Source organism: Pseudomonas sp. MWU16-30323, from assembly GCF_020515595.1.
In the GTDB taxonomy this organism is placed as follows: domain Bacteria; phylum Pseudomonadota; class Gammaproteobacteria; order Pseudomonadales; family Pseudomonadaceae; genus Aquipseudomonas; species Aquipseudomonas yamanorum.
In genome coordinates this window covers 167035-222618 of record NZ_JAIWYM010000006.1, presented here as the reverse complement: position 1 = coordinate 222618, position 55584 = coordinate 167035, and the positions used below count along the sequence as shown (strand labels likewise).

Annotated in this window: 55 protein-coding genes (2 of these 55 cut by a window edge); 21 read left to right on the top strand and 34 right to left on the bottom strand. The window is 61.0% G+C overall.

All coding sequences use genetic code 11. From position 1 onward, the window contains the following. The 3 genes from selD to LIY45_RS10430 form a co-directional block, all read right to left on the bottom strand. Nucleotides 1-588: the 5' portion of a selenide, water dikinase SelD gene (gene selD, locus LIY45_RS10440; protein ID WP_226476245.1), read on the bottom strand. The gene continues 447 nt to the left of window position 1, outside the view; 588 of the gene's 1035 nt are visible here — the first part of the coding sequence; the start codon lies at nt 586-588; its stop codon lies off the left edge, out of view. Between the two features lie 133 nt (nt 589-721). After that, nucleotides 722-1468, bottom strand: coding sequence for a TerC family protein (locus tag LIY45_RS10435; protein ID WP_017475495.1), 747 nt, complete (start codon nt 1466-1468; stop codon nt 722-724). Nucleotides 1469-1496: 28 nt separating this feature from the next. Next, nucleotides 1497-1760, bottom strand: a complete 264-nt coding sequence (locus LIY45_RS10430; protein WP_026077737.1) for a hypothetical protein — start codon at nt 1758-1760, stop codon at nt 1497-1499. 134 nt (nt 1761-1894) lie between these two features. On the opposite strand from LIY45_RS10430, the gene nhaR reads away from it, so the two are divergent. Continuing rightward, a complete protein-coding gene (gene nhaR / locus LIY45_RS10425) occupies nt 1895-2797 on the top strand; it encodes a transcriptional activator NhaR (protein ID WP_017475497.1) in 903 nt (300 codons plus the stop codon). Between the two features lie 4 nt (nt 2798-2801). Here nhaR and LIY45_RS10420 read toward each other — a convergent pair whose 3' ends face one another. Continuing rightward, the gene (locus tag LIY45_RS10420) at nt 2802-3956 is read right to left on the bottom strand and encodes an MFS transporter (protein WP_226476244.1); all 1155 of its coding nucleotides are present in this window, start codon (nt 3954-3956) and stop codon (nt 2802-2804) included. Nucleotides 3957-4170: 214 nt separating this feature from the next. Between LIY45_RS10420 and sstT the strand changes: the two genes are divergently transcribed. Beyond that, on the top strand, nt 4171-5391 hold the full coding sequence (gene sstT, locus LIY45_RS10415; RefSeq protein ID WP_226476243.1) for a serine/threonine transporter SstT: 1221 nt from the start codon (nt 4171-4173) through the stop codon (nt 5389-5391). Nucleotides 5392-5462: 71 nt separating this feature from the next. Here sstT and LIY45_RS10410 read toward each other — a convergent pair whose 3' ends face one another. Then, complete coding sequence (locus LIY45_RS10410) at nt 5463-5972, bottom strand: DUF1993 domain-containing protein (RefSeq protein WP_088423220.1); 510 nt, start codon at nt 5970-5972, stop codon at nt 5463-5465. Between the two features lie 126 nt (nt 5973-6098). Here LIY45_RS10410 and LIY45_RS10405 point away from each other — a divergent pair, with 126 nt between their 5' ends. After that, entirely contained in the window at nt 6099-6746 is a 648-nt protein-coding gene (locus LIY45_RS10405) for a DUF480 domain-containing protein (RefSeq protein ID WP_017475501.1), read from the top strand. A gap of 167 nt (nt 6747-6913) precedes the next feature. On the opposite strand, the gene LIY45_RS10400 is transcribed toward LIY45_RS10405, so the two are convergent. Continuing rightward, on the bottom strand, nt 6914-7732 hold the full coding sequence (locus tag LIY45_RS10400) for a shikimate 5-dehydrogenase (protein WP_226476242.1): 819 nt from the start codon (nt 7730-7732) through the stop codon (nt 6914-6916). Nucleotides 7733-7973: 241 nt separating this feature from the next. On the opposite strand from LIY45_RS10400, the gene LIY45_RS10395 reads away from it, so the two are divergent. From LIY45_RS10395 to LIY45_RS10385, 3 genes are all read left to right on the top strand, one after another. Next, nucleotides 7974-8327: a hypothetical protein gene (locus LIY45_RS10395; protein WP_017475503.1), complete on the top strand. Its 354-nt coding sequence runs from the start codon at nt 7974-7976 to the stop codon at nt 8325-8327. Nucleotides 8328-8560: 233 nt separating this feature from the next. Then, entirely contained in the window at nt 8561-8755 is a 195-nt protein-coding gene (locus LIY45_RS10390; RefSeq protein WP_003211226.1) for a hypothetical protein, read from the top strand. A gap of 100 nt (nt 8756-8855) precedes the next feature. After that, on the top strand, nt 8856-9035 hold the full coding sequence (locus tag LIY45_RS10385; protein WP_017475504.1) for a hypothetical protein: 180 nt from the start codon (nt 8856-8858) through the stop codon (nt 9033-9035). Here LIY45_RS10385 and LIY45_RS10380 read toward each other — a convergent pair. Next, nucleotides 9032-10093, bottom strand: a complete 1062-nt coding sequence (locus LIY45_RS10380) for an AI-2E family transporter (protein WP_017475505.1) — start codon at nt 10091-10093, stop codon at nt 9032-9034. The two genes, LIY45_RS10385 and LIY45_RS10380, sit on opposite strands and share 4 nt — an antisense overlap. A 149-nt stretch (nt 10094-10242) precedes the next feature. On the opposite strand from LIY45_RS10380, the gene yegQ reads away from it, so the two are divergent. From yegQ to LIY45_RS10360, 4 genes are all read left to right on the top strand, one after another. Next, complete coding sequence (gene yegQ / locus LIY45_RS10375) at nt 10243-11562, top strand: tRNA 5-hydroxyuridine modification protein YegQ (protein ID WP_226476241.1); 1320 nt, start codon at nt 10243-10245, stop codon at nt 11560-11562. A gap of 322 nt (nt 11563-11884) precedes the next feature. Continuing rightward, nucleotides 11885-13126, top strand: a complete 1242-nt coding sequence (locus LIY45_RS10370; RefSeq protein WP_226476240.1) for an exonuclease SbcCD subunit D C-terminal domain-containing protein — start codon at nt 11885-11887, stop codon at nt 13124-13126. Beyond that, nucleotides 13123-16761 (top strand): AAA family ATPase, encoded by a 3639-nt coding sequence (locus LIY45_RS10365; RefSeq protein WP_226476239.1) that lies wholly within the window; start codon nt 13123-13125, stop codon nt 16759-16761. Before LIY45_RS10370 ends, LIY45_RS10365 begins: the two co-directional genes overlap by 4 nt. Next, complete coding sequence (locus tag LIY45_RS10360) at nt 16758-17357, top strand: glutathione S-transferase (protein ID WP_226476238.1); 600 nt, start codon at nt 16758-16760, stop codon at nt 17355-17357. Before LIY45_RS10365 ends, LIY45_RS10360 begins: the two co-directional genes overlap by 4 nt. A 129-nt stretch (nt 17358-17486) precedes the next feature. Here LIY45_RS10360 and LIY45_RS10355 read toward each other — a convergent pair whose 3' ends face one another. The 3 genes from LIY45_RS10355 to LIY45_RS10345 form a co-directional block, all read right to left on the bottom strand. Continuing rightward, nucleotides 17487-17666 carry a hypothetical protein gene (locus tag LIY45_RS10355; protein ID WP_017475510.1) on the bottom strand — a complete coding sequence of 60 codons (180 nt, stop codon included), beginning with the start codon at nt 17664-17666 and terminating at the stop codon, nt 17487-17489. Nucleotides 17667-17822: 156 nt separating this feature from the next. Then, a complete protein-coding gene (locus tag LIY45_RS10350; RefSeq protein WP_226476237.1) occupies nt 17823-18998 on the bottom strand; it encodes a lactonase family protein in 1176 nt (391 codons plus the stop codon). Continuing rightward, the gene (locus tag LIY45_RS10345; RefSeq protein WP_226476236.1) at nt 18985-19272 is read right to left on the bottom strand and encodes a DUF5629 family protein; all 288 of its coding nucleotides are present in this window, start codon (nt 19270-19272) and stop codon (nt 18985-18987) included. The genes LIY45_RS10350 and LIY45_RS10345 overlap by 14 nt, the downstream gene beginning before the upstream one ends. A 150-nt stretch (nt 19273-19422) precedes the next feature. Between LIY45_RS10345 and LIY45_RS10340 the strand changes: the two genes are divergently transcribed. Next, complete coding sequence (locus LIY45_RS10340; RefSeq protein ID WP_226476235.1) at nt 19423-24084, top strand: hypothetical protein; 4662 nt, start codon at nt 19423-19425, stop codon at nt 24082-24084. A gap of 59 nt (nt 24085-24143) precedes the next feature. Here the strand turns inward: LIY45_RS10340 and LIY45_RS10335 are convergent, their stop codons facing one another. Continuing rightward, entirely contained in the window at nt 24144-26519 is a 2376-nt protein-coding gene (locus LIY45_RS10335) for an RND family transporter (RefSeq protein ID WP_226476234.1), read from the bottom strand. A gap of 15 nt (nt 26520-26534) precedes the next feature. Next, nucleotides 26535-27575, bottom strand: a complete 1041-nt coding sequence (locus tag LIY45_RS10330; RefSeq protein WP_260525294.1) for a YCF48-related protein — start codon at nt 27573-27575, stop codon at nt 26535-26537. 426 nt (nt 27576-28001) lie between these two features. Here LIY45_RS10330 and LIY45_RS10325 point away from each other — a divergent pair, with 426 nt between their 5' ends. Then, a complete protein-coding gene (locus LIY45_RS10325) occupies nt 28002-29117 on the top strand; it encodes a Gfo/Idh/MocA family oxidoreductase (RefSeq protein WP_226476232.1) in 1116 nt (371 codons plus the stop codon). Nucleotides 29118-29320: 203 nt separating this feature from the next. Here the strand turns inward: LIY45_RS10325 and LIY45_RS10320 are convergent, their stop codons facing one another. After that, the gene (locus tag LIY45_RS10320) at nt 29321-30226 is read right to left on the bottom strand and encodes a hypothetical protein (RefSeq protein WP_003219728.1); all 906 of its coding nucleotides are present in this window, start codon (nt 30224-30226) and stop codon (nt 29321-29323) included. 368 nt (nt 30227-30594) lie between these two features. Between LIY45_RS10320 and LIY45_RS10315 the strand changes: the two genes are divergently transcribed. Both LIY45_RS10315 and LIY45_RS10310 read left to right on the top strand, forming a co-directional pair. After that, nucleotides 30595-31278, top strand: a complete 684-nt coding sequence (locus LIY45_RS10315) for a response regulator transcription factor (RefSeq protein ID WP_003219726.1) — start codon at nt 30595-30597, stop codon at nt 31276-31278. Next, complete coding sequence (locus tag LIY45_RS10310) at nt 31256-32653, top strand: HAMP domain-containing sensor histidine kinase (RefSeq protein WP_226476231.1); 1398 nt, start codon at nt 31256-31258, stop codon at nt 32651-32653. Before LIY45_RS10315 ends, LIY45_RS10310 begins: the two co-directional genes overlap by 23 nt. A 133-nt stretch (nt 32654-32786) precedes the next feature. On the opposite strand, the gene LIY45_RS10305 is transcribed toward LIY45_RS10310, so the two are convergent. Genes LIY45_RS10305 through LIY45_RS10295 form a run of 3 tightly spaced genes read right to left on the bottom strand, consistent with a single transcriptional unit; the run spans nt 32787 to nt 35051 of the window. After that, complete coding sequence (locus LIY45_RS10305; protein ID WP_226476230.1) at nt 32787-33203, bottom strand: SRPBCC family protein; 417 nt, start codon at nt 33201-33203, stop codon at nt 32787-32789. 29 nt (nt 33204-33232) lie between these two features. Beyond that, nucleotides 33233-34030 carry an SDR family oxidoreductase gene (locus tag LIY45_RS10300; protein ID WP_226476229.1) on the bottom strand — a complete coding sequence of 266 codons (798 nt, stop codon included), beginning with the start codon at nt 34028-34030 and terminating at the stop codon, nt 33233-33235. A 16-nt stretch (nt 34031-34046) separates the two neighbouring features. Then, complete coding sequence (locus LIY45_RS10295; RefSeq protein ID WP_226476228.1) at nt 34047-35051, bottom strand: aldo/keto reductase; 1005 nt, start codon at nt 35049-35051, stop codon at nt 34047-34049. A gap of 118 nt (nt 35052-35169) precedes the next feature. On the opposite strand from LIY45_RS10295, the gene LIY45_RS10290 reads away from it, so the two are divergent. Then, nucleotides 35170-36057 (top strand): LysR substrate-binding domain-containing protein, encoded by an 888-nt coding sequence (locus LIY45_RS10290; protein WP_226476227.1) that lies wholly within the window; start codon nt 35170-35172, stop codon nt 36055-36057. On the opposite strand, the gene LIY45_RS10285 is transcribed toward LIY45_RS10290, so the two are convergent. The 7 genes from LIY45_RS10285 to LIY45_RS10255 form a co-directional block, all read right to left on the bottom strand. Beyond that, entirely contained in the window at nt 36032-36802 is a 771-nt protein-coding gene (locus LIY45_RS10285; RefSeq protein ID WP_226476226.1) for a hypothetical protein, read from the bottom strand. The two genes, LIY45_RS10290 and LIY45_RS10285, sit on opposite strands and share 26 nt — an antisense overlap. A 74-nt stretch (nt 36803-36876) precedes the next feature. Further along, nucleotides 36877-38064 (bottom strand): phospholipase D family protein, encoded by a 1188-nt coding sequence (locus LIY45_RS10280; protein WP_226476225.1) that lies wholly within the window; start codon nt 38062-38064, stop codon nt 36877-36879. A gap of 204 nt (nt 38065-38268) precedes the next feature. Then, a complete protein-coding gene (locus tag LIY45_RS10275) occupies nt 38269-38478 on the bottom strand; it encodes a YXWGXW repeat-containing protein (protein ID WP_076016843.1) in 210 nt (69 codons plus the stop codon). A gap of 237 nt (nt 38479-38715) precedes the next feature. After that, nucleotides 38716-39192, bottom strand: a complete 477-nt coding sequence (locus LIY45_RS10270; RefSeq protein WP_226476224.1) for a periplasmic heavy metal sensor — start codon at nt 39190-39192, stop codon at nt 38716-38718. Then, nucleotides 39189-39620, bottom strand: coding sequence for a hypothetical protein (locus LIY45_RS10265; RefSeq protein ID WP_017477134.1), 432 nt, complete (start codon nt 39618-39620; stop codon nt 39189-39191). The genes LIY45_RS10270 and LIY45_RS10265 overlap by 4 nt, the downstream gene beginning before the upstream one ends. Further along, complete coding sequence (locus LIY45_RS10260; RefSeq protein ID WP_017477133.1) at nt 39617-40198, bottom strand: RNA polymerase sigma factor; 582 nt, start codon at nt 40196-40198, stop codon at nt 39617-39619. Before LIY45_RS10260 ends, LIY45_RS10265 begins: the two co-directional genes overlap by 4 nt. Before the next feature lie 47 nt (nt 40199-40245). Next, complete coding sequence (locus LIY45_RS10255) at nt 40246-40566, bottom strand: YXWGXW repeat-containing protein (protein WP_226476223.1); 321 nt, start codon at nt 40564-40566, stop codon at nt 40246-40248. Nucleotides 40567-40835: 269 nt separating this feature from the next. On the opposite strand from LIY45_RS10255, the gene LIY45_RS10250 reads away from it, so the two are divergent. Next, a complete protein-coding gene (locus LIY45_RS10250; RefSeq protein WP_167410160.1) occupies nt 40836-40979 on the top strand; it encodes a hypothetical protein in 144 nt (47 codons plus the stop codon). 4 nt (nt 40980-40983) lie between these two features. On the opposite strand, the gene LIY45_RS10245 is transcribed toward LIY45_RS10250, so the two are convergent. Further along, a complete protein-coding gene (locus LIY45_RS10245; RefSeq protein ID WP_017477131.1) occupies nt 40984-41232 on the bottom strand; it encodes a DUF1652 domain-containing protein in 249 nt (82 codons plus the stop codon). A 244-nt stretch (nt 41233-41476) separates the two neighbouring features. Here LIY45_RS10245 and LIY45_RS10240 point away from each other — a divergent pair, with 244 nt between their 5' ends. Beyond that, a complete protein-coding gene (locus LIY45_RS10240) occupies nt 41477-42421 on the top strand; it encodes a diguanylate cyclase (protein ID WP_226476222.1) in 945 nt (314 codons plus the stop codon). 287 nt (nt 42422-42708) lie between these two features. On the opposite strand, the gene LIY45_RS10235 is transcribed toward LIY45_RS10240, so the two are convergent. The 4 genes from LIY45_RS10235 to LIY45_RS10220 all read right to left on the bottom strand — a co-directional run bounded on the left by LIY45_RS10235 (nt 42709) and on the right by LIY45_RS10220 (nt 45154). Beyond that, entirely contained in the window at nt 42709-42969 is a 261-nt protein-coding gene (locus LIY45_RS10235; protein WP_226476221.1) for a disks large-associated family protein, read from the bottom strand. A 128-nt stretch (nt 42970-43097) separates the two neighbouring features. Beyond that, nucleotides 43098-43997 carry an AraC family transcriptional regulator gene (locus tag LIY45_RS10230; RefSeq protein WP_226476220.1) on the bottom strand — a complete coding sequence of 300 codons (900 nt, stop codon included), beginning with the start codon at nt 43995-43997 and terminating at the stop codon, nt 43098-43100. Nucleotides 43998-44033: 36 nt separating this feature from the next. After that, entirely contained in the window at nt 44034-44729 is a 696-nt protein-coding gene (locus LIY45_RS10225) for a fumarylacetoacetate hydrolase family protein (protein WP_177055127.1), read from the bottom strand. Between the two features lie 95 nt (nt 44730-44824). Next, nucleotides 44825-45154 (bottom strand): hypothetical protein, encoded by a 330-nt coding sequence (locus tag LIY45_RS10220; RefSeq protein ID WP_017477125.1) that lies wholly within the window; start codon nt 45152-45154, stop codon nt 44825-44827. 213 nt (nt 45155-45367) lie between these two features. On the opposite strand from LIY45_RS10220, the gene LIY45_RS10215 reads away from it, so the two are divergent. Next, nucleotides 45368-45913: a hypothetical protein gene (locus tag LIY45_RS10215; RefSeq protein ID WP_226476219.1), complete on the top strand. Its 546-nt coding sequence runs from the start codon at nt 45368-45370 to the stop codon at nt 45911-45913. A 62-nt stretch (nt 45914-45975) separates the two neighbouring features. Here the strand turns inward: LIY45_RS10215 and LIY45_RS10210 are convergent, their stop codons facing one another. The 6 genes from LIY45_RS10210 to LIY45_RS10185 form a co-directional block, all read right to left on the bottom strand. Continuing rightward, nucleotides 45976-46614: a hypothetical protein gene (locus LIY45_RS10210; protein WP_226476218.1), complete on the bottom strand. Its 639-nt coding sequence runs from the start codon at nt 46612-46614 to the stop codon at nt 45976-45978. 110 nt (nt 46615-46724) lie between these two features. Then, nucleotides 46725-49214, bottom strand: coding sequence for a TonB-dependent siderophore receptor (locus LIY45_RS10205; protein WP_226476217.1), 2490 nt, complete (start codon nt 49212-49214; stop codon nt 46725-46727). Nucleotides 49215-49303: 89 nt separating this feature from the next. Continuing rightward, a complete protein-coding gene (locus tag LIY45_RS10200; protein ID WP_226476216.1) occupies nt 49304-50248 on the bottom strand; it encodes a FecR family protein in 945 nt (314 codons plus the stop codon). Beyond that, the gene (locus LIY45_RS10195; RefSeq protein ID WP_226476215.1) at nt 50245-50790 is read right to left on the bottom strand and encodes a sigma-70 family RNA polymerase sigma factor; all 546 of its coding nucleotides are present in this window, start codon (nt 50788-50790) and stop codon (nt 50245-50247) included. The genes LIY45_RS10200 and LIY45_RS10195 overlap by 4 nt, the downstream gene beginning before the upstream one ends. Nucleotides 50791-51047: 257 nt before the next feature. Continuing rightward, a complete protein-coding gene (locus LIY45_RS10190; RefSeq protein WP_226476214.1) occupies nt 51048-51893 on the bottom strand; it encodes a DNA/RNA non-specific endonuclease in 846 nt (281 codons plus the stop codon). A 423-nt stretch (nt 51894-52316) separates the two neighbouring features. Then, nucleotides 52317-54464 (bottom strand): TonB-dependent receptor, encoded by a 2148-nt coding sequence (locus LIY45_RS10185; RefSeq protein WP_226476213.1) that lies wholly within the window; start codon nt 54462-54464, stop codon nt 52317-52319. 202 nt (nt 54465-54666) lie between these two features. Here LIY45_RS10185 and LIY45_RS10180 point away from each other — a divergent pair, with 202 nt between their 5' ends. The 3 genes in view from LIY45_RS10180 to LIY45_RS30795 are tightly spaced (at most 60 nt apart) and all read left to right on the top strand, a layout consistent with a single transcriptional unit that may run on beyond the window. After that, on the top strand, nt 54667-54825 hold the full coding sequence (locus tag LIY45_RS10180) for a hypothetical protein (protein WP_167410161.1): 159 nt from the start codon (nt 54667-54669) through the stop codon (nt 54823-54825). A 4-nt stretch (nt 54826-54829) separates the two neighbouring features. After that, nucleotides 54830-55468 carry an XRE family transcriptional regulator gene (locus tag LIY45_RS10175; RefSeq protein WP_226476212.1) on the top strand — a complete coding sequence of 213 codons (639 nt, stop codon included), beginning with the start codon at nt 54830-54832 and terminating at the stop codon, nt 55466-55468. Between the two features lie 60 nt (nt 55469-55528). Next, a protein-coding gene (locus LIY45_RS30795) for a hypothetical protein (RefSeq protein ID WP_177026302.1) crosses the window boundary here: on the top strand, nt 55529-55584 show its 5' end (the start). The gene runs 466 nt beyond the window's last position; 56 of the gene's 522 nt are visible here — the first part of the coding sequence; the start codon lies at nt 55529-55531; its stop codon lies off the right edge, out of view.

Sequence of the window (55584 nt, the reverse complement as noted above, 5' to 3'; positions counted from 1 at the left end):
GGCTTCGCGCAGCTTGCCCTTCTTTTCGGCGGTGGTGAGGATGCCGATGCCCAAGGGTTTGGTCAGGTACAGCTGGCAACCGGCGGTGGCCGTGTCGTTGCGCTTCATGTGGCGTTTTTCTACCAGCCCGGTGACGGCCAGGCCGAAGATCGGCTCGGGGGCGTCGATGGAGTGGCCGCCCGCCAGGGGAATACCCGCAGCGTCACACACCGAACGACCGCCACGAATCACTTCCCGGGCAATCTCCGGGGCCAGCACGTTGACAGGCCAGCCGAGAATCGCGATGGCCATCAACGGATCGCCACCCATGGCGTAGATATCACTGATGGCGTTGGTGGCGGCAATGCGGCCGAAGTCGAAGGGATCATCGACAATCGGCATGAAAAAATCGGTGGTAGACACCACGCCGCGCTCGTCGTCGATGGCATATACAGCAGCGTCATCACGGGAGGCGTTGCCTACCCACAGCTTGGGGTCAAGGTTTTGCGCACCGCTGCCGGCAAGGATCACTTCCAGCACCTGAGGTGAAATCTTGCAACCGCAACCAGCACCGTGGCTGTATTGGGTCAGGCGAATTGGCTCGTTCATGAAGGCACCTCAAAACGTCAAGGCGAAGAATCTTAACAGACGACTCCTACATACATGGACGATTCAGCGGGAACCAGGCAGCAAAAAGGCCGGCTGGGCTCTGATGAGCGCAGCCGGCCTTTCTTGACAGCGTTTACTGTTTGGCAGCGAGGCGTTTATGCCGGTTGCGTCGCATCATGTTCAGGCACTCGATAGCCGCCGAGAACGCCATGGCCGCATACACATAGCCTTTTGGAACATGGGCGCCGAAACCTTCGGCGATCAGCGTCATGCCGATCATGATCAGGAAGCCCAAGGCCAGCATCACAATCGTCGGGTTGTCGTTGATGAACTTGGCCAACGGCTCAGCCGCCACCAGCATCACGATGACCGAGACCACGACAGCAATGATCATGATCGGCAAGTGCTCGGTCATGCCCACGGCGGTGATGATGCTGTCGATGGAAAACACCATGTCCAGCAGCAGGATCTGGCCAATGGCCGAAGCGAAGCCCAGGGTCACGCTCGGCGCACCGGTGTCCACGTGCTCCTTCTCGGGGTCCATGCTGTGATGGATCTCGGTGGTCGCCTTCCAGACCAGGAACAGGCCACCGGCGATCAGGATCATGTCTTTCCAGGAGAACGACTGCCCCAGGATGTCGATGACCGGCGCAGTCAACTGCACGATAAAGGCGATGGTGCTCAACAGGCCCAGACGCAGGATCAATGCCATGCTGATGCCGATGCGGCGGGCCTTGGCCCGGTGTTTCAACGGCAACTTGTTGGTGAGAATCGAGATAAAGATCAGGTTATCGATCCCCAGCACGATCTCCATGACGATCAAGGTGGCCAGTGCGATCCACGCGGTCGGGCTGGCGGCCAGTTGTAAAAGGTAGTCCATAGGTCAGTCCTGGTGTGGTGTGCGGGTATCAGGTTTCTTGGGAGGTGGATTCAGGCTTGCTGCCTTCCTGTTCCTGCTTGTCCTGCTTGCCTTGCGGCGGAGCGATCAAGCCCTTGGTCGCGTCACTCAACGCCTGTTCGGCGGCCTGGTGGGTATCGTCAATCACTTGCTTGGCCGACTCGGTGGCTTTACCCAGCAGTTGTTGCGCGCTTTTTTCCGCTTGGTCACAGCCACTGAGCATGACTAATGAAAGCCCAAGTAACGCCGTTGCGCCCAGGGAATTGAGTTTCATGATGCGTTCCTCGTTAGAACCGTCGGGTCCAAGTAGTGGCCCCTCGATAGCGACGCATTCTATGCAGGCGAACACTTCAGTAAAATTCGTATTTTTTTCGTTTATACTTCGGTTTTCACGAAGTTTTGGCTGCCATGCTCAATTATCGACAACTGCACTACTTCTGGGTCGTCGCCAAGACCGGCAGCATCGTACGCGCCTGTGAGCAACTGAACCTCACCCCGCAGACTATCAGCGGGCAGATCAGCCTGTTGGAGCAGACCTTCGGCGTGGCCTTGTTTCAGAAGGTCGGACGCCAGCTGGAGCTGACCGAAGCCGGGCGCCAGGCGCTGCCCTATGCCGAGCAGATGTTCCAGCTGGGCAATGAGCTTGAAGCCATGCTGCGCACCCAGCCCAATGAGCAGCAGATCCTGTTCCGGGTCGGCGTGGCGGATGTGGTGCCCAAGTCCATCGTCTATCGGCTGATTGCGCCGACCATGGAGTTGAGCGAGCCGATCCGCATCACCTGCCGTGAAGACAAACTCGAACGCTTGCTGGCGGACCTGGCGATCCAGCGCCTGGACCTGGTGATCTCCGACAGCCCGATGCCCCCGCACCTGGACATCAAGGGTTACAGCCAGAAGCTGGGGGAATGCGGGATCAGTTTTTTCGCCACCCAGGCATTGGCGGACCAGCATCGCGGCGATTTCCCACAGTGCCTGCAGGGCGCGCCGCTGTTGATTCCGGGGGCGGAGACGGTGGTACGCAGCCGTTTGCTGCGCTGGTTTGCCGAGCAGCAGATCCAGCCACGGATTGTCGGTGAGTTTGACGACAGTGCGTTGATGCAGGCCTTTGGCCAATCCGGCAGCGGGATTTTTATCGCACCCAGCGTGATTGCCGACGAGGTGGAACGCCAGTATGGCGTGGCGCTGATCGGCCAGACGGATGCGGTGACCGAGTCGTTTTATGCAATCTCGGTGGAGCGCAAGGTCAAGCACCCCGGCATCGTGGCGATTACCGAAGGTGCAAGACGGGAGCTGTTTACGGCCCTGCCCTGAGGACTCAGGTGCAGACGGCGCGGGTCTTGGCGGTCATCAGCCACAGCGCCAGCAGGATCGACAGCAGGATAAAACCGGCCGCAGTAAAGCCGAGACTGCCAAGGCCCAGGGTGTCGATCACGTGACCGCCCACCAACGCCCCCAGGCCAATCCCCAGGTTGGCCCCGGCGATGTTCAGCGAGGCGGCAAAGGCCGGCGCATGGGGTGCGGCCTTCATCAGCCGCACATGGCTGACCAGAAACAACGCCGCCTGGGTCACGCCCCATACGGCCATCGCCGCCGCCAGTCCGACGGTGGAGTGAATGGCGGGCACCAGCGCCACCATGCCCGCGATCATGAAGCCGCAGAACACCATCGACGCGATCAGCGGATGCCGGTCAACCATGCGCCCGCCCAGAGAGTTGCCGATCAGGCCGACCGCGCCAAAGCCCATCAGGCACCAGCCCACCAGGGTTCCGTCGAAACCCGCCAGGCGTTCGAGGATGTCCGCCAGGTAGGTGTAGGCGGTGAACATCCCGCTGAACACCAGGATCGACAGCAGGATATGGCCCTGCATCAGCGGGCTGCGCAAGATCTTGAACTGGGAGCGCAAGCTGACCTGGTCGTTCTTCGCCCGGGTCTTCGGCAGGTAGATAAACAGCAGCAACGCCTTGGCAAACGCCACCACCGCAAGAATGCCGAAGGCGGTGCGCCAGCCGAACATATCGGAAATCAGCGTGCCCACCGGGATGCCGAAGACCGTGGCGCAGACAATGCCGAAGCCGATCTTTTCAATCGCGCGGCCGGCGAAATCCGGCCCGACGATGTCCACCGCGGTCTCGCTGGCCAGGGCCCAGAACACCGGCAATCCCAGCGCCGGGATCAACCGGGCCAGGGACATGACCCAGATATTCGGGGCCACTGCCGCCAGGGTGTTGGCCAGGCCGAACATGATCAGGATCGTGATAAACAGCCGCTTGCGCTCGAACCGCGCGAAATACGCGGTCAGGAACGGGCCAAACGCCGCCACGGTGAAGGCGAACAAGGTCACCAGCAACCCGGCCTGGGACACGCTGACGTCGAGGTCCCGGGCGATGGAAGGCAACAGGCCGACAATGATGAACTCTGTGGTCAGCACGGTAAAACCGGCCGCCGACAACAGCAGGATCGGAAACAACATCAAAAACTCCAGAAAACAGCGACATCAACGACAGCCCGGAGGGCCCGCTGATAGAGAGGAAATAAGAGGATGGGCAATGTTAACAGAATGTGTACCCGCGAGGCGACGGAACGCCGCACCCGGATTAGACGTTTCCTACAGATGTTAGACTTCGTCCCTGCCAGATTCATGCTGCCTAGCTGCATCTATTAAAAAAACTAGAGACAACCCTTTTATGACTGCTGCCCCTTCCCTCTTTCAACGCCTGATGTCTATCAGCCTGGTCACCCAAATTGTCATCGGCCTGATCGCCGGTATCCTGCTGGCCCTTCTGTTACCCGACGTGGCACAAGCCACCGGTTTTATCGGCAAGGTATTCGTCTCGGCGCTCAAGGCCGTGGCGCCCATCCTGGTGTTTGTGCTGGTGATGGCTTCGATTGCCAACCACAAGCATGGCCAGGAAACCCATATCCGGCCGATCCTGTTCCTGTACCTGCTGGGCACCTTTTCTGCCGCCGTGGTCGCCGTGATCGCCAGCACGCTGTTCCCCTCCTCGCTGGTACTGGCCACTCACGACGTGGCCGTCAGCGCTCCCGGCGGCATCGGTGAAGTGTTGCAAAGCCTGGTGCTCAGCGTGGTGGACAACCCGGTCAGTGCGCTGATGAATGCCAATTTTATCGGCATCCTCGCCTGGGCCATCGGCATGGGCATTGCCATTCGCCATGCCAGCGACACCACCCGCACCGTGCTGGGAGACCTGTCCAACGGCGTCACGCTGATCGTGCGCATGGTGATCCGCTTCGCGCCCCTGGGGATCTTCGGCCTGGTGGCCTCGACCCTCGCCACCTCCGGCTTCGGCGCCCTGCTGGGCTACGCGCACCTGTTGCTGGTGTTGATCGGCTGCATGCTGTTCGTCGCGCTGGTGATCAACCCGGCCATCGTGTTCTGGAAACTGCGCCGCAACCCTTACCCGCTGGTGCTGATGTGCCTGCGGGAAAGTGGCATCACCGCGTTTTTCACCCGCAGCTCGGCGGCCAACATCCCGGTCAACCTGGCGCTGAGCAAGCGCCTGGGCCTGCATGAAGATACGTACTCGGTGTCGATCCCCCTCGGTGCCACCATCAATATGGCCGGCGCGGCGATCACCATCACCGTACTGACCCTGGCCGCCGTACACACCCTGGGCATCGCCGTGGATATCCCCACCGCCGTGTTGCTCAGTGTGGTCGCTGCGGTGTGTGCCTGCGGAGCATCGGGGGTTGCCGGGGGTTCGCTGCTGTTGATTCCGCTGGCATGCAGCCTGTTCGGTATTCCCAGCGAAATCGCCATGCAAGTGGTAGCCGTGGGCTTCATCATCGGCGTGTTGCAGGACTCGGCGGAAACCGCGCTGAACTCCTCCACCGACGTGCTGTTCACCGCTGCGGCGTGCCTGGGCAAAGAAGAGCAAACCGCGTAAACCTTGCGCCCACAAAAAAGCCCGGGGCGGTTCGTGAAGGAACCGCCCCGGGCTTTTTTACGCCTTAAGGCTTAGAACGCGCCCATGTAGTCGCGCTTGCCCACTTCCACACCGTTGTGACGCAGCAAGGCGTAAGCGGTGGTGACGTGGAAGAAGAACTGCGGCAGGCCGTAGCTCAGCAGGTACGACTGGCCGCTGAAGCGCTTCTCTTTTGGAGTGCCTGGACGGGTGACGATTTCGATGCCTTCTTTGCCGTCGACCTGGGCCGGGGTGATGGTGTCAATAAACGCCAGGACCTTGGCGATCAGCGCTTGCAGGTCGGCGAAGGTGACTTCTGTATCGTCGTATTTCGGAACTTCGATTTCAGCCAGGCGGGCAGAAACGCCTTTGGCGAAGTCGACAGCGATCTGCACCTGGCGCACCAGCGGGAACATGTCCGGGTACAGGCGTGCTTGCAGGAAGGCGTTCGGGTCGATGTTCTTGGCGGTAGCGTGGGCTTCGGCCTTGTTCAGCACATCGCTCAGGGCGTTGAGCATTTGCTTGAAGACCGGGAGGGAAGCGGCGTACAGGGAAATAGTCATGACAGTCTCGACAGTTGTGGCAGGGTTTGAAACAGCCGCGATTATAGACATGCCGGCCGCCGGCGCCGCTTGTCTTTTATTTTTTCAGGATTAGGCTAGTGGGCTCACTGCATTAGGGAAAGCGCGATGACCACCGAGCACGACACCACTTCCGAAGAGCCGCGCCTGAACAGCACGGAAATCCGCATCCTGGGCTGCCTGATCGAAAAGCAGGCCACCAGCCCCGAAACGTATCCGTTGACCCTTAACGCGCTGGTGATCGCCTGCAACCAGAAAACCAGTCGCGAACCTGTGATGAACCTCAGCCAGGGCCAGGTCGGCCAGAGCCTGCGGGCCCTGGAAGGTCGCGGGTTTACCCGGCTGGTGATGGGCAGCCGCGCCGACCGCTGGGAGCATCGGGTGGACAAGGCCCTGGAACTGGTGCCGGCCCAGGTGATTCTCAGTGGCTTGCTGTTCCTGCGGGGGCCGCAGACGGTCAACGAACTGCTGACCCGCAGCGGGCGCATGCACGAATTTGAAGACACCGAGCAAGTGGTTCATCAACTGGAGCGCCTGATCGCTCGCGGACTGGCGTTGTTGGTGCCGCGTCAGTCGGGGCAGCGGGAAGATCGGTATATGCATGCCCTGGGCGACCCGGCGGATATCGAGGCGATCCTGGCGGCGCGTGGCAATCCGGTGGAGCGTGGGGCGGGAAGTGGCGTTTCGCTGGAGCGTATCGAAGAGCTGGAAGCGCGGATTGCGGCGCTGGAAGAGCGCCTTTCCCGGCTCGAGTAATGTTTGTGGGGAGTGAGCTTTTGTGGGGAGCGAGCTTGCTGTGGCGAGGGAGCTTGCTCCCGCTGGGTTGCGCAGCAGCCCCAAGAAAATGGGAGCGCTACGCACTCCAGCGGGAGCAAGCTCCCTCGCCACAGCAAGCTCCCTCGTCACACAGTCAGCGGTGATGCTCAGCTTCGGGCAAACGCCACCGCCGCCTGAAACTGTTCATCCGTCGGCCGTACGCCGGTGTACAGCACAAATTGCTCCAAGGCCTGGATGGCGATCACTTCCAAACCGGTGATCACGCGTTTGCCCTGGGCGCGGCCACGCAGGATCAGCGGCGTTTCCGAGGGAATCGCCACCACATCGAATACGGTCTCGGCCGCATCAATGGCATCAGCCTCAAACGCCAACTGATCCGCTTCCGCCCCTCCGGTCATGCCAATCGGCGTCACGTTGACCAGCATCTGCGGGCGCAAGGCACCCAACTGCGCCTGCCACTCATAGCCCAGGCTCTGGGCCAGTGCCCGGCCCGCCGCTTCATTGCGCGCCACAATCACGCCCTTGGCGTAACCGCCATCGCGCAACGCGCTGGCCACTGCCTTGGCCATGCCGCCGCTGCCGCGCAGGGCGAAGGTCGAGTCCTGGGGCACTTCATGCTTCTTCAGCAGTTGCTCGATGGCAATGTAGTCGGTGTTGTAAGCCTTCAAATGCCCATGGGTGTTGACGATGGTATTGATGGACGCAATGGCCCGCGCCGAATCATCCAGTTCGTCCACCAGGGCAATACACGCCTCCTTGAACGGCATCGACACGCCACACCCACGAATGCCCAACGCACGAATGCCACCCACGGCGCCTGGCAAGTCCTGGCTGCTGAAGGCCTTGTAGTAGAAATTCAGCCCCAACTGCTCGTACAGGTGGTTATGAAAACGCAGGCCAAAGTTCCCGGGGCGCGCCGACAGTGACATGCACAGTTGGGTGTCCTTGTTGGGGTTCATCTGCATCGGTAACTCCTTGAAGCCCTTCCAGAGGCGGTTTCGGATAGACGGAATACCCGCGCCGGCGGGTTGTCGTGGATCATACGCACTGTGCCCGGCCGCTTGTGTAAGCCAACCGATACAGACCTTACACAACCTTTACCTACAGGCCGTGCTGTTTTTTAGAAATACGCTGTCTTAAAAGTATCCCCGCGACAATCCTTGAGTCTATTGATTGCAGACCATGAGCGCTGGGGCTAACCGAGGAATGACCATGATTCGTAAACTCCCCAAGATCGCCTTGCTTATCGGCGCACTCGCTATAGCAGGACAAGCCTCCGCCCACGGTGGTGGTTGGGGTGCTCCGCTTGCACTGGGTGCCGTTGTCGGTGCAGTGGTAGGCGGCTCGATCGTTGCCAGCCAGCAGCAACCGGTCTACGTGCAACAGCCGGTGTATGTCCAGCCGCAGCCGGTGTATGCCGCTCCGCCGCCGGTCTATTACGCACCGCCACCGCCGGTGTATGTGCAGCAACGGGTTTATTACCGCCCGGCACCGGTCTATTACGGCCCACCGCGCGGCTACTACGGCCCTCCACACGGCTATTATGGTCGCGGTTGGTAAGTATGAACTGACACACCTGAACAGGCTCCGCCCTAAAAGCGGGGCCCTTTTTTTGGCCTGCAGGTCTGAATAAATCTCGCCAAGGTCGTTATAAGGACAATGGCTGTGGCCAAATCCCACATCATTGATCTCAATTGACGCTTGCCCGAACCGGGTCTGCGCTGTCATGTTTGTGTCTTAAAAGGCCTCCACTATCAGTACTGTCCAGTCAATAACAACAAGGACGATTGACCATGCCCACGCAAAACCCCCATCGCACCGCCGGCCTCTGCACGTCAAGCAAGGTCTATAGCGTACTGACCGAACTGAAGGCGCTGGAAGGCCATCGCAACGCCAAGTTCCTGTCCTTGCTGACGGAAAACCTGGTGCGCAAGGGCCTGCTCAGTGAGCAGGAAGTGGTGCACATGCTCGACCAGGTTGTCGACTGACTGATCGCTCGATCACAGTGATGTCGACTATCGAGCGGGTTAATTTTCACTTGAGGCCTGCACACCGTAATGTCACCTCCATAGCGCCTTGGAGGTCATCATGCCCACTATTCAAATCATGTCCGTCATCGGCAGTGCCGTTCCCGCCCCTCTGCGGGAGCTGGGTTTGCTCGCCTGCTGGTACCTGGTACGCGATGGCGAGCCCATCAGCGGCCCACTCACCTCGTTGCCAGCCGCCCAGGCCCTGTCGGTCAGGATGGCCCATTGTTTTCATGCCTAAGGCAATTGAACCCGCGGTTTGGTTTCGACAAACAGCGCCCAACTGGACATGAACAACGCAGCAATCAACGGACCGATGACAAACCCGTTCAGGCCAAAGATCGACAGGCCGCCCAAGGTTGAGATAAGGATCAGGTAATCCGGCATACGGGTGTCCTTGCCTACCAGGATGGGCCTCAGCACATTGTCCACCAGCCCGATCACAAACACCCCGAACAGCCCCAGCACCACGCCTTGCCAGGTCGACCCGCTGAGCAGGAAATACGCCGCCACCGGCCCCCACACAATCCCCGCACCCACTGCCGGCAGCAACGACAGAAACGCCATCAACACCGCCCAGAGCAACGCGCTGGGAATGTCCAGAAACCAGAAGATCAAACCACCCAACGCCCCTTGCGTGACCGCCACCAGCACGTTGCCTTTCACGGTGGCCCGCACCACCCGGTTGAACTTCAGTTGCAGGCGACGCTTCTGCGGTTCGGCCAGCGGCACGGCGGTGCGCACCTTGCGTACCAGCTCCGGGCCGTCGCGCAGCAGGAAGTACAGCAAATACAGCATGATGAAAAAGCTCACCAGGAAATCAAACGTGCCCTGGCCGAAGCTGAACGCCTGAGTCGCAAAAAACTGGCTGCCCTGCATCGCGCTCTTGACGATCTTCTCCCGCAGGCCTTCCAGGTTACCCATGCCGAAGCGGTCCAGCAGATGCTGGAAATACGGCGGCAGGAAATTCTTGAACTGCTCGATATAACCGGCAACGTCGAGCTTGCCGCTCTCGACGTTCTTGTAAAGCGTCGCGCCCTCCTGCACCAGCAAGGCACTGGTGATGATCACCGGCAAAATCGCGATCACCAGGCACACCGTCAGGGTGGCCAGGGAGGTGAAGTTGCGGTTCCAGCCAAAACGTTGCTGGAAGCGCCGTTGCATGGGCGCAAAGATGATCCCCAGGATCACCGCCCAGAACACCGCGCCGTAGAACGGCAGCAAAATCCAGATAAACGCAATGGTCACCAGGGCGAGCAGTAGCAGCAGGGTTTTGAATTGCAAGTTGGTTTGGTTCATGTCCGATCCATGTCTAAAACACCAGACGCTCATGTGCGCCTTGATGTTTAGTCCGCTGCAAATCCCGCGAGTGCCCTACTTATTAGACCTGGATCAATAAACCCCACGCTCGCCCCGGCTACCCTGCCGCCCTTTTGCGACCCGAACCCATGCCTCCCGTTATCGCCCCCGAACTGCTCGCCCCCGCCGGCACCCTGAAAAACATGCGTTATGCCTTTGCCTACGGCGCCGATGCCGTCTACGCCGGGCAACCGCGCTACAGCCTGCGGGTGCGCAATAACGAGTTCGACCACGCCAACCTCGCCCTCGGCATCCAGGAAGCCCAGGCCCAGGGCAAGCGGTTCTACGTGGTGGTCAATATCGCGCCCCACAACGCCAAGCTGAAAACCTTCCTCAAGGACCTCGCCCCGGTGATCGCCATGGGCCCGGATGCGCTGATCATGTCCGACCCGGGCCTGATCATGCTGGTACGCCGGCACTTCCCGCACATGCCGATCCACCTGTCGGTGCAGGCCAATACGGTGAACTGGGCCAGCGTCGAGTTCTGGCAGGCCCAAGGCATCTGCCGGATCATCCTGTCCCGGGAGCTGTCGCTGGAAGAGATCGAGGAAATCCGCCAGCACGTCCCCGCCATGGAGCTGGAAGTGTTTGTGCACGGCGCGCTGTGCATGGCCTATTCCGGGCGCTGCCTGCTGTCGGGCTACATGAACAAGCGCGATGCCAACCAGGGTACCTGCACCAATGCCTGCCGCTGGAAATACCAGGCGACGCCGGCGGTGGAAAACGCCGTCGGCGACATCGTGCAGCAGTACGCGCCCGAGCCGACCCTGGGCCTCGGCGCGCCCACCGACCAGATGTTCCTGTTGCAGGAAGCCAACCGCCCCGACGAACAGATGCCCGCCTTCGAAGACGAGCACGGCACCTACATCATGAACGCCAAGGACCTGCGAGCGGTGCAGCATGTCGAACGGCTGACACGCATGGGCGTGCACTCGCTGAAGATCGAAGGCCGCACCAAATCCCACTTCTACTGCGCCCGCACCACCCAGGTGTATCGCCAGGCGATAGATGACGCGGTGGCCGGGCGCGACTTTGACCGAGGCTTGATGACCAACCTCGAATCCCTGGCCCAGCGTGGCTACACCGAAGGTTTCCTGCGCCGGCACGTGCACGATGAATACCAGAACTACCAGAACGGCAGCTCGGTTTCCGAACGCCAGCAGTTCGTCGGCGAGCTGACCGGCGAACGGCGCGGCGAGTTGGCCGAGGTCAAAGTAAAGAACCGGTTTGCCGTGGGCAATCACCTGGAACTGATGACCCCGGCGGGGAATTTCCACTTCGACCTGGCCACGCTGCACAACGCCAAGGGCGAGGCCATCGAGGTGGCGCCGGGGGACGGCCATACCGTGTATCTGCCGATCCCGACGGACATGGACCTGCGATTCGGACTATTGATGCGCGACGTTTAACTTCGCCAGACACCTCTAGGGAGATTGCTGTGGTGAAAGGAGCTTGCTGTGGCGAGGGAGCTTGCTCCCGCTGGGGCGCGAAGCGGCCCTTATCCGGCTGATGCGGATTTCCAGGAAGAAGCGCATTGGCCTGTTTTGGGGCCGCTTCGCAGCCCAGCGGGAGCAAGCTCCCTCGCCACAGCAAGCTCCCTCGCCACAGCAGGCTCCCTCGCCACAAAAAGCAGGGCGTACGCGCAATAGGTGCATTAGCACAGTAGAATTGGCGGCTCTGCGTACCGCCACCCTGTCTTGAGCGGTCACCCTCTTTTTTACGGAGATCGCCTTGCGTCTGTTTCACACCTCCGACTGGCACCTTGGGCAAAACCTGCACGGCCAGGAACGCGACTTCGAACACGCCTGCTTCCTCGACTGGCTGCTGGGCCAGTTGGGCCTGCATCGCCCGGATGTGCTGCTGATCGCCGGCGATATTTTCGACACCGTCAACCCGCCGCTCAAGGCCCAGGAGCGGCTGTATGACTTCATCATCAGCGCCCACGAGCAAAACCCTGCGCTGACCATCGTGATGATCGCCGGCAACCACGACTCCGGCTCGCGCATCGAACTGCCGGCGCCGTTGATGCGCCGCCTGCGCACCCACGCCCTGGGCCGAGTGCTGTGGCTGGATGACGGGCAACTGGACGTCGAACGCCTGCTGATTCCATTGCCCGGTGCCGACGGTGAAATCGCCGGCTGGTGCCTGGCCCTGCCCTTCCTGCGCCCGGCCGAAGTGACCGGTGCGCAGTTGGGGGACGATTACCTGCGGGGCATCGGCCAGGTTCATGAATGGCTCATCGCCGCCGCCAACGCCAAGCGCCAGCCGGGCCAGGCGCTGGTTGCCATCAGCCATGCGCACATGGCCGGCGGTTCGGTGTCGGAAGACTCCGAGCGCAGCCTGATCATCGGCAATGCCGAGGCGCTGCCCGCCAGCCTGTTTGATGCCAGCGTCAGCTACGTGGCCCTCGGCCATTTGCACAAACCCCAGCGAGTGAATGGCGAGGAGCGCATTCGCTACTGCGGCTCACCCATTCCACTGTCATTTTCGGAAATCGGCTACCAGCACCAGATCCTCGACGTGCAACTGGACGGCGAAACCCTGGTCAGCGTCGAATCCCGCCTGATCCCGCGCTCGGTCAACCTGCAACGCCTGGAAGCCGCGCCCCTGGCCGATATCCTCAAGCAACTGGCCGAGTTGCCCGACATCGACCTGCTGGCGGAAACCCAACGCCAACCCTGGCTGGAAGTGCGGGTGCGCCTCGACGAGCCGCAACCCGACCTGCGCCAGCAAGTGGAAAACGCCCTGCAAGGCAAAGCCGTGCGCCTGGTGCGCATTGCGGCTGAATATGCGGGCAGTGGCAACCGCGAAGACAGTCAGGAAGACCGCCTGATCGAGCTCGACCAGCTCACGCCCCAGGAATTGTTCAGCCGCGCTTGGCAGGAAAGCTACGGCAGTGAAGTGGATGAACAGACCCTGAAGGACTTCGCCGTGCTGCTCCAGGAAGTGCAACAGGAGGGCGAACAGCCATGAAGATCCTCGCGATTCGCCTGAAAAACCTCGCCTCCCTGGCCGGGCCGTTTGAAATCGACTTTACCGCCGAGCCCCTGGCCAGTGCCGGGCTGTTCGCGATAACCGGGCCCACGGGTGCCGGTAAAAGTACCTTGCTTGATGCACTGTGCCTGGCGCTGTTTGGCGCCGTGCCACGCCTGGGGGATACCGGCCAGGCGAAGATGCCGGATGCCGACACCGATATTTCCATCGGTGACCCGCGCACCCTGATTCGCCGGGGCACCGGAGGTGGTTATGCCGAGGTGGATTTTGTCGGGGTCAGCGGGCGTCGCTACCGCGCCCGTTGGGAAGCCAACCGCGCCCGGGACAAGGCCAGCGGCAAGCTGCAAGCCAGCCGGCAAAGCTTGATCGACCTGGACAGCGAGCAACTGCTGGCCAGCCAGAAAACCGAATACAAGACCCAATTGGAACTGGCCCTGGGCCTGAACTTCGAACAGTTCACCCGCGCCGTGTTGCTCGCGCAAAGTGAATTCAGCGCCTTCCTCAAGGCCAACGACAATGAGCGCAGCGAACTGCTGGAAAAGCTCACCGACACCGCGCTCTACACCCAACTCGGTCGCCGCGCCTTCGACAAGGCCAAGGACGCCCGGGACGCCCACAAACACCTGCAAGACCAGGCCACCGGCGTTACCCCGTTGGCCCCTGAAGCCCGCGCCGAGCTGGACGCACAACTGGCCGCCGCCCAGCAGCAGCTCAAGACCCAGCAGGCGCAGCTCAAGCAGCTTGAGCTGCAGCACACCTGGCTCAAGGAACTGCGGGAATGGCAGGAACGCCAACAAGGTGCGGTCGAGCAACTGCACCAGGCCCAGCAACACTGGGAAAGCCTGGGCCCGCAACGCCTGGACCTCAGCCGTCTGGAACAACTGGCGCCACAACGTCATCACTTCGCCCGCCAGGCTGAACTGACCACGCAATTGCAGCCCCTCGCTGCGCAGATCCAGCAGCACCTTGAGCAACAAGCCGCACTGCACACCCGCCAGACCCAACTGCAACAGCAGCAGGCTGACGTGCACGCCGCCCTCGCCCTGGCCCTGAAACAACAAGCCGATGCGGTGCCGCTGCTGCGCCAGGCTTTTGAGGAACAAACCACCCTCGCCCACTTGACCCGCGAACTGGCCAGGCGCAGCGAAGAAAAACAGCTGGGCGAAGCCGCCTGCGTGGAAGGCCAGGCGGCGTTGACCGGCTTGCTCGACAAGCAAAAACTCGTCGCCGAGCGCCTGCATCGGCTGGCCGCAGAACTTGAGCGCAGTGCCGCACTCGCCCCCTTGAGTGATGCATGGAACGCCTATCGCGACCGCTTGCAACAGCTGATGCTGATCGGCAATCGCCTCAATAAAGGCCAGGCTGAACTGCCGCAGTTGGAAGAACGCGCCACCCGCCTCGGCGAAAAGTGGACCGAGCAACGCGAAGCCCTGGACCTGCTGTACCACGAAGCCGGCGCCGAACCCCATGCGGTGGCCGAGCAGATCCAGCTGTTGGGCAGCCTGCTCCAGGACAACCGCAAGCAACATCGCGCGTTTGAAGACCTGGCGCGGCTGTGGGACAGCCATCAGCAACTGGACAGCCAGAGCCAGGCCCTGACGCAAAAGCAGACCCTCGCCCAGCAACAACGTGAACGGTTGAACCAGAGCGGCCTGCAAGCCAAGGCCGAGCTGGCCGTCGCCGAACAGACCCTGACCGTCACCAAGCAATTGCTGGAACGTCAGCGCCTGGCCCGCAGTGCCAGTGTCGAGGAATTGCGCGGCCAGCTTCAGGATGACCAACCGTGCCCGGTATGTGGCAGTGTCGAGCACCCGTATCACCAGCCCGAAGCGATACTGCAAAGCCTGACCCGGCACGACGAAAGCGAAGAAGCCAACGCGCAGCAAGCCGTGGATGTGCTCAAGGAGAAACTCACCGAGCTACGCGGCGAAGTGGGCGGCCTGATCGCCCAGCAAAAGGAATTTCTGCAACAGCAGGAGCAGCTCGCGAGCCAGTTGCAGGCCCTGGTGCCGAGCCTTGAAGCCCACCCGCTGTCTACCTCGCTGTTCAACCAGGACGCGGCAAAACGCGATGCCTGGCTTGCCCAGCAACTGAGCCAGCTCAGCCAAAGCCTCACCCAGGATGAACAACGCCAGGGCGCCCTGCTCAACCTGCAACAAAACGCCGGCCGTATGCAGCAACAGCTGCAAGCCGCTCAGGACGCCAGCCAACAGGCGCGCCAATTGCTGATCGACCAGCAACGGGAACTGTCCAACGACCGCGAACGCCTGGACGAAGAACTCAACGCCTTCGCCAGCCTGTTACCGAGCGAGACCCTGGACGGCCTGCGCAGCGAGCCGGCGGCGACCTTCATGTTGCTCGATCAGCAGGTCAGCCAGCGCCTGGAACAGCTCGATAACCAAAAGGAAGAATTGGCCGAGCAGCTGCAGCGCCAGCAGGCCATCGAGAAAGAACAGGACCGCCAGCAACATCGCCAGCAACAGTTGGAGACCTTGCAAAAACAGCTCGCCGAACAAAGCGCCCTGCAACACGCCGCCAAGGAAAAACTCGCCGGCCTGCTGGGCGAAAACCCCAGCGCCGAACACTGGCAACAACAGCTGGACCAGGCCGTCGAGCAGGCGCGCCAACATGAGTCCGAGGCCAACCAGCAGTTGCAGGACACCCGCAACCAGTTGATCCAACTGGCCGCCGACCTCAAGTCGCTGCAAGAGCGCCAACAGTCCCTGGAAACCGAACACGCGGCCCTCACTACGCGCCTGAGCGACTGGCGCGCCCTGCACCCGGAACTCGATGACGAAGGCCTGGCCCGCTTGGTGGCCTTCGATGAACCGCAGGTGGCCGAGTTACGCCAGCAACTGCAACACAGCGAAAAAGCCGTCGAACAAGCCAAGGTGTTGCTGCAGGAACGCGAACAGCGGCTCAAGGATCACCAGGCGCTGCACAACGGCAACCTCGACGCGGAGCAATTGGACAGCGCCCTGGCCGAACTCAATGCCGCGCTGGTCATTGGCGAAAAACACTGCGCCGAACTGCGCGCCCAACAGGCCGACGACCAGCGCCGCCAGGATGCCAACCAGGCCTTGGCGGCCGAGATCGCCAAGGCTTACGAGGAATGGCAACGCTGGGCACGCCTGAATGCGCTGATCGGTTCGGCCACCGGCGATACCTTCCGCAAGATCGCCCAGGCCTACAACCTCGACCTGCTGGTGCACCACGCCAACGTGCAGCTGCGCCAACTGGTGCGTCGCTACCGCCTCAAACGCGGCGGCAGCATGCTCGGCCTGCTGGTGCTCGACACAGAGATGGGCGACGAACTGCGCTCGGTGCATTCGCTGTCGGGGGGCGAGACCTTCCTCGTGTCGCTGGCGCTGGCCTTGGGCCTGGCGTCGATGGCGTCGAGTACGTTGAAGATTGAGTCGCTGTTTATCGATGAAGGCTTTGGCAGCCTTGATCCCGAGTCGCTGCAACTGGCGATGGACGCCCTCGACGGCTTGCAGGCCCAGGGTCGCAAGGTGGCGGTAATTTCCCATGTGCAGGAAATGCACGAGCGGATTCCGGTGCAGATTCAAGTCAAGCGCCAGGGCAATGGCTTGAGCACCCTGGAGGTCAAGTGAGCGAGGGGGTGTTGTATTCGTTCCGCCGCTGCCCGTATGCGATGCGGGCGCGGATGGCCTTGCGGTATTCGGGGGTGGCGGTGCAGATCATCGAGGTCAGCCTCAAGGCCAAGCCGGCTGAAATGCTGGCGCTGTCACCCAAGGGCACGGTGCCGGTGCTGAGCGTGGATGGCCGGGTGATCGATGAAAGCCTGGCGATCATGCGTTGGGCGCTGGCGCAGCATGATCCTGAGGGGTGGTTGCTTGGGGATGATGGGGCGACGCAGGCGCTGATTGAAGAGAATGATCAGGGCTTCAAACATCAATTGAATCGATACAAGTATGCCGAGCGTTATCCGGAGCAGCCGATGGAGCACTATCGGGCCGAGGGTGAGGTGTTTTTGTCGAAGCTGGAGGGGTTGCTGGCGGAGCGCGAGTATTTGCTGGCCGGACACTTGAGCCTGGCGGATGTGGCACTGGCGCCGTTTGTGCGGCAGTTTGCCCATGTGGATCGGGAGTGGTTTGACCAGGCGCCGTACCCGCGGTTGCGAGCTTGGCTGCAGCGCTTTCTCGAGTCGCCGTTGTTTGTCGCCGTAATGGCAAAACCCCAGGCTTAACACAATTAATGTGGGAGCTGGCTTGCCTGCGATAGCGGTGCATCAGGCGACCAATCTGTTACTGATAAACCGCTATCGCAGGCAAGCCAGCTCCCACATTTGAGCTTCAGCGTTTGATGAAACTAACGCTCAGTTCTGGATTTTGTGGTCCAGGGCTGCGTAGAAGTTGGCGCTTTGTTGCAGGTACTTCTGGGTGTAGGCGCTGGTGCTGGTTTTTTTGCTGCTGATTTCAACGCTGGCTGCAGCTGGCAATGCAACGGTGGCGGAAACAGCGGAAGCGGCGATGATCGAGAAGAGATTGAAGTTCATGTCGGTAACCCTTGTGTTCGGTTGGCTGAGTGGCCTGTGTTGGCCTTGGAACCCAACTTACGCCCGAGGGGTTAGCCTTAGAAATTCATTGAAACACTAGCCGCTATTAATACGATTAATACAACCAGTCAGGCCCCGCACGGCGGGGCCTGTGGCTTATTGTCGCGGCAAGAACTTGAGGTCGCTGGGCGCATCAATCGCCAGTTTCTGCACGGTTTTGCCCAAAAGACCGGTCTTGGGGTCGCGCTCGACGACCACAATCTCGTTGCTCTTCTGGTTGGCGATCAGCAGGAACTTGCCGCTGGGGTCCAGGGCGAATTCCCGGGGATGGTCACCTTCCACCGAGCGGCGCTGGATCTCTTTCAACTGCGCAGTGGCCGGGTCGATGGCAAACACCAGCATCTGGTTGGCGGTGCCACGGTTGCTGACGTAGAGGAACTTGCCATCGCTTGAGGCATGCAGCGCGGCGCCGGCCTTGTCGGACACCGGCTGGCCGTCCGCAAAGTTGACCAGTTGCTTCTGGGTCAGCTTGCCAGCGTTGTAGTCGAACACCGCCACTTGCGCGCTCATCTCAGTGGTCAGCCAGGCGTGCTTGCCGTCTGCGGTGAACAGCAAGTGCCGTGGGCCGCTGCCCGGTGGCAATTGCACAAACGCAGGATCGGCCGGGGTCAGCGGCAGTTCGTGGTTGGCCTTGGGATCGTAGTGGTAGGCAAAGATCTTGTCCGCCCCCAGGTCCTGGACAAACACGTATTGGCCGTCCGGCGAAGACACCACCGAATGCACATGGTTGGATGCCTGGCGCTCCGGGTTGACCCGGCTGGCCGGGTGCCCACTCAACTGCACCGGCGGCGACAGCTTGCCTTCGGCGTCTACCGGCAACACCGCGAGGCTGCCGCCCGGGTCTTCCAGTACGGAATAGTTCGCCACGAACAGGTAGCGACCGTCACTGGCCAGGCTGGAATGGGTCGGTTCGTTGCCCAGGCTCTGTACCTGGTTGATCAGGGTCAGTTGATGGTTTTTCGGGTCGATGCTGTAGCTGCTGACGCGCCCCACCGGGTCTTTTTGCCCCGGGCCGTTTTCATTGACCACAAACAGGTGCTTCTGGTCCTTGGACAGGGTCAGCCACGACGGGTTGGCGGCCTTGGCGGCGAGCACCGGCTGGCCGTTGAACTGCCCGGTACGGCTGTCGAACTGCAAGCGGTAGATACCTTCACTGGTGCCGGCGGTGTAGCTGCCGACGAGCAATTCATAAGTGTCCACCGACGCGGCCTGGACCGACATCGCGCCTACGCTGCCGGCCATCAGCAGGGGCCAGAATTTACGCATCATCATCCGCTTCATCCTCGTCATTATTGTTGCCGGTGAACGCCTGGAAACAGGTCAGGCGGTGCTCGCCCGAGTCACCGGTAAGGGTCCAGCTCTGCAAGGTTTCATCGAAGGTCGCCGCTGTGACTTGCGCCAACGTGAAACGCCAACGTTTTTCAGCACGACCATCCATGCTCTTGATCAGCAACTGCTGGTCATCAAGCGTGAAATCAAAAGCGTGCAACCCGTCGATTTCCAGCATGTCGCTGGTGGAGAGGGTCGTCAGTAGAGTCTGGGTCATGGCCGTCGTTCAGTCAGTTCAAAGGGCTAATGATAGGCCAGTTTGCCACACGAGCCTAAATCGGCGGCAGGCAGTATCCCGATATCACCCGCAGGCACAGGGGTTGGCGGTTAATGGGATTTCCTACCATGGCCCAGAAAAGGATTTTTCATGCCTGTACCTTATTACTCACCCACCAGCCCGGCCCATGCCGTCAGCCTGCAGTTCATCAGCCGACCAAGCCTGGAAACGGTCGCCCGGCAACTGCTCGGCGATGCCATCAAAGAGCGCTACCCGACACTGGTCATTGATCTGCTGCGTACCCGACTGGGCAGCCCGCAAATCGATGGTAGTTGGACCCTGCGCCCGTTGATGGAACATGTGCTGGAATACCTGGCCACCGGCATCGCGCCCAACTTCGATGACGTCGCCGGGCAGTCGTGCTTTCTTGCCGATCAGCCGCCCACCCAGCTCAAACTGCCCATCTCGGCCCCGGAACAGCTGGAAATGAGCGTCATCGCCGGGCTGATCCGGGAACTGCCCTGGGCCTTGCCCATGGGCTTGCAGGACGCCCTGACCGACTACTGGCAGGCAACCACCGAGAACGGCGTCAACCGCTGGCGCTGGTTGGCCGACCTGCTGCTCGACACCCTGCGCACCAGCGCCTTGCGTCATCCGCAACTGGATGCCCTGGAGCGCGACAGCATCGATCAACTGATTCAGGTTCCCGACCGTGATAACCGCCTCCATCGTTATGGCGAAAGCGCCGTCTATGCCTACTGCCTGCAAACCACGCTCACCGGCCAGGGCCGCACCGCCAACCTGCTTGGCCCGGAGCTGTTGTTGGTGCGCGTGGTGGGCGGGCGAACCCTGGGACTGCTGTGCAAACCCGACGGTAGCATCGAGCGCGTGCGCTCGCTGGACACCTTTGCCCAAACCTGGGGCCGGCGCATCGCCGCACGCTTCAACGCAGACACCATCACCAGCCAGCGCTACGAACCCGATGGCAACCTGTTCGACACTCAGGCGGCGCTGATCCTCAACCAGCAACTGGAAAATCTCGGTGCCCTGCAATTACCTGCCCGCCAGCCATTGGCAACCCTGAATGAGGTTTATCGGCAGCTCACCGACCCCGGCCTATTTTTTCTCGACTCACTGCAAGCGCCGCCTGCCATCCTCGCGTCACTCAAGCCGCGCCTTCCCGACTGGCTGAGCCAGGCCAGCGGCGCCGACCAAATGCGCTACCGCCAGTATTGCCTGCAATTGGCCAGCGCCAAAAAACGCAGCGCCGGCCGCACGTTTCTCAGTGACATCAGCGATATCCGCAGCTTTACCGTCGACGCACTGTGGCAACAGATGAAACGCGACGAACTCACCCTGGGCAAAGTCGCCGCCGATCAGTCCCAGGCCGACCACTTCAAACCCGACGACCTGGAATTGAGCTTTGCCGTCGCCGCCGGCTACCCCGACGGTGCTGGCATCATTGAACACCGCACCCTGACCTTGACCGAACTGGCCCTCAAGAACCTCGCCGGCAAGCCCCGCGGCCAGGCAACCCTGCGTCATCGCCATGGCAAGACGTTGCCCGTGTGGTTGACAGCCGACTACATCAACCGGTTGATCGGGCACGTAGACATCGGCAAGACCTACCCGGCGCTGTTGAAAAACCTGCTGCTGGGGGATACCCCGCAAGTGAGTCAGCGGGAAACCTGGTTTGCCGATCAACTCGCCGCGCAGTTGCCATTGCAGGCCCTGGAACTCGCGCTCAAGCCGCCCCACGTCCTGAGTAAAAAGGGTGCGCAAATGGTCGCGGCACTGCTGCAAACCAGCGCCGACGAACGCAGGGTCGACGGCGAGCCCGTGGTGATCCGCTCATTAGCCCTGCTGCGCAAACCCGAGGCCGCCGCCGATGGGGTCAACAACATGTTCATCATCGAAGCCCAGAACATCGAGGTGGGCCCGCACCTGCTCTATCGCCCGCTGTACGCCGACTCACTGATGGAGTTCGCCACCCGCCAGGCCCTGCTCGACGCCATCGCCAAGACCGGCGAGCTGCAAACCAGTGTCCTGACCTGGCTGCCCGACAGCGCACGCACGGTGTACGACAACGGGGGCTTCCAGGAACCCCACTACGTACGCTTCGGCCAGGGTGACGAATTCACGGCCCCAAACATTCCGCGTCCGGCCAGCCTCGCCACTGATGGCGCCAGTGATGAATTGCTGCAATGCCTGCTGAACGGCCGCCTTTATCAATACCTGTATGGTAGCTACGTGCGTGCCCTGGTGGTACAGGCCGACCGCGACTCCGTCTCCAACAGTGAAAGCCGCTGGGCGGTGTTGCTGGAAGGCGGCGGCCTGCTGTTCAACAGCCTGTTGTTGCCCTGGCTGCGCGGCCCCGCGATGCTCACCGGCTGGTTGCTGGCGTTGATGACCAGCGCCAGTCAGGATATCCCGGCGCTGAACAACCCCGACCCGGTGACCCGCGAACTGGCGGCGGTGGACACCTTGCTCAACCTGGGCATGCTGTTACTGCACCTGGCGCCCGCCCCGGCTATCGCTCAACCCGCGGTCCCCCGTGAACGCCTGGAACAGGCCTTGAAACCGCCCATACCGCGCCGGCAAAACTGGCCAGTCAGCGTTCCGCCCAGCGTCGAGGAAGGCACCGTGGCCCTGTATGGGCACTGGCCAGGCGCAAGCCATGCCCCGCTGGATTTCAGCTTTGCCAACCCACGCAATCAGTTGACGTCCATTCAGCGTGAGCGCCTGGCGCGTCTCAAGGTGACACCGCCCGCTACGCTGCCTGCGCCCATTGCCAGCGGCCCCGACAAGGGCCTGTACCTTATCGAGGGAACCCTCCACGCGCTGATTGACGGGGACCTGTTCAAGGTGAGCCACGAGCCGGATGGCCGAGTCATTGTCGACCCGGCCGATATCCGCAATTACGGCCCCTACCTGCGGCTCGACCATGAGCGTTGGGTACTGGATCTCAGGCTGCGCCTGCGCGGGGGCATGCTGGGCAAGAAACTCGCCGCCGAGCGCCAACGCAAGACCCAGAGAAAGCAGGAGCTGCAGGCAGAATACAACCGCTACCTGGGGCAGCAGGCGACGGAACAGCGGCGTGTCGACCTGGCGGAAAACCTGTGGATTCAGGCCCAGAACGATCCGAATGAAACCGCCCAGGAACGCATCAGCCGCCGCCGACGCTTCGACACCGCGTTGCAACAGCAAGTGGCCGAGTATGAAAAAATCCTCGCCACCCGCCAGGAGCGTGAGCAACTGATGATTGCGCTGTCGCCCCAGACCGTGGTCCGGCTGATGGAGAACACAATCAACAATGCCCGCAAAAGCGTGGTATTCGCTGGTGACGACCGCGCTGAGCTCTACAGTGCCAACGTGGCCTTCACCGTCCAGGGCCCTCGCCTGACCCTCGCGGTCATCACCCACCAGCGAGAGTATCTGCGCTTCATCGAACAGCTTATCGAGATCAACGCGCGGCAAATCCGCTGGCTTGAGCTCAAGGACCAGTACCTGGATGCGCTGTTCAACATGGGCGAAGCCGGGGCTGAAACCTATACCCGGCTGACGGCCAATCGCCCGACAACGGAATACAGCGCCCTCGCGGTGAAAAACCTGCAACTGCGCAGCCTGAAATTCCCAAGTCTCAAGGAGTTCGAGCCAGGTCCGAGCGAGGCGCTGGACAGCGTGTTTGATACCCTGCAATTGCACGTGCGCACCCACAGTGAACTCAACGCCCTGGACCTGCCGCCTGACGAACGCCTGGAAGTCCTGGGCAGTCTGGTAGAGCACTATGGAAAGGCATTGGATGCGTTGAAAGGTATTGGCATTGTCAACGCCGATGAGCTTTTCACACCCTACTTCAACCAATTGCTCAAACTGGTGGAAGAGCTGTACCAGGACGCGGCGCGCCAATTGGCCATCGAGGTCAAGCCCGACCCGCAGCCCCGCAGGCGTCCACCGAAGCGCCCAATGGTTACAGTGGGCCGGCCGATGAAAAAGGTGATCAAGACCCGCAAGGGCATGATGATCGGCGAACTCAAGCCGGCCGGCACCTCACTGCCGGTCGACGTGGTAGAAGTGCGCACCGAGGACACTGGCCAACTGCTTTCCAGCTACTCCCAGCATGAAGACGTCTGGGACGAGATTCGGGTCGTACCGGCCGCCGCCACACCGCTGCCAAAACGCTCGCTGTTCGACATCCGGGTTGAAGCCAATCAACTGCTCAAGGGGCTCGACGATCACCTGAATCGGGCAAACAGCTACCTGACTGTCACGCGACATCCCCAGGAGCTGGAAGAAGTGCTCCAGCACGAGGCCAATCGCCTGCTCGCTGTTGCCGACGAACTGGAGCACGCCGAGGGCAAACGTACCGACGCTGAACGTACGCAGCTGGAGAGCCTGCGCTTTGCGGCCCTGCAGCTGAACACACGGGGCAAGGACCTGCGAATCCGCGCCAGCCTGCAGTTGCCTCCCACCCACGGCAACCTGGAATACCTGCTGCAGGAAGACCAGGTGCAGATCGCCAGCCTTGGCGCACGCCTGCAGATGCGTGGCGAACAATGGGACTTTATCCAGGAGTACGCCATCAACGACAAGCGAGGTTTTCCGCTGTGGTACGCGCACTTTCATTACCCCAGCGCCACGACCCCCAAGCAGAACTACAGCGCGGCCCATCTCAAGACCCGGGCACAACGCAAGCAAAGCTACCAGTCGCTGCTGAGCAATGCCCATGACCCCCAAAGCATCGTCAACGTGCATCGTGGGCTGATCGGCAAGGCCTTGGCCGAAAGGCATTTCCTGCCCCTGGCACCCTGAAGGTAAACACCGCAGCCCCAGGGCTGCGGTTCCTTGCCCGCCCCGTAACGCCTGCAGGCTTAGTGAGCAAACAACGAATTGCCCTTCTGCCCCGCCAGCTTCTCGGGCTTGATCAGGAAGCGTGCCAGCGCCGGCAGCAGCCACAGCGCGCCGAACATGTTCCACAACAGCATGAAGGTCAGCATCAGGCCCATGTCGGCCTGGAACTTGATCGCCGAGAAAATCCACGTGGCCACGCCGATGGCCAGGCACAGGCCGGTGAACAGCACGGCTTTACCGGTGGATTTCAGCGTCTGGTAATAGGCTTCCTGCAACGGCAAACCGGCCCGCAGGAAACTCTCCAGGCGGCTGTAGATGTAGATGCCGTAGTCCACGCCAATCCCCACGCCCAGGGCCACCACCGGCAAGGTCGCGACCTTGACGCCGATGCCCATGAACGCCATCAGCGCGTTGCCCAGCACTGAGGTCAGCACCAGCGGCAGCACGATGCACAGGGTCGCCGCCCAGGAGCGGAAGGTGATCATGCACATGGTGGCCACGCACAGGTACACCAGGATCAGGATGGTCAGCTCGGACTCCTTGATCACCTCGTTGGTGGCGGCTTCGATCCCGGCGTTACCGGCGGCGAGGATGAATTCCAGGCCGTCCTTGTTGTTCTCCTTGGCGAAGTCCTGCACCGCATGCACCGCGCGGTCGAGGGTTTCGGCCTTGTGGTCGTTGAGGAACACCAGCACCGGCGCCAGGGAGCAATTGTTGTTGTACAGGCCATCGGCACGGGCGATGGAGTTGTTCAGCACGTCAGGGTTACGGGACAGGGTTTCCCATTTCAGGTTGCCCTCGTTCATGCCCTTGATCATCTGCTTGGACACGGTCACCAGCGAGATGGCCGACTGCACGCCCTCGGTGTTCTGCATCTTCCACATCAACTGGTCGATGGGCGCCATGGCTTCATAACGCGAGCAGCCTTCCGGCGGCGTCTTGACCATTACCACCAGCACGTCGGAGCTGGTGGAGTAGTTGTTGATGATGAAGTTGTTGTCCTTGTTGTAGCGCGAGTCCGGGCGCAGCTCCGGTGCGCCCTGGTCGAGGTCGCCGATCTTCAGGTTCTGGCTGTACCAGAGGCCGCCACCGAAGGCGACCAATGCCAACGCAATCGACACCGGCGCGACGTTGGGGCTGGCGAATTTCGACAGCAGGCGCCAGAACGGGTGTTCGCGGTGTGCATCTTTCTTGCTGCGCTCGATGGCCCGTTTACTGATGCCGACGTAGGAGATCGCCACCGGCAGCAGGATCAGGTTGGTGAACACGATCACCGCCACACCCACCGAGGCGCCAATGGCCAGTTCGCGGATCACGCCGATGTCGATGATCAGCAGGGTGATAAAGCCGACGGCGTCGGCAAGGATCGCGATCATTCCCGGCAGGAACAACTGGCGGAAGGTGCGCCGGGCGGCGGTCAGGGCATTGTCGGCGTCACTGGATTGCAGGGCGATCCCGTTGATCTTCTGCACGCCGTGGGAAATACCGATGGCGAAGATCAGGAACGGCACCAGCATCGAGTAGGGATCGAGCCCGAAACCCAGGGCATGCATCAACCCAAGCTGCCAGATAACCGCCACCAGCGTGGTGCTCAACACCGCGACGGTACTGCGCAGGCAGTGGGTGAACCACAGCAGCAGCACCAGGGTGATGACGAAGGCGATACCGAAGAACATCACCACCATCACCAGGCCGTCGATCAGGTCGCCGACCTTCTTGGCAAACCCGACGATGTGGATCTTGACGTTGGGGTTCTGGGCTTCGAACTTGTCGCGGATCTTGTCTTCGAGTTCATGGGAGAACTTGCGATAGTCCAGGGCCAGCAACTTGCCCTGGTCTTGGGGGGCCGGGTAGGACTCCAGCAGCGGAATGTCGACGATGCTCGACTTGAAATCGTTGGCCACCAGCCGCCCGACTTGCCCGGACTTGAGCACGTTGTTGCGCAACTGATCGAGGCTTTCCGGTGAGCCGTTGTAGCTCTGCGGGATCACCTCACCGCCGGCAAAACCTTCCTCGGTGACTTCGGTCCAGCGCACGCTGGGGCTCCACAGGGACTTGAGCCCGGAGCGGTCGACGCCGGAGATGTAGAACACCTCGTCGTTGATCTGGCGCAGGGTCTCCATGTACTCCTTCGTGAAGATGTCACCGTCCTTGGCTTCCACCGAGATGCGCACCGTGTTGCCCAGGTTCGCCAGGTCGTTGCGGTGCTCCATCATCTTCTCGATGAAGGGGTGCTTGAGGGGGATCATTTTTTCGAAGCTGGTGGACGGGCGAATCAACGTCGCCTGCCAGAACAGGAAAATACTCACCAGCAGGCAGATCGTGATCACTGCCGGGCGGTTATTGAAAATCAGGCGCTCGAGAAACGTGGCCTTGTCGTTGTGATGACTGCTCATGGTGTCCCCGCCTTCTTATTGTTTTGTCGGATCGGCGCCGGTTGGACTGGCCACGCGAACGCCGCCCTGCCCCGCCAGAATCAAGTTGCCGTTGCCCGCCGCCGTGACCGCCGACAGCGAAATGCGGTCCGGACGATTGAATACGCTGAAGGTCAGGCCGTCGTCGTGGCTGACCACCACGCTGCCACCATTGCCCACCACCACGATGGAACCGTCGTCCAGCAGGGTCGCCCCCGACAAACCGAACTCCAGCGCACCACGAGTGGCGTTCAGCTCCACCGGCTCCCAGGTGCTGCCAAAATCCGTGGAGCGAAACAGGTTGCCGCGCAGGCCATACGCCAACAGGGTCTGCGCCTGGGCGGTGCCGATCACGCCGAACAGCGAGCCCTCGTAGGGGCCTTCGAGTTTTTCCCAGGTTTGCCCTTCGTCATGGGAGCGGAACATGCTGCCCTGCTCACCGACGATAAACAGCCCGGCGTCTTTCACCTGGGCGATGGCGTTGAGGTGGAATTGGTCTTCGTTGTCGAGGCGGTCGCTGACGTCATCCCAGGTCTTGCCGCCGTCGGTGGTTTCGATCAGCGCACCGTAGGCACCCACCGCAAAGCCGTTGCTGGCGTCTTTGAACCAGACGTCGAGCAGCGGCGCTTCGCGCTTGAGGTCCTGGAATTGTTGAATCCAGGTCACGCCGCCATCGGTGGTGGCGAGGATCTGTGCGTCATGGCCCACCGCCCAGCCGTGTTGCTCGTCGGCGAAAAATACGGCGGTCAGCAGTTGCCGGGTGGGGACTTTGGCTTGAGTCCAGGTGGCGCCCTGGTCGTCGGAATAGAGGATGTGCCCGCGATCACCGACCGCGACCAGGCGTTTGCCTGCGTGCACCACGTCAATCATCAGGCTTTTGGCAGCCTTGGGGGAATCAATGGCAAACACCGCGGCGGCGGTGGTTTCAGTGGCGGCGTGGGCCGGTGTCGACAACGCGACAACCCCCAGCAACGAGAGCGCTGTGGCCAGCAATGCGACCCTGCGCGTGGCCTTCGGGCGGAAAAACACCACACCCATGACAGGCTCACTCATAGACCTTTCTCCCATTTATTATTGTTAGGTCGTCTTGCCGTGGGGAGCCCTGAAACCTGCAATCTAGAGCGCCTTGGGCAAGCTGGGCCATCCTAGCGGGCTTTGGAATCGTCTGACAATCGGCGCTACGTTATGTTTTGTTAACTGGAGGGGGTTTGAGCCGGTGCTGAATGTAGCGCTATCAGCAGCGGTGATCGTGGGGGGCTGTTGTGGCGAGGGCGCTTGCTCCCGCTGGAGTGCGCAGCGCTCCCAGGCTTTTTGGGGCCGCTGCGCAGCCCAGCGGGAGCAAGCTCCCTCGCCACGGGGTGAGGTGTGGGCCTTGGAAATGAATTTTTATTCTATGTATTGAGTTTTGAGAATATTTATTCCATAAATAGCCTTCTCAAAACAATAATTCGAAGGAACCCGGCAATGCGCGAACTCGGAATCGGCCTGATTGGCACAGGCTTTATGGGGCGTGCCCACGCCCTGGCGTTCAATAACGCACGGGCGGTGTTTGAACTGCCGGTGAAGCTCACCCTGGCCGCCCTGGCCGATGCCGATGCCGAGCGCGCGACACGCTGCGCCGCAGACTGGGGGTTTGCCCAGGCCCATGGCGACTGGCAGCAGTTGATCGACGATCCCAAGGTGGATGTCGTCGCCATCACGACCCCTAACCATTTGCACTACCCGATGGCCATGGCTGCGCTGGCGGCGGGCAAGGCGGTGTATTGCGAGAAGCCGCTGGCGGTGAGCCTCGAACAGGCGGCTGCCATGCGTGATGCAGCGAGCAAGGCCGGGGTGGTGACGCGGGTGGGTTACAACTATCAGCACAATCCGATGATTGGCCTGGCTCGGCAATTGATCCGCAGCGGTGAGTTGGGAGAGATCATCAGTTTTCAGGGGGAATTCAGCGAGGACTTCATGGCGGATGCATCGTCGCCGTGGTCGTGGCGCTGTGAGGTCGGGCATGCCGGCGGTGCCTTGGCGGACTTGGGCAGTCACTTGCTGTCCATGGCGCGGTATTTGGTGGGGGATGTGCTGAGTGTGTGCGCCGATACGCAGACAGTGCATGGGCAGCGGCCGGCTACGGCGGGGAGTCAAACACTGCGGGAGATTGCGGTGGATGATCAGGTGCATGGGTTGCTGCGCTTTGCCAATGGTGCGCGGGGGACGGTGAGCAGCAGTTGGCTCAAGCATGGGTATAAGAATCACCTGAGCTTTGAGATCAGTGGCACCCGGGGCACGTTGTTGTTTGATCAGGAACGGTTGAATGAATTGCAGCTGTTTCGGGTTGGGCAGGATGGGTTTCAGCGGGTGTTGGCGGGGCCTTCGTTGCCAGGGTATGCGGCGTTCAGTCCGGCGCCGGGGCATCAGTTGGGGTACAACGAGTTGAAGACGCTGGAGGTGCATGAGTTGCTGATGGCGTTGGCTGGCAAGGGCAGCGACGGGACGGATTTTGCGGCGGCTTGGGAGGTTGAGCGGTTGGCCACGGCGATTCGGGTGGCGGCCAAGGAGGAGCGGTGGGTCAGGCTGAATGAGGTCTAAATGTGGGAGCGGGCTTGCTCGCGAAGGCAGTGTGTCAGCCAGTACATCTGGCGACTGACACACCGCTTTCGCGAGCAAGCCCACTCCCACATTGGACCGAGCAAGCCTCAGGATCAGTGCATGAAGATCGCGATCAGGATAATGACCGGGATAGGCACACCGAGGAAAAACAGCAGTAATGAGCGCATGAGGTTCTCCTTGAATTAACGGACGGAAGTGGTGTGGGGAGTGGTTTCCAGGTACACCACGGCATCCCGGCGACGACCGCCAAAGGTTGCAGCGAGGCTGGCGAAAAACGCACCGATCAACAGCGCCACGAAGGTCCACAGCGAGGTGTAGGCAGCCACTTTTGCAGCCGTGTCGGCAGCCTGCTTGGCTTTCAACTTGGCATCATCCAGCGCTTTTTGAGCCTGGCCATAGACCTGGTCAACACGCGCCTCGGCATCGGCCTGGCTGAGGTTGGTCCGCTGGCTGATCAACTGTGCAAGGTACGCACGGTCTTCAGGTGCCAACTGACCGTTGTTGCTCACGGTGCGAGCGAAGATGCGGGCGACCACACCGTGCACGGCGTCATCGCTGACGGCTGCCGGGCGGTCATCACGGAACAGGCTGTCGACGTAGTAGCCGAAGTCCTCACCCTTGGAGGCTGCGCCAGCCACCTGGCTCATGCCACTGACGGCACCCGATGCCACACTGGCACCGGCCTTCACACCACCGCTGACCACACTGCTGACCGAACCGACGATCAGCACCGCCGTCACCAGTGTCGCCACGGCCCAGGCCAGGAAGCCATGGGCGGTGTCGCGGAAGTACACCTCATCGCCGTGCATATTGGCCCATTTCACCCGCAGGCGACCGGCGATGTAACCGCCCATCCCCGACGCGATGATTTGCGTAACCGCCAGCCAGACAATGGTGGAAATGCCAAGCCCTTTGGCGCTGATACCACTGTCGGCCCAAGGCGAAACCGCCGAAAAGCCCAGGCCGAAGCCCAGCAGTACCAGAATCAAGGACAGCGCAGCCGCGGCGGCAGCCCCGGCAAAGATCGCGCCCCAGGAAACCCCGGAGAGCGTGCTCGACTCTTGCAGCGTGGATGAGGATGTGATCATTGTTGTTTTGCTCCAGGCATGAAAAATAGTGTTACAAGTCTCAAAAGGGACAGTGCAGGCGACGTGCCAGAAGCCCTGAAATTAAAACTTCATATATTTCAATCAGTTAAGTAATTTGAACTAATTTAAACCATGCAACTTGCAAGAAATGCCCTGGCGCGGCGGGCGTAATGCATTCCTTGTAGGAAACAACCCTTGAGCAAGCGGTGGCCTGCAAAAAATCCTACATGCACAGCCTTCGTTCAGATTCAGCGGGGTAAGGTGAATTGTGTGGTTTGTACCTACATAAATTTTTATTTAGGAAGCGCGCTATCATTTCTTGGCAAAATGCCCGCACTTCAGTGTGAATCGCTCACCAGGTAATCCTTATGACCCGCATTTTGACCATCGAGGACGACGCCGTAACGGCCCGCGAGATCGTTGCAGAGCTGAGTAGCCATGGACTGGACGTAGACTGGGTAGACAATGGCCGCGAAGGCCTGGTCCGTGCCGTCAGCGGTGATTACGACTTGATCACTCTCGACCGCATGCTCCCGGAACTGGATGGCCTGGCCATCGTCACCACCCTGCGCACCATCGGCGTCTCCACACCGATCCTGATGATCAGCGCCCTCTCCGACGTGGATGAACGGGTACGCGGCCTGCGCGCCGGCGGTGATGACTACCTGACCAAACCGTTCGCCTCCGACGAAATGGCCGCCCGCGTCGAAGTGCTGCTGCGACGCAAAAGCACGGTCAAGGAATTCGAAACCGCCCTGCGCGTAGCGGATCTGGAACTGAACCTGATCAGCCGTGAAGCCAGTCGCGCCGAACAACCCCTGAGCCTGTTGCCGACGGAATACAAGCTGCTGGAATTCCTGATGCGCAACACCGGGCAAATCCTCTCGCGGATGATGATCTTCGAGGAGGTCTGGGGTTATCACTTCGACCCGGGCACCAACCTGATCGACGTGCACATTGGTCGCCTGCGTAAAAAAATCGACCCGCCGGGCCTCACGCCGCTGATCCGCACGGTACGAGGCTCCGGGTATGTCATTGCTGAACCCCTCTAAAGGCTGGCGCTCCTCCAGCAGCCGGCTGCTGGCGCTCTACAGTTCGTTGTTCGTGGCCTGGAGCTGCATCCTCATGGGTGTGCTCTACTACGAGGTGTCCGGTTACCTGGGCGACCTCTCGCGCCACTCCCTGATGCAGCGCCAGCACCTGTTCCAGCGCTTTGACGGCGAAGAACTGGTGGAAGCCCTGACCACCAGCATGACTTTCGACATGAAGGGCGTTGACGCCTACGGCCTGTTCGACGACCAGTTCAACCCCATCAGCGGCCCGATCCGCGTGATACCGCCGGACCTGCCAATGGACGGGCACATCCACGCCCTGGCCAACTGCATTGACTCCGACGATCCGAAACTGCCCCGCGACAGCTGCGACGCCGTGGCCACCCACACCGAAGACGGCCGCTGGCTGATTTTGGTGCGCGCCAACGGCTCGCTGTTTGGCGTGACCCGGATCATCCTGCACGCCTTGCTGTGGGGCATCACCCTGACGATCATTCCCGGGGCCGCGGGTTGGCACCTGCTGCGCCGGCGCCCGTTGCGGCGGATTCGCGGGATCCAGGCGAGTGCCGAAGCCATCGTGGCCGGCGACCTGACCCACCGTTTACCGTTGTCAGACCGACGCGACGAACTGGACATGCTGGCGGCCATCGTCAACGCGATGCTCGACCGCATCGAGAAGCTGATGAACGAGGTCAAGGGCGTGTGCGACAACATCGCCCACGACCTGCGCACCCCGCTGACCCGCCTGCGGGCGCAGCTGTACCGGATCCAGCAGCAGGCCGACGAAGACGCACCCCACGCCCTGCAACTGGACGCGGCCATCGCCGAAACCGACACCTTGATGGCGCGCTTTCGCGGCCTGCTGCGGATTTCCGAACTGGAAGACCATCAGCGTCGCTCAGGCTTTCTGGTGCTTGATCCCCTGCCCTTGCTGCAGGAACTCCACGACTTCTACCTGCCCCTGGCAGAAGAAGGCCAGATGGAACTGCTGCTGCAAGTGCCGGACTCGTTGCCCTGGATCACCGGCGACCGCGCGCTGCTGTTCGAAGCCTTGGCCAACCTGCTGAGCAACTCGATCAAATTCACCCCGCCGGGCGGCGAAGTGATTTTGCGCGGCGTAAACGATGCCGGTAGCACCCGCATCGAAGTGCTCGACTCCGGCCCCGGGATTCCGGCAGCGGAACGGGCCGCGGTGTTCCAGCGTTTTTATCGAGTGGACGAAGGCAATCAACAGCAAGGCGGGTTTGGCTTGGGGCTGTCGATTGTGGCCGCGATCATCAACCTGCACGGTTTCAAACTGGAAGTCGGCAGCAGCGAGAGTGGCGGCGCGAAGCTGATCCTCGAATGCCGCCAGCAACTGATGCCCGAAGCCTGAAGAACACCGCTGTAAAATGTGGGAGCTGGCTTGCCTGCGATGCAGGCACCTCGGTTTATCAGTGATACCGAGTTGATGCTATCGCAGGCAAGCCAGCTCCCACCTTTGACCTCATTGACCCCAAGCCAATATTTCAGCCTGGGAAATTGCCCCGCAGCGCTTCCAGCCCGCCGCTGTAGACACCGCTGAACAACGCCTCCACCGCCGCATCCGTCACACCGGCCACCGGGGTAAACACACCCGACCAGGTGACCTTGGCGGTGCTGTCCGTCAATGCCTCAACCGTCAACGTCGCCAGGTACTCACTCACCGGAAACGGCGACTCGCTGATGGAGTAGCTGTAAGTACGTGCCGCGTTATCAAAGCGTTGCAGACGCTCCACCACCACACCACCATCAGCCGTTTGCAGATGGCGCACACGGCCGCCTTCACTCGGCTCGCTCTTGGCGATAAAGGGCAGCCAGTCCGGCAGCGAATTGAAGCCGCCGACCAATTGCCAAACCTGTTCGGCCGACACCGGGATTTCAATAACAGCAGATGCTTTTGCCACGATTAACACTCCAAACCATTCAAGAAAAATCAGATCGCCATGCTGTCGACAACACCGCCGTCGACCCGCAATGCGGCCCCGGTGGTGGCAGAGGACAGCGGTGAAGCAATGTACGCCACCAGATTCGCCACTTCATCCACATTCGCTGCGCGCTGGATGATCGACGTCGGCCGCGCATTGCGCACAAACACATCCGCCTCGTCCCGCGCACTGCGCCCGGACTTGGCCACGGCGTCCTTGAGCATGTGCTCCAGGCCATCGGTAAAGGTCGGCCCCGGCAGGATCGCATTGACCGTCACCCCGGTGCCCGCCAGGCGTTTGGCCAAGCCATGGGACACCGCCAGGTTGGCGCTTTTGGTGACGCCGTAGTTGATCATGTCGGCGGGCGTTGCCACACCCGATTCCGACGATACAAAGATCACCCGGCCCCAGCCCTGCTCGACCATGCCCGGCGTATAGTGCCGCGACAAACGCACGCCGGAGATCACGTTGACCTCGTAGAAACGCGTCCACTCGCTGTCGGGGGCGTCGAAGAAATCGACGTCGTTGAAGATCCCGAGGTTGTTCACCAGGATGTCGGCCCGCGGCTCGGCGGCGAACAGTTTTTCGGCGCCCTCGGCCGTGCCCAGATCTGCCACCAGACCACGCAGCTCAGCGCCGGGGACGGCCTGGCGAATGGTCGCCAGCGCCTCGTCGACCTTGCCCGACTCACGCCCGATCACCACCACCGTGGCGCCGGATTGCGCCAGGGCCTGGCTGATGCCCAGGCCGATGCCGGCGGTGCTGCCACTGACGATTGCGACTTTGCCACTGATATCAATTTTCATGTTCGCGTTCCTATGGTTAGAGCGGCAGCGGTGCACGAGCCGAAATCAATCGGGCGTCGCGCAGGGCCTGCCAAAAGGCTGCGGGAATCTTCTCTGACAACGCCGCAACGTCTTCGGCAATTCGACCCGGACGACTGGCACCCGGAATCACTGCCGCCACCGCCGGATGAGCCAGGGAGAATTGCAGTGCAGCGGCTTTCACACTCACGCCATGAGCAGCGGCAATCGCCTTGATCTGCTCGACCTTGCTGATGATCGCCGGGCTGGCTTTCTGGTACTCAAAATGCGCACCGCCCGCCAGGATGCCGGAGCTGTAAGGGCCGCCGACCACGATTTCGACGTTCTGCGCCAGGGCCGCGTCCATCAGGCGCTGCAAGGCACGTTCGTGGTCGAGCAAAGTGTAGCGCCCGGCGAGCAGGAAGCCGTCGGGCTGGGCTTCGGTCAGGTCCAGGGTCAACTCGCACGGCTCAACACGGTTGACGCCCAGGCCCCAGGCCTTGATCACGCCTTCTTCACGCAGGCGGGTCAGCACCTTGAAAGCCCCAGTGCGCGCCTGGTTGAAGTAGTCCAGCCATTGGTCCCCGTAGAAGTCCTGGGCGATGTCGTGAATCCACACAATGTCGAGGCGGTCGGTTTGCAGGCGGTTCAGGCTGTCTTCGATGGAGCGCAGGGTGGCATCGGCGCTGTAGTCATTGACCATCTTGTTCGGTCGGCCGTGTTCGAACACACCGCTTTTCTCGCCGAGGTCGCGGGCGGTTTCTTCCACTTCATCCAGGATCACCCGGCCGACCTTGGTGCTGAGCACATAGTCGTCACGGTTGTACTTGGACAGGGCCTGGCCCAGGCGAATTTCCGAGAGGCCCGAACCGTAGAACGGTGCGGTGTCGAAGTAGCGCACGCCCTGGTTCCAGGCCGCTTCAACGGTGGCTTGCGCCTCTTCTTCCGCAATTGCGCGGAACATGTTGCCCAAGGGGGCGGTGCCAAAACCCAGCACGCCGGGCAGTTTGTCTTTCAAGCTCATGGGGTGAATCCTCAAGATTGTTCAAGGTCGCTGTGGCGACCGTTGAGCAGATCCTAGATTGCAGAGATCAGACCGTCCAAGACATACTGCGACCAACTTGAGTCCCTACGGGTCTGACATGATCGATTTCCGCCAATTGCGCTACTTCGTTGTAGTCGCTGAAGAAGAACACGTGGGGCGTGCTGCCGAACGGTTGCACATCTCCCAATCGCCCCTGAGCCGGCAGATTGCCCAGTTGGAAGAGCGCCTGGGCCTGACCCTGTTCGAGCGCAGCCAACAGCGTATCCGCCTGACCCGCGACGGCCAGACGTTTCTTGCCGAAACCAAGGCGCTGCTGACCCACGCCAACCGCCTGGAATCCCTGGGCCGGCGATTGGGCAAAGGCGAAGAAGGCGGTCTGTGCATCGGCTACATCGAAAACGCCATGCACGCGGGCGTGTTGCCCAACGCTCTGAAGGTATTGCGCGGTGCGCGGCCCAACGTGCATATCGCGCTGTACAACCTGCCCTCCACTGAGCAACTGGAAGGCTTGCGCCAACGCAGCCTGGACATCGCCCTGGTGGGTGAACCACCGGCGGCGGATGACCCGGACCTGATCGCCCTGCAAGTGCTGGACGACCCGATGCTGCTGGCGCTGCCCGAACAGCACCCGCTGGCCAGCGTCAGCGAATTACTGCCTGAGCATCTGGCCGAGCAACAATGGATTGGCGTGCAACGCAAAGCGGGTGCAAACCCGGCGGATGACTTTGTTGCGGCGTGCATTCGGGCAGGGTTTACCCCGCAGATTCCGATGGAAGCCAGCGAGCCGTTTACCGCGTTAGGATTGGTGGCGTCGGGGTTGGGTGTGGCGATGGTGCAAAAGGGTTTGAGCCGCAATGCACCACCGGGCGTGGTGCTGCGGGAACTGCCGTGGCTGACCTACACCACGCCGCTGTGGGCGGCGTGGCATCGGATCAATTTGCGGCCGTTGGTGGAGACGTTCAGGAAGGTGTTGACGGAGGACTAGCGACGGGCTCGGCACTCAACACTGGAGCTGTTGCAGGGGCGGGTACCGCCTGCTCTTTCTGCTTGTTTCTGGAAAGGTTCGAGAGATTGATTTCCCCCCTGACCTTGGCAAGACGAATAGCCACTGCCAGTACAAAAAGATAGGGGAAAAGATAGGTAAATTCTCTGCTTCCCTTTGCCTCTTCCAGTAAAAACTCGTGATCTCGTAACTCTTTCTCAGCCTTGGAAAGCTCGTCAAACGTCTTTTCCAAACCTGTCAGCCGGTTAATGACTTCCGGATCTTTGTATTGCGTCTTTAAGGCACCCGCCAGCCTTAACGTGTCATAGAAACGTATGCGTGTCAGCTCATCGGCCTTTCTATCAATGACGTATTGCTCAAACAGCGTGCATGCCCGGATCCGTTCATCCCGAGCAGAAGGACTCGGCCTCGCGTCAATGACTGCGGACGCGCACATATCAGGCGACCCCATTTTCGCCCCGACCGAAACCACATTACGCCACAGATTCTCAACACCGCCTCGATCGAGGGAAACTTGTGTTTCGTACCAGTCTTTTTTAACCACGTTGCAGGCCGCTACCAGACCGAGTGCCCCAAAGAGCAGCCAGAAATAATCAATTCGTTTCCAGCCGATATCAGTTTTTATAAACCGGGAGAAAAAAAATAGAGAGGCAAAAAATACGATGATTCCGAAAGCCGACAATTTTATCGGATCCATCGCGTATGCGATCACACTGGGCATGTCCATTTCAGCTCCATCAGATGCCTTTATAAGGCGTCTTTCCTTAAAATAAAATGTGCAAAAACAACGGATATGAACAGCTACTTCTGCACGTAAAAAATAGCATCCAGCATCGCCGCCCTTCCCTTCCAGGCTTCCAGTTCGTCGGGAGCCGCAGGTTTCGGCGCGCTCCACCATGGCGCTGCCATTAATCGCAGCACGACCTCATCCCAGTAGCGCCCATAGTCAATTTGATCAGGTCGTGGAATACCCACATCTTCAGCCAACTTCGCGCGGTTGGCCGAGTCAATACAGAGAAAGGTGTCAGGTCGCTTCATCGCCAATAACCGTGTGGCCGTGCCAATGCCATGGCGTCCGTTGGCAAAAGCCTTGACGTACTCTTCGACAAATCCGTCGTAGTCGGACCGGCTGACTGCACCCTCCAGCGGGATCTTGTCCAGCGCCAAGGAAAGCCCAGGCGCGCCCTGAAGAACAAGGCTGCGAAACACACCCGCCCCGGTCATGCTGCCAAACCATTCGGAATTCGGAAGAAAGCTGCTTTTTACCCCGGCGATACCGCGACGAATCTGCACATCCATATCGTTAAAATGGGCGTGTTTTTCGAATGCGTTGCGTACGGTTTTGAGCAATGAGATGCGGTGTTTAAACCCGTGAATTGGGTCTTGCTGGATCCGCGCAAAATAGGTAGCCCAATCCATGCTCATCACTGTCGAATCAATCGCAGGTTTGCCGGCCTCCCGGCCACCGTACTGGTCCGCCAAGCAGTCCAACTCCGGCCGCTTCAGCTTCCAGATACGACGGTAGTTGGCAGCCTCATCGAGATTGATAGTGCGCGCGTTGGCGGTATAACCGGCGATGAGTTCCAACACTTCGTCCTTGAAAGATGAGTCGGTGTCAGCACTGGTGATTAAGGTGGTCAGTTCGGTGTTCACCTTGAATGCGCCAGCCGTCAGGTTGGCGCTACCGATCAACACGGCCCAGGAATGTTCATCCCAGAACACATATACCTTGGGGTGAAACACACCGTTAGGTTGCACGACGAACCGTACGGAGTCTGAACCAACAAACTCATCCAACACATCAGGATGGGTTTGATAAAAATGTGTACCGATCACAGCAGACTTAATCTTGCTACGGTGGGTGATCAGAGTCGCAAATACTTCGGTGCCGGAAGACGCCCATGCAACACCAAAACTGATATTGGAATACTGGGCGATCAACCGCAGAAACGTGGTTTTAAAGCTTTTGTTCGTACTGATCAGCTTCATGAATATCCCTATTGAGAATCGTCCGGGTGCGAACGATATCATATAGACATCATTCGATTGATTCCAAACTGATCGTGGGAGCTGTCGAGCGTTGGCGAGGCTGCGATGGGATCGCTTGGATGTCACTGTCGAATCAAGGTGATGCCATCGCAGGCAAGCCAGCTCCCACAGGGTTTCAGTGTCTCAGTCGAAAATGTGGAGGGTTCAATACCGCCAATGCCCCGGCACCCATAACCACTGCCCGTTCCCCCAGCGATAGTGCCCCCGCACCCACTGATACCCCGGCGCCGGTGCCACCGGCACGACCTCAACCAACGGCGGCGGGCGCCGCGGATGAACAGGTTCGACAATACAACCGGATAACGCCGCCGCCATCAACGTGGCGGCCAGCGTGGCCTTGAATATGCGGGACATGGCACGGTTCCCCAATGAGACTAGCCGTCGCCTGAGTGGCGGGCTTACCCGGGTTAAACGCGGCCAACCGGGAAAATCCGTCGCCCGTCTCGGTTATTAATGCTCGTTCCCACGCTCTGCGTGGGCACGCATCCCGTGACGCTCCGCGTCACCACGGCGCAAGACTTGAACCTTGCTTCGCCAACTGGACGCAGAGCGTCCGGGGCGGCATTCCCACGCAGCGCGTGGGAACGATCTTCAGTGGTTCTTGGCGGCCTTGCCCTTCGCCTGCCCCTTCATATACAACGCTTCCACCAACCGCTGGCGTTCATCCCGGGGCAAGGTGTTGGCGAACTGCGCCAGGGTGTTGTCCACCAGCGCCCGGAGCGCCATGTCCGCCTCCCGGGCCTTGCCCAGATCCGTCACCAGCGCTTCACGGTCCAGGGTCGGCGCCTCCAGTTGCTTGATCACGTCCAGCCGCGCCTCACGCCCGGCAAGTACCAGCGGCTGGCTGTCGGCGCGGTTCTGGCGCAGCAGTTGGCGCAATTCCTTGCGCCGCTCCGGCGGCAGCTTGACCATCGCCTGGCGCAGGCCATGCTGATTCACCACCGCTTCGGCGGGCTTGGCATTGGCCAGCCAGTGGTACAGGCCACCGCCGACACCACCGATCAAAAACACGTTGAACAACACCGACACAACCAGCAGCGGCTTCAGGTACTTGGGTGACGGGGTCATTGCTCGCTTTCCTCGGCGTTGACGGTGAAGACGACGTCGGCGTCGCCCTGGTCGAAGACACTGGGCAGTACTTCAGGACCGAGCGTGGGCAGCGGTACGCTCAAGGACGCCACCAGGATGCCGGCAGCTATCCCGGCGATGCCCACGCCGACGAAGCCGGCGGGCGATAGCCAGCCGGCGTAGCGTGCCCAAAAGGACTGGCGCTGGGGGAACGACTGGCGAATCTGCCGCGCCAGCGCCGGGTCGACGGGCGCCAGTTGATAGGCGTCCAACTGGCCATCGAGCCATCGCGCCTGGTGCAGCACCTCGAGTGCGCCGGCATCGCCTGCGTCCAGCAGTGCCTGGGCCTGCGCCTGTTCGGCACGGGGCCAGCGGTGCAGGTGGCCGCCGTAAGCCTCGGCCAGTTGGGCAAATCGTTCGGGCGTCATGGTTTTCCCCTTCCTGGGCGGGCGGGCCCGGGTGTGTCGTCAAGGTAACTGCGCAGGTTGCGCCGGGCCCGTGACAGCAAGCTCTCCAGTGCCTCGACGCTGATGTTCATCAGCGCCGCAGCGTCGATATTCGACAGCTCTTGATAGTACTGCAGCACAATCGCCTCGCGCTGGCGATCAGGCAGCGACGCCAGCGCCGCCGCCATATGCTCACTGCGGGCGGCGGCTTCCAGCTGTTCATCGGGGGCTGGCGCGCTGTCCAGCACTTCGTTCATGGCCTCGTCGTCGTGCAGCGGGCGCTCCTTGCGCCGACGCAAATGGTCATGGCACAGGTTGAGCACCACGCGGTGCAACCAGGTGTCGAAACGCGCTTCGCCGCTGCGCCAGCTCGCAGCCTGGCGCCAGATACGCAGGAAGCTTTCCTGGGCCACGTCCCTGGCCTCATCGGCATCCCCGAGGATCCGACTGGCGAGCGCGAGCAAACGCGGCAGTTTGCGCGTCACCATTTCGTTGATGGCCGCCGGTTCGTTGTTACCGATGCGGGCCAACAGCTCAACGTCCGGATCAGTGTCTTTCAATAGGGCAAGTCTCGGTCCGGTGGCTAAGGGTCAGGTTGACGGGATGGTCAGCGGACCCAGTGCCCTTCTCTCCAGTACCAGTTGGGGCCGCGTGATTCCCAGTGGCCGGGTTCCCAGCGGGCGTTGCGCATGACCGGCTGCCAATGGCCCGGCACCCACACGTAGCCACGTCCTTGATAACGCCAATGCCCGCGGTCCCACACATAGCCAGGGCGCCCCATGGGAACCGCCTCGACACGCATCGGCGGAGGTGCATCGCGGATGATCACTTCGGTCTGGGCAAACGTCGGCGTGCTGACCAGGGCGGACAGTGCCAGCGGGATCAACAAGGCATAACGTAATTTGGCCAGCGGTCGTGCAAGTCTCATGACAACTCCTTCATCGGCGATCGCCAGTGATCGCAGCTGTAGGGTTGAACGGCAGGTGTCCGAATAATCCGTCGCGTTAAAATCAACTTTTTTCGCGACCGCTCAGGACTGCACACAGGGTCAGTATTGCCCAGGGTTTGCGGGGGGTTGATGAAATATGCAAATCGCTGCGACGGATTTGGCCAGGCGGTTGCGTTCAAGGGTTAACCGCTAGCAATCGGCAAGCACTTTTGTCGATTGGCAGCGTTCACTACCTTGAGGAAATCACCATGACCCGTCGAATTTCACTGCTGGTTGCCGCAGTCCTGCTCATGAACCTTGGCGGTTGCGTATTCCTGCCTGGCCACCGTGATCACTGCTGCTGGCGCGGTTACGGGGTGGTAACCACCCCGACGGCACAGGCCATTTCCTGAGCCGCTAGCTGACCGCCGCAAACCCTCTGCGCCCGGCCTTGATCTCGGTGCGCAGTTCGCCAATCAGGTTTGAGATGGAACGGATGCTGTCCAGACCCTGGGGCGACACGCGGGTCAGCAGCAGGTCGACGCGCCCGGACGCCGGGTCGAAGATGTTGATGCGCAGCGAACCATCGCTGTTCAGCGAGCAGTCGCAGGCGAGCGGCAGGAAGCCGGACTCCATGATATGGCGAAACTCGGCGATCGAAACCATGCGGGCACCCTTCCCTGTTCGGGGCTCGGAGGACGTGATCCGTCTAGGGTAGATGAGCTTTTTCAACCTGCCCGGGAATTAATTCAAAAGTGATACTTGGTGCGCAATTCGGCTGAAACCGCTGGCCGGCTGACGCCAGAAAAACCACACCGACACCTCTCATCCGATGCCGCGGGAAGCGCTTGATTCCTGGCGATGATGGCCAGATGCTATGGTCTTTTTACCGCCCTCAAGAGCATCCCCCATGAGCATCGAACCTCTGATCGAACCCGACAGTGCCGTGTACAAGACGTTGCTCGAATCCACCAAGGCCATCCCCTGGCGCATCGACTGGGCAACCATGACTTTCAGCTACATCGGCCCGCAGATCGAGGCGCTGCTGGGCTGGACGCCGCAGAGCTGGGCCACCGTCGATGACTGGGTGGAACGCATGCACCCCGACGACCGCGAGTACGTGGTCAACTTCTGCGTCTCCCAGTCCCGCGCCGGGGTCGACCACGAAGCCGATTACCGGGCGCTGACCGCCAGCGGCGAGTACGTGTGGATTCGCGACGTGGTGCATGTGGAGCGCAAGGACGGCGAGGTGCAGGCGCTGATCGGCTTCATGTTCGATATCAGCGAGCGCAAGAAGACCGAGGAACACCTGATCCGCCTGCAAAAACAGTTGGAGGAATATTCGTTCCAGGACGGCCTCACCGGTATCGCCAACCGGCGCATGTTCGACACCGTGCTGGCGCGGGAATGGACCAGTGCCCAGCGCAGCCAGTTGCCGCTGTCGTTGATCCTGTTGGATATCGACTATTTCAAGCAGTACAACGACCTCTACGGGCATATCAAGGGTGATGAATGCCTGCGGCAAGTGGCGCATACGCTCTCCCGGGCGGCCAACCGGCCACGGGACTTCATCGCGCGTATCGGCGGTGAGGAGTTTGTGTGGTTGCTGCCGGAAACCGATGCCGAATCCGCCCGCCGTGTGGCCGAACGCTGCCTGCACCTGATCCGCCAGCAGCAGATCGAGCACGGGCATTCGGCGGTGTCGAATTTGCTGACATTGAGCCTGGGGGTGGGCACTTGCACGGTAAAGCCGGGCAGCGCGGCGCTGGCCTTTGTCGAAGCCGTCGACAAGTTGCTGTACCAGGCCAAGCGCAATGGCCGGATGCGCGCAGAGTTTGCCGACATAGAGGATTGATACAACCCTCAAATCGCGGGCAAAAAAAATCCCAAGTAGCTGATGGAAACTTGGGATTTAAAAATGCATAAACCGTGGGAGGTGAACGCCCGGCTATATTACCGAGCGGCAAAACTTGTAACAAGATAATTTTCAACCTTTCGTCGGATTAAAACAGCGCTAAGTCATTCAATAACCACACATTTTTAATGGATCCGATTATTGGAAGTGCCACTTTTTGGTGCAACAACGCCCTGTATTAAACACACTTGCGCCGTTTAATTCCGCGATAAAAATAAGGTTATTGATTAGAAGTGCGTGGGCTTCTTCAAAAAATGCTCAAACAGGTGTTTGCAGGGATCCACCAGCACAAGTTCGTTCTGAGCCGTGCTGCGCGAAACGCTGGCTGCCTGCCGGCATAACGCCAGGCGCTCCGCCGCCTCTTCCCTCTGCCGGTCTACCTGGGCATTGAGCCGAACGAAATAGGCCCCCAACAACACTGCGACACACAGAACCCCGACGACAAAATAGCGGAAGGCGTTGGATTGAGGGGGTTCCAGCTCACTCATACACTCATTGCACCTTGTGTTTCTGATAGCGAACGTCGTCGCCCAGCTTCTCACCGAGACGCCCAATTGTATGTAAATTGAAACACATTGGTTGTGTTGGATTTGTAAAACACTCAGCGGATTGCGCGTTAACCCTGCTCACGCCGCCTGAACTGCCCCGGCGCGAGCCCGTGGGCCTTGCGAAAACACCGGGAAAAATAGGCCTCGTCGGTAAACCCGCAGCGGTGCGCAATTGCGCCGATCATCTGCGGGCTGTTGAGCAACAGCGTGCGCGCCAGTTGCATGCGCCGGTCGAGCACCAATTGCGAGAAGGGTTTGCCGGTTTCCTTGCGCAACAGGTGGGTCAGGTAGTTGGGGGACAGAAAGGCTGCCGCCGCCGCATCGGTCAGGTTCAGCGACGGCTCGTGCAAATGCTCACGGATGTAGCCTTGCACCCGAGCCAGGGCGTCCTTGCGGCCACGGCGGGTGGCGTTGTTGGCGGCGAACGCCTGGAGCGGTTCGGCGTACTGCTGGCACACCAGCCCGATCAGCTGGAACAGGTAACCCTTGAGCCGCTCTCGGGCGCCGAAGCTGCGGTGGGCGTCGAGGATGCGCATGTGTTCCAGCCAGGTTTTGACTTCCTCGAATGCAGCGTCTTCAAGGATAAAGTCCAGCTGCTCCTGAAAGCGGAACGGCGACAGTTCCGGGGCCTGGCCGATGGGAATGTCTTCCAGGTCCAGCGGGTCGCAGGTCAGTTGCGGCAGGAAAAAGCCCTGGCTGAAATTGATCAGCATGAAGTCGCCGTCTTCGGGATGGGGAATCACGTGCAGGCGATGGGGCAGGATAAAGGCCAGGGCCTTTTTCGGGAACGGGCGCACCGCGCCGCCGATGTGCTGCACGGTGTCGCCGCCCAGGTTGATCTGGATCTGGAAGTATTCGTGGCGATGGGGACTGGTCAGCGCCGCCCTGCCCCGCTTGTCGCGGATGTAGAAGTCGGAGCGGTCGCTGCGTTGTTCCATGCCATAGGTGGTGATGCGGGTGCCGGGCATACGTACTTCTCGGAGGGCCTGGGCACCACTGTAGCGTCAACCCTGGCCGAGGGTGAAGCTCAGCTCCGCCAGGCCGTCGATTCCGGCGGTCACCACATCGCCCGGCTGCAAGGCGCCGACGCCTGCCGGGGTGCCGGTGAAGATCAGGTCGCCGGCCTTCAATGCCACCGATTTGGAAGCGTGGCTGATCACCTCGCTGACCGACCAGATCTGGTCCGCCAGGTCGCCCACTTGGCGTTGCTCGCCATTGACCTTGAGCCAGATACGCCCGCTGACCGGATGGCCAACGGCGCTCACCGGCTGCAACGGGGTGCAGGGTGCCGACTCATCGAAGGCCTTGGCCCATTCCCACGGCCGCGACAGCTTTTTCGCCTGGGCCTGGAGGTCACGGCGGGTCAGGTCGATGCCCAAGCCGTAACCCCAGATATGCGCAAAGGCGTCTTCCGGGGCGATGTCCACGCCGCCCTTGCCGATGGCCACCACCAACTCGACTTCATGGTGCAGGTCGGCGGTCAATGGCGGATAGGCGATCACGCCCTCGGCAGGCACCACGGCATCCGCCGGTTTCATGAAAAAGAACGGCGGCTCGCGGTCGGGGTCGTGGCCCATTTCGCGGGCATGTTCGCTGTAGTTGCGCCCGACACAGAACACCCGACGCAGGGGGAAGCGCGCGTCGTCGCCGTGGATGGCGAGGGATGGAGTTTCGTTGGGAGTGATGACGTAGCGGGTCATGGCATGTGCCTCTTCGGTTACCTGGGGCCAGTATGCGGACTGGCCTCAGGGCGAAGTTGGACAGGCTTACGCAGATTTTGTACTGGGCGGTGCAATCATTTACGCGCCAGCTTGTAGCGCAGACAGTCCTGATAAAAACTCTGGCGAATCACCTCGGGCTTGACCCGGGAGCGGCTGTCGTAGGTCTGCTCGGTGATGCCCATGGCCATCATGTGCATCCAGGGTTTCTTGAACTGGTAGGTCTTGAGCTTCTGCCGCGCGGCGTACAGCGAGACGCCCGACAGCTTCAATTCCTGGGCCCGGGCTGCGGTGCCCGCGCCCCAGCTGCACATGTACTTGTCGTTGTCCCGCAGCTCCCGTGCCTCAACCGAAACCGCCCCACCCGCCATTGCGCAGGCGATCAGCATGATTCCAACATTGCGCATTTGCATCCCGCCTAACCACCTGAAAATAAAAGTGATTTTGGCGAGATTTTCGTTACACAGGGGCCAGCAAATTGCCTTCTCGATGATTTTCCCGACAGGTACCAGAGGCAAAAAGCTACGCATTGCTCAAGGCCTTTTGCCACTATTTGTTGCCGACCTGCCAGCGTCTGACGATAATCGCCGCGCTCTCCCACACTCACGCAAGGAAACGCCGTGAAAAAGCTTCTACTGTTGACCCCATTGCTCGCGCTGCTGTTGCAAGGCTGCGGCGTCACCATGACGCAATACGAGCCGAACTTCGACAACGTCCAGGTCCTCAAGCACGCAGCGCCGCTGCAACCCGTCAGCAATGCCCAGGTGACGGCCGCGTCGGGCGAAGGCTCGTTGTCCGTACGTGCCAACCCGATCCGCTCGCCCAGTGGCAGCATCCCGGCGCATATCCAGGCTGCGATCACCCAGGAACTGCAACTCGCAGGCCTGCTGAACCCGCAAGCGGAACGTCATCTGCAAGTGCTGGTGGTGAAGAATTCGCTGTCGGCAGGCATGGGCTCCGGCCACGGCACGCTGGCCGCGCGGTTTACCCTGCTCAAGGGCAATGACGTGGTGTACGACGCGACCAAGGAAGTGAATCACACCTGGTCCAGTTCGTTCTTCGGATTCATTGCGATCCCGAATGCCGCCAACGCCTACAACCCGATGGTGCGGGATTTGCTCAAGGCGTTGTACAGCGACCCGCTGTTCATCAAGGCGCTTAAGTAAGGCCCAGGCTGCGAGGGCCGGTCACCCTGCCCTCGCAGCTATTTAGAACGTTCAGTTACGTGTCACGCCCGTGGCACGCCGGCATCCAGTGCCGAATACTTCAGGTTATTGCCGTCGATCATTTGCTTGAGCAGGGCATTGACCTGGCGGGTGAAGGTATCGGTCACCGCCTCTTTCGGCGTGTTGGCCATCAACGGGATAAACCAGATACCCATCCAGGTATTGATCGAGTCGTGGTTGGTGCCGGTGCTCAGCGCCTGGCCTTGTGGGTCCACCGACTCCAGCTTCATGGTGTACTGATCAGTCCCCAGCGCCGGGATGATGGTGAAGGTAAAGCCGCTGATAAACGCCAGTGCCAGTTGGCCGCCACCCGGTGGATGGTTGTAGACCTTCAGGCGCAGGCTGTAATCCCCGGGCTGCTTCTGGAATTCATCCAGGGTCACGCGCCCGAACAGGCCGGAGTCGGTCAGGACTTTCTGCAGCTGTGGCTTGAGCATGTCCCGCGCTTGTGGGACTTCGGCAGCGGCGGCGTTTGTCGGCTCGCCCTGGTAGAACTTGAAGTCTACATAGACGTTCGGTTTGTTGGCGTAGCTGGCCTTCGATGGCAGCGTGACGGGGGCTACTTCGTCCTTCGTGAAGCTGGCGCAGCCGCCCATCGACAACGTGATCAGGGCCAACCCCAGCATTTTTCCAATGTGCATTACGACTTCCTTAGTGAATGGAGCGTCTCCATGGCCGGAGTTGCTGGGGGCGGATGATAAAGAGTGAGCACCGATGTTAAAAGGCCATCCTCCATAAAATAATCTGCCGATTACCACTGATACGTCGCGCTGGCCTGCACGGTGCGCTGTGAGCCATACCAGCACCACGAGTAGGAATAGCAGGACGCGACGTACTCTTTATTCGCCAGGTTGGTGGCGTTCACCGCCAGGCGCAGGTTGTCACCCTGGCGGTTGATGTGCGGGATGTCGTAGTGCACCGCTGCATCGAACAAGGTGTAGCCCGGTACCTTCAAGGTGTTGGCGGTATCGCCCCATGACGAACCGACATACCGCGCACCGGCCCCCACGCCGAAGCCCTTCAACGTGCCGTCATGCAGGGTGTAATCCGCCCAGGCCGATGCGGTATGACGCGGTACGGCATAGGTGGTAGTGCCTTCGGCAGCCACGGCCGGGCCGACGCCGATGTCACTGATGGGCGCATAACGCACGGTGTTGTTGGACTTGCTGATGCGGTTATCCAGGTAGGCGTAGGCCGCCGTGATATCCAGGTTGTCGTTCAGGCTGGCCTTGCCTTCCAGTTCAAACCCGCGGGATTGCACCTCGCCGTCCTGGATCTGGCAGCGCGAGCCGTTGCACAGGTGGGAAGCGTCCGGATCCAGTGTCGGCACGTTGGTCTGGCGCAGGTCGAAGATGGCCGCCGTGATGAAGCTGTTGCTGCCCGGCGGCTGGTACTTGATGCCGATTTCGGTCTGCTTGCCTTCAGTCGGTTGGAAGGTTGAGCCGCCGTAGCCCGTGCCGGATTGCGGCTGGAAGGACTCCGAATAGCTGACGTACGGCGCCAAGCCATTATCGAACAGGTAGACCAGGCCCAGGCGGCCGGTGAAGGCGTTGCTGTCCTGGCTGGATTTGGTCTTCTTCCGGGTCGTCATGGCCAGGGTGCTGTTGTCGGTGCTGGCCCAGTCATAACGCCCGCCCATCAACAACACCCACTTGTCCCACTTCATCTGCTCTTGCAGGTACACGCCGGTTTGCTCGCTGCGCGAGGTGGCGTCGCTGGTGTAGGCCGGTACCGGCACGGCCGCGCCGTACACCGGGTCGAAAATATCCAGCGTAGGGCCTGCGGTGTACACGCCGCTGCCCGACAGGGTGTCGGTGCTGGTGTTCTGGTAATCGGCGCCCATCAACACGGTGTGCTGCAACGGGCCAGTGTCGAATTTGGCCTGCAACTGGTTGTCGAGGGCGTAGGCGTCGATGTTCACGTCGCTGGCGATAGTCGAGCGCCGGATGGTGCGGTAATCGCTCTCCAGGTAGTTGCTGTAGAGGCTGCGGTACTGCCCTTCGCTGCGCAGGTAGCGGGCATTCTGGCGCACGGTCCAGACATCGTTGAAGTGATGCTCGAAGGCGTAGCCGATGGAGTCATACTCACGGTCACTCTTCTCGAAGCTTTTCTCGCCGTCGTAGAAATCCACGTCGATCTTGCGCCCGGTTGGGCTGTGCAGCACCGAGCCCCAGGCCGGCATCGAACCGTAGGACGCGCCTTTGGGGTCCTTCTGGAAATGCCCGAGCAAGGTCAGCGACGTGTTGTCGTCCGGGCGCCAGGTGAAGGCGGTGGACAGGGATTGGCGACGGGTTTCGGTGTGGTCGATCTGGCCGTCGGCATCGTCAAACAGGCCGGCGACACGGTAGGAATACACGCCCTGATCGTCCAACGGGCCGCTCAAGTCAAAGGTCGTGCGCTTCTTGTTGAAGGTGCCGTACTCGACGCCGACTTCATGGAACGGCGTATCCAGCGGGCGCTTGCTGACCATGTTGATCACGCCGCTGGGGGTGCCCTGCCCGTACAGCACCGACGCGGGCCCGCGCAGCACTTCGACGCGCTCCAGGTCGAAGGCGTCTTTTTGCGGCAAGGCATCCCGGCTCGAGGGCATGCGCAGGCCGTCGAGGTAGGTCGCCGGGGCAAAGCCACGGATGGTCAACTGGTCGAGACGCGAGGCGGTGGAGCCACGGGTTTCCGGGATCACGGCGGCGCTGTAGCGCAGGATCTGGTTGAGGCTTTCGGCGTTCTGCGCGCGCATCTGGTCTTTGGTGACCACGGAGATCGACTGCGGGGTTTCGATCAGCGCGGTGTCGGTCTTGGTACCCGACAGGCTGCGGGTAGCCACGTAGCCAGACACCGGGCCGGTGGGGCTTTCCGACTGGTACGCGCCGCTGATGGTGGTGGCCTGCAATTCCATGGCGCCGTCGGTGTGCGGGATGGTTTCGAGGCGGTAGCGGTCGTCGGCAATCTTCAGCGCTTGTAAGCCGCTGCCGGCCAACAATTGGCCCAGGGCGGCGTCGGTGCTGTACTGCCCGCTCAGGCCATTGCTGCGTTTGCCGCGGGTCAGGCTCGAATCAAAGGCCAATACCAGGCCCGCCTGTTCGGCGAGGCTGTTGAGGGCCTGGCTCAGGTCACCGGCGGGAATGGAAAACGCGGCACTTTCAGCCGCGAAGGATGCTTGAACGGTCAGCAGGGGTACGGCGGCAAAAGCCATCGCCACTGAAAGGGCCAGTGGCGGTAAGGGACGAGCAAGGCGCGACATGAGAAGTCCTGGGAAATGGGGGTTCTATTAGTCATGACGGCCATGTCGGAAAATCGGGCATGAATGAGAGCAGTTTTTATTCAGACGTTTTACAGCGGCTTGATCACCACCACCAAATCGGTGAAGTACTCGACCTTGATCGGCAGGTTATCTGCCAGTGACGCCAGGGCCGCGCCGGTGTCGTCGAGCTTGAATACTCCCGACACGCGCATCCCTTGCAGCGCCTGCGGGTCAAAGCGCACCAGGCCGTGACGGTAACCGGCGAGGGTTTGCAGCACCTCGCTCAGGGGTTGGTCGTCGACCTTGAGCAGGCCACGGGTCCAGGCGTCCGGGTCGGCATTGCCAATGGGTTGCGGGTTGCTGGCGTGTCCGTCCTTGAGTGTGGACTTCTGCCCTGCCGGCACTTTCACGTCCCCTGCGCGGGTGCCTTTGACGGCCACGGTGGACTCGATCACGGTGACAACGGTCGCGCCGTCCTCGGCCTTGCGCACCAGGAAACGCGTGCCCAACGCCGTGGCCGTGCCCTGGTCGGTGTGCACCACGAACGGCCGTTGCGCGTCCTTGGCCACCTCGACCCACATCTCGCCCTGCAACAGTTCGATCACCCGTTGGTGGCCGTCGAACTTCACGTCCAGCGCCGAGTTGCTGTTGAGCTGCACCTGGCTGCCGTCGGCCAGTGCCACCTGACGCCGTTCGCCAACGCTGGTGCGTTGGTCGGCCATCCACACCGGCAGCCGCTCAATCCCGGCCCAGCCGCACAGCAACACAGCCAACAGCGCGACGGCCTGGGTGCCACGGGCGGCAAACCTTGGTTTTTGCGGGGCAAACGCGCGGTTCAGGGCAAGGCGCGCCGGGGCGGCGGGTAATTCGTCGAGGCTGCCCCATAGGCTGCGCATCCGTTCGATGGCGACGGCATGCCGTGGGTCGGCCTGGCACCAGGCATCGAATGCGGCACGGTCGGCTTCGGTCACGTGATCGTCGTGCAACAACGTCAGCCAACGGGCGGCTTCACTGATGATCTGCTCGGCACTCACGACAGCGGGTCCGCCCCGTGCAGGGTGTGATAGCAGTGCACCAGTGCGCTGGAGATGTAGTTCTTCACGGTGCTGGGTGACACCTGAAGTTGTGCGGCGATTTCGCTGTAGGTCAGCCCGTCGAGGCGGCTGAGCAGGAAGGCTTCGCGGGCCTTGGCGGGCAAGCCGGTGAGCATGTCGGCAATCCGCTCCAGGGCCTGGAGTGCCACATGAATGGCCGCCGGATCCGGCATACCGGCGTCTTCGCCCTGAATCACCAGGGCTTCCATGTAGGCCTTCTCGATCCGCCGCCGACGCGCACCATCAATCATCAAGCGCCCCGCCGTCGTCGCCAGGAAGGCCCGGGGTTCCTTGATGGTGTGGGGTTCGGCCAGCAGCAGGATGCGGATAAACGCGTCGTGGGCCAGGTCGGCGGCATGTTGTGAGCAGCCGAGTTTCTTGCGCAGCCAACCGTGCAACCAGGAATGGTGGTCGCTGTAGAGGGCGGTGAGGGTCTGCTGGCGACGGGCTGTATCAGCCTTGGCTACAGGAAAGTCATGCATGCGCAAAAATTTCTCAAACAAGAAAGATTACCAATTGCGCAAACGATGACAGTAAAACGGAGGGGGAGCAAGGGGCTCGCCGATCGAAGCCGTGACGGTGATGGGGGGTTAACGGGATGCAGGTAGAGGGCAACGACCTTTTAACTGAAGCATTAACACTGCACTTAGTTAGATACAGCAAAAGTCGACAGGCACTGGCGTACCTGCCAACTTAATGGACGCATGACAATTAATGACGAACGTCTAGAGTGCGACGGTTACTTGCAACCCATCCTCTGCGGAAGTTGCCCTTGCTTCGACTTAAGTGCAGTTTGTACCGCTTGGGGCAACTCACTCCAGAATGTCAGCCCCGAACGCTGTTCAATCTGTTCGACTGTCGCACGATAGTCACAGAAGTTCGCACCCTTGGGGGTTTCCTGATTCAGGATGAACGAGGCATAAAGTCCGTCTTGGGGCGACTTGCCCACGGAAACAATCTTCCAGTAGCCGCTGGGAATCGTGTGGACCTTGTTGGTCCCCGGCAAGGTGCCGATGAATTTCTCATACAGCGGGCCAGTCATCACGTACACCTCATCCACTGCCGCGTCCTGGCTCAGGTTGCGCTCCTGATCCTCCAGGCGTGCCCAAGGGCCCTGGTTCAAATCGGACTTTTGCGGGGTGATGTTGGACAGGTAATTGAGGGTTTGCCAATCGGAGACGCCCGCCATCGACGCCAGGTTTGCCTGGTGCCCACGGTCGACCTTGAGCGCCACGTTGGCACCGTTATAGTCAACAGGGTCAAGGGTTTCACCCGCCGGAATCGCCGGGTCCGTCTGCCAGTTACGCGGGCGCCCGCTGGCCGGCGTGGACTTGGTGATCCGGTAAGCCACCCAGTTGGCGAACTTGGTCGACGCATTGTTATTGAGGCTGTAGGCCTGGCGATTCAACGTCAGCGGCCCACCGCCCGAAGGGCAGCCCTGGGAACAATTATCGACCGTGACGGCCTGCTCGAGCGGCGCCTGGATGGCGCGCTCCGGTGCCTGTGAAGGCGGGGTGCTGATACAGCCCGCCATCAGCGGCACCCACAACAACGCGACGTATTTGAACAATGCTTTCCTTTGCATGGTAATACTCCATTTACAGCAGATTAATTAAGTTTAAGGCGATAAAACAGGCGCAACGGGTCCCGACAGTGCAAAAGCCACTTCGTGATGAGATGACTACGCTATCAAGTTGATTGCTGACAGTTGGATAACTGTATTTGCGCGTAACGCGACATTCCATGTGCGTACACGCTTAAGTACCCACGCCAGTGGCGCAAGTAACTAACTGCTCATGAAAAATCATCTTTCGGTTGAGCAGGCTTTATCTTATACACGTAATTGTTACAAAAAAACCAGCGTTAAAATCAAAAAAATCAGCCCGTAAACCCGATCCAATGTGGGAGCCGGGCTTGCCCGCGATGCACGCGACTCGGTGTTTCAGTTACACCGAGGTGATGCCATCGCAGGCAAGCCAGCTCCCACAGTTGATCTTTGCTTGGCTGATTAACGCCAGCTCCAGGAAACCCCGGTGTACACGCCCATGCCATCTCCCGGCGTGGACCGCGCTACGTCCAGCCCCTTGTCGTCATAACCCGGCGTGACGGTATTGGCGTAGCGCTGGTTGGTCAGGTTGCGCAGGTCGACCCAGGCTTGCCAGTCGTGCTTCGGCGCGTCATACCCGACCGTCGCGCCAAGCAGCGTGTAGGCCGCCGCGTAGTAGGAATTGGCGTAGTCCACTGCCACCCGCGATGAGTGCTCGCCATTGAGGCTGGTGTAGAAACCGCTGGGATGGCTGTAGCGCAATTGCGCCTGATAATAGTGCTTGGGGATGCCCGGCAAGGTGTTGTCGCCGAAGCGGTCGTCGTTGCGGTAGTGGAAGTCGCTGTAGGTGTAGGCCTGGCGCAAGGCAAGCTGGCCGGTGCGGCCGCCATCCCACAGTGGGCTGATCAGGCTCAGTTCCACGCCTTGGTGCACCGTGGGGCTGGCATTGGATTCGGCGATGATTGCCGAGGTGGTGGAGGTCGCAGCTTGGGTTTCGACGCTGAGCAGTTCGTGGCGTACTTCGGAACGGTACAGCGCCAGGTCCCACTGGCCGAACCATTCTTCACCGCGCCCGCCGACTTCCAGGGTGGTTGCGGTCTGGTTTTTCAGCTTCACGCCTTCGCGTTGCAACCCACTCGCCGGGCCGCTGTTGGCCGGGAAATACTTGTTGGAACCCCAGATCATCGACCACGCATGAGGCGGCTCAACCGAGCGGCTCAGGTTGCCGTACACCTGCAGCTGCGGGCTGAAGTCATAGCGCAGGCCAACCCGTGGCGCGTAATCCCAATCGTGCTGGCTGACGGGTGTGTGGGTTTCTGGATAGCTGACTTCGGTTGCACGGCGGGTGTAGATCGCCGCCAGCCCGGTGGTCAGCCAAAGGTCCGGTACCAGCTCCAGGTCGTTGCCAACATGCAGCACGCTGTCGGAACCCAGGTAGCTGTAGTCGCGGGTCTTGGTGCCGGGCGCGTAGCCCGCCGTATTGCCCGTCGGGATCCGCACGAATTCCGAGCCGCCGTTATTTGGCATTGCCTGAGTCGTGCGCAAACCGATGGTGGTCTTGCTGTCGCGCCCGAACAGCGTGTCCTGGCGGATGTAATTCACGGTGCCACTGACGTCGGTGTAGGCGACCTTCAGGCGGTTGGTGCCCTCGCGCAAGTCCATCGGATAGTCGTGATACGCCAGCCCGACCTCGACCCGGGCGTTGTCGTCCAGGTGCAGGGTGGTTTTGTTGGCGATCCAGGTCGAGCCCGGTTGCAGGCGTTTGGAGTCCCGCGTCACGTTGAGGGTGGCAGCGGCGCGTGGGTCGTGGCTGATCTGGTCGCGGGTCAGCTTGCCCGGGGAATCGTTGTCGGTTTCGCGGTAGCGAAAGTAGAAGCGGGTTTCCAGGTCGGGGTTGAAGCGGTAGCCGAAGTTGGCCGCCATGCCCTTGCCGCTGCCGGCGCTGTGGTTCTGGAAACCGTCGTAGTGCGAATCGGTGAGGCTGATGTAGTAGTCGGCATCCCCCAGCACCTGCCCCGAGCTGATTTCCCGTTGGGCGTAGCCATGGCTGCCGGCTTCGTAGCGCACTTGCAGCTTGGGGGCCTCGTAGCCGGTGTGGGTGACGTAGTTGACCGCACCGCCCAGGGCCAATGCGCCCTGGTCAAAACCATTGGCGCCGCGCAGCACTTCAACGCGGCTGAGCCACAACGGGTCCTTGAGTTCGTAGGGCGTGCCGCCCGGGCCGGTCAGCGGCAGGCCGTCGAAGGTTTCGTACAGGCCGGACGCGTGGGCGCCGGGGCCCCGGTTGAGGCCCGAACCACGAATGGAAAGCTTCACCCCTTCGTTGTTCGCGGCCTTGGCGTACACGCCGGCCTGGTACTTGAACACGTCCTCGTTGGTGCTGACCCGTCCCTGGTCGACGCTGCCCATGTCGATGTAGTTGGTGGCGCCGGGCACGCTCTTGAGCTGGACCTGGGCCAGTTCATCGGCGCTGAGTTCGGCGCTGCTGACTTCGACGGGAGCCAGTTGCAGCGTGTCATCAGCCTGAGTGACAGGGCTGAAGCTCAGGGCGGCGCCAAAGCCCAGCAAGGGCCAGGCTTTTCGGGCGGGGAACGGAAACGCGGGGGGCATGGGGGTAAATCCTTGGAATTCGTTTTTGCGGCGAACTTGGCCCAATGGGAAGCCTGTGAAGCCCGACGGGTCACCACTGATGGACGTACAGGCGCCATTCGGCGTTAAGTCCAAAATCGAATTACCAAATGCAAACTCAGTATTTATGGAAATAAGCGCCACGGATTACTGTAGGGCCATTGAGTCCCCAGAGATTTACGTCATGCAAACATCCGCCACCGTCATCGATTTCACCCTCCACCGCAAACGCCGCCAGGCTCGCGCAGCGGCTGAACTGATGTGGGCGATGTACGCGGCGCGGGCCGGGGTCGCGGTGTTTACCGCACACGTCACCACGTCCAGCGATACCCGCCGGGCGTGAGGTCATGAATTTCCTGCACGCGCTTCCCGAAGTGCCCGACCTCCCCTCCAAACCCAAGGATTGCAACAGCGGCGACGATGACGCCATCGGCCAGTGCGTCGCGCAGAACCTGCAACGCCTGCGCAGTAAACGCTACCTGTCACTGGATGCCCTGGCGCGCAACTGCGGGGTAAGCCGGGCGATGCTGGCGCAGATCGAGTCCGGGCGCAGCGTGCCGTCGATCAAGGTGCTGTGCAAGATTGCCAAGGGCTTGAAAGTCTCTGTGGCCGCCTTCCTGGAAAACCGTGCGTTCGAAGGGGTTGAACTGCTGCCGGCACAACAGAGCAAACGCTTGGTGAGTGCCGACGGCAGCTTCATCAGCCGGGCGCTGTTTCCCTACGATATGGCGCGCCAGTCGGAGTTCTACGAGATCCGCTTGAAGGCACTCGGCGAAGAGATTTCAGAAGGTCACGGGCCAGGCATCCAGGAAAACCTGGTGGTGGCCCAGGGCGTTCTGGAAGTCAGCGTCAACGACGAACGCTACCTGCTGTCCACTGGTGACTCGATCCTGTTCTACGCCGACCAGCCCCACCGCTACCGCAACCCGGCCGACAGTGAGGCGGTGGCGTTCCTGGTAATCACCTACCCGGAACGCCTGGACTGAAACGCAAAAAGCCCCGGCACTCGCCGGGGCTTTTTGATGTCACGCCAAACGAATCAGCAGGTGCAGCACATCATCGGCATGCCGTTGCAGCTCATCATCATCGGCATGGCGCAGTC

Coding starts and splice junctions, on each gene's coding strand:
- LIY45_RS10295 (WP_226476228.1), bottom strand. CDS start 35,051: ATGAGCTTGAAAGACAAACTGCCCGGCGTGCTGGGTTTTGGCACCGCC.
- LIY45_RS10335 (WP_226476234.1), bottom strand. CDS start 26,519: ATGAGCAGTCATCACAACGACAAGGCCACGTTTCTCGAGCGCCTGATT.
- LIY45_RS10390 (WP_003211226.1), top strand. CDS start 8,561: ATGCCCACGCAAAACCCCCATCGCACCGCCGGCCTCTGCACGTCAAGC.
- LIY45_RS10285 (WP_226476226.1), bottom strand. CDS start 36,802: ATGGACATGCCCAGTGTGATCGCATACGCGATGGATCCGATAAAATTG.
- LIY45_RS10255 (WP_226476223.1), bottom strand. CDS start 40,566: ATGAGACTTGCACGACCGCTGGCCAAATTACGTTATGCCTTGTTGATC.
- LIY45_RS10190 (WP_226476214.1), bottom strand. CDS start 51,893: ATGCAAAGGAAAGCATTGTTCAAATACGTCGCGTTGTTGTGGGTGCCG.
- LIY45_RS10430 (WP_026077737.1), bottom strand. CDS start 1,760: ATGAAACTCAATTCCCTGGGCGCAACGGCGTTACTTGGGCTTTCATTA.
- LIY45_RS10340 (WP_226476235.1), top strand. CDS start 19,423: ATGCCTGTACCTTATTACTCACCCACCAGCCCGGCCCATGCCGTCAGC.
- LIY45_RS10420 (WP_226476244.1), bottom strand. CDS start 3,956: ATGTTGTTTCCGATCCTGCTGTTGTCGGCGGCCGGTTTTACCGTGCTG.
- LIY45_RS10330 (WP_260525294.1), bottom strand. CDS start 27,575: ATGGGTGTGGTGTTTTTCCGCCCGAAGGCCACGCGCAGGGTCGCATTG.
- yegQ (WP_226476241.1), top strand. CDS start 10,243: ATGCCTCCCGTTATCGCCCCCGAACTGCTCGCCCCCGCCGGCACCCTG.
- LIY45_RS10310 (WP_226476231.1), top strand. CDS start 31,256: ATGTCATTGCTGAACCCCTCTAAAGGCTGGCGCTCCTCCAGCAGCCGG.
- LIY45_RS10225 (WP_177055127.1), bottom strand. CDS start 44,729: ATGACCCGCTACGTCATCACTCCCAACGAAACTCCATCCCTCGCCATC.
- LIY45_RS10435 (WP_017475495.1), bottom strand. CDS start 1,468: ATGGACTACCTTTTACAACTGGCCGCCAGCCCGACCGCGTGGATCGCA.
- LIY45_RS10270 (WP_226476224.1), bottom strand. CDS start 39,192: ATGACCCCGTCACCCAAGTACCTGAAGCCGCTGCTGGTTGTGTCGGTG.
- LIY45_RS10355 (WP_017475510.1), bottom strand. CDS start 17,666: ATGAACTTCAATCTCTTCTCGATCATCGCCGCTTCCGCTGTTTCCGCC.
- LIY45_RS10240 (WP_226476222.1), top strand. CDS start 41,477: ATGAGCATCGAACCTCTGATCGAACCCGACAGTGCCGTGTACAAGACG.
- LIY45_RS10195 (WP_226476215.1), bottom strand. CDS start 50,790: ATGCATGACTTTCCTGTAGCCAAGGCTGATACAGCCCGTCGCCAGCAG.
- LIY45_RS10265 (WP_017477134.1), bottom strand. CDS start 39,620: ATGACGCCCGAACGATTTGCCCAACTGGCCGAGGCTTACGGCGGCCAC.
- LIY45_RS10385 (WP_017475504.1), top strand. CDS start 8,856: ATGCCCACTATTCAAATCATGTCCGTCATCGGCAGTGCCGTTCCCGCC.
- LIY45_RS10185 (WP_226476213.1), bottom strand. CDS start 54,464: ATGCCCCCCGCGTTTCCGTTCCCCGCCCGAAAAGCCTGGCCCTTGCTG.
- LIY45_RS10345 (WP_226476236.1), bottom strand. CDS start 19,272: ATGACCCAGACTCTACTGACGACCCTCTCCACCAGCGACATGCTGGAA.
- LIY45_RS10320 (WP_003219728.1), bottom strand. CDS start 30,226: ATGATCACATCCTCATCCACGCTGCAAGAGTCGAGCACGCTCTCCGGG.
- LIY45_RS10380 (WP_017475505.1), bottom strand. CDS start 10,093: ATGAACCAAACCAACTTGCAATTCAAAACCCTGCTGCTACTGCTCGCC.
- LIY45_RS10300 (WP_226476229.1), bottom strand. CDS start 34,030: ATGAAAATTGATATCAGTGGCAAAGTCGCAATCGTCAGTGGCAGCACC.
- LIY45_RS10410 (WP_088423220.1), bottom strand. CDS start 5,972: ATGACTATTTCCCTGTACGCCGCTTCCCTCCCGGTCTTCAAGCAAATG.
- LIY45_RS10400 (WP_226476242.1), bottom strand. CDS start 7,732: ATGCAGATGAACCCCAACAAGGACACCCAACTGTGCATGTCACTGTCG.
- sstT (WP_226476243.1), top strand. CDS start 4,171: ATGACTGCTGCCCCTTCCCTCTTTCAACGCCTGATGTCTATCAGCCTG.
- LIY45_RS10205 (WP_226476217.1), bottom strand. CDS start 49,214: ATGTCGCGCCTTGCTCGTCCCTTACCGCCACTGGCCCTTTCAGTGGCG.
- LIY45_RS10250 (WP_167410160.1), top strand. CDS start 40,836: ATGACCCGTCGAATTTCACTGCTGGTTGCCGCAGTCCTGCTCATGAAC.
- LIY45_RS10235 (WP_226476221.1), bottom strand. CDS start 42,969: ATGAGTGAGCTGGAACCCCCTCAATCCAACGCCTTCCGCTATTTTGTC.
- LIY45_RS10365 (WP_226476239.1), top strand. CDS start 13,123: ATGAAGATCCTCGCGATTCGCCTGAAAAACCTCGCCTCCCTGGCCGGG.
- LIY45_RS10230 (WP_226476220.1), bottom strand. CDS start 43,997: ATGCCCGGCACCCGCATCACCACCTATGGCATGGAACAACGCAGCGAC.
- LIY45_RS10395 (WP_017475503.1), top strand. CDS start 7,974: ATGACCATGATTCGTAAACTCCCCAAGATCGCCTTGCTTATCGGCGCA.
- LIY45_RS10180 (WP_167410161.1), top strand. CDS start 54,667: ATGCAAACATCCGCCACCGTCATCGATTTCACCCTCCACCGCAAACGC.
- LIY45_RS10220 (WP_017477125.1), bottom strand. CDS start 45,154: ATGCGCAATGTTGGAATCATGCTGATCGCCTGCGCAATGGCGGGTGGG.
- LIY45_RS10175 (WP_226476212.1), top strand. CDS start 54,830: ATGAATTTCCTGCACGCGCTTCCCGAAGTGCCCGACCTCCCCTCCAAA.
- nhaR (WP_017475497.1), top strand. CDS start 1,895: ATGCTCAATTATCGACAACTGCACTACTTCTGGGTCGTCGCCAAGACC.
- LIY45_RS10210 (WP_226476218.1), bottom strand. CDS start 46,614: ATGCACATTGGAAAAATGCTGGGGTTGGCCCTGATCACGTTGTCGATG.
- LIY45_RS10275 (WP_076016843.1), bottom strand. CDS start 38,478: ATGTCCCGCATATTCAAGGCCACGCTGGCCGCCACGTTGATGGCGGCG.
- LIY45_RS10290 (WP_226476227.1), top strand. CDS start 35,170: ATGATCGATTTCCGCCAATTGCGCTACTTCGTTGTAGTCGCTGAAGAA.
- LIY45_RS10405 (WP_017475501.1), top strand. CDS start 6,099: ATGACCACCGAGCACGACACCACTTCCGAAGAGCCGCGCCTGAACAGC.
- LIY45_RS10325 (WP_226476232.1), top strand. CDS start 28,002: ATGCGCGAACTCGGAATCGGCCTGATTGGCACAGGCTTTATGGGGCGT.
- LIY45_RS10280 (WP_226476225.1), bottom strand. CDS start 38,064: ATGAAGCTGATCAGTACGAACAAAAGCTTTAAAACCACGTTTCTGCGG.
- LIY45_RS10315 (WP_003219726.1), top strand. CDS start 30,595: ATGACCCGCATTTTGACCATCGAGGACGACGCCGTAACGGCCCGCGAG.
- LIY45_RS10245 (WP_017477131.1), bottom strand. CDS start 41,232: ATGGTTTCGATCGCCGAGTTTCGCCATATCATGGAGTCCGGCTTCCTG.
- LIY45_RS10350 (WP_226476237.1), bottom strand. CDS start 18,998: ATGATGATGCGTAAATTCTGGCCCCTGCTGATGGCCGGCAGCGTAGGC.